This window comes from Stygiolobus caldivivus (assembly GCF_019704315.1).
In the GTDB taxonomy this organism is placed as follows: domain Archaea; phylum Thermoproteota; class Thermoprotei_A; order Sulfolobales; family Sulfolobaceae; genus Stygiolobus; species Stygiolobus caldivivus.
The window spans coordinates 2,565,515-2,623,185 of record NZ_AP024597.1 but is presented as its reverse complement, the minus strand read 5'-3'; the positions used below and the strand labels follow the sequence as shown (position 1 = coordinate 2,623,185).

Here is a 57,671-nt window from a genome sequence, read left to right as displayed (position 1 = left end):
CATAGAAAGGGTCTTAAACCCTCTCGAAGAAGAAATCTTAAGGCTACTAAATGAAAATAATGGACGAATGAGCATGAAAGAAGTTGTTGACATTACATCATATAAATTAGGGATTAGTAAAGAAAGTGTTAGAAATGAATTAGCTTTCTTAAGGTCTCTAGGGAAAATAGAAATAGATAAAGGTACTGTATTGCTTATTCGATAAATATAGCAGGCTTAAGAGGTAACGCGTCCTTCTTATACTTGGTTTTGTCCATTTCCTTCGCGCTTTTTACCTCGATCTCTTTTCCACCTAATTTATATCTCAAGTAGTTCAGACCTTGCTTTAATGCTTCCTCTTCATTAAAATCGTAAGTTATTATAAGTTTACGCATATTATCATCTAGTCCTCTAGCCTCTTCGAAAATTTTCTGATAAAGCTTAACATCTACTTTCTCTCTAGGTCTGTTCTTTTCAATAAACTCCTTCATACTCCCTCCTCTGCTGGTAATTTCTAGGGCATTCTTCAACAACGTTAACTCTTCAGGCGTTGAAACAAATATGCGTATTACTTTCGGAGTACCCTTGTAAACGTTAAGTATAGACTGTATGTCCTCTAGGACTTTCTTATGGTATTCATGTACCAGATCCTCGTATAGGTTAACAGAAGACTCAGGTACCTCAGGCCATTTTTCAAGGCTCACAAAAGTTGTATGGCCTAATTTATGCCACATCTCTTCAGCAAAGTGTGGAGCAAAGGGAGAAATAATTTTAGTCCATACTTCCAGTAACTCTTTCAAGATTCTCCCATTAGGTTCTCTACCTTCAGCTTTTACCATTTCTACGTACTCGTTTATATATGAAGAAAGGTTATATAGTAACTCGTTTAGGCTATTTCTAAGGTCAAGGTTCTCCATATACCTAGTAACTTCTATAACCATTTGATTAAGCTTATTTTTAATCCATATCTCAGGAAACCCTTCTTGATCACCCTTATACTCTGTGATTTTTTCACTTAATTCGTAAAAGTTCCTAAGTGCGTCCGTCACTGATTTGGCATAGCTATCACTGAAGTTTACGTCAGAGCCCATATCTGCAGTGGATGTTAAAGTTATCCTTACCACGTCAGCTCCATACATTCTGATGGCTTTCCTTAGCGGAATAATATTCCTCAAGGACTTACTCATCTTCTTTCCTTCTAATAAAACGAAACCGTTTACAGCTATGGCTTTAGGCCATAATTCCTCTGGGAATATAGCAGCGTGGTTAAAGATAAAGAACGATAGGTGGTTGGGAATTAGGTCTTTACCGCTATGCCTGATATCTAACGGGTACCAGTAAATAAACTCCTTCCTCATTTCCTCTATTACTTCTTGAGGAATTCCAGAAGACTTAGAAACAGCAGAAGGATCCCCTTTACCTAACATTACGTAGTCCCATAATTCTGAGGACAACTGGGAAGGTTTAAGGCCATACTTCTTTATAAGGTGGGCTATTGTATAGTAAGCCATGTAGATAGTAGAATCGCTTAGGCTCTCAATTACCCACTTTTTATCCCAAGGTAGTGGAGTACCCAACCCTCTTGTCCTCGCGCACGCTCTTTTCTGTAACCAATCTGCTACAAACTCAAAGTCTTTACGGGCTTCGGGCGGGATAAAGTTCATTTTAGAAATTAGCTTTTTAGCTAAGCTTTTCCACTCTGGATTACCGTAGTCAAGGAACCACTGGTCTTTAAGTATTTTAACTACGACTTCATTCCCACATCTGCAGTAGACTGGTCTATTCATTATTTCGAAAATCTTTCTCCCAAGTTTTTTGTCTATTAAAAATTCTGTTATTTTCTGCCTGGCTTCTGGAACCGATAACCCTACTAAAGTTTTAAATTCGTCTCTATACGCTGGTTTAGTTAATTCAATTATGTTACTCTTCATCTTCCCTTTATTATACTCCATCCTATAGACTTGCTCGGTTAACTTTTCTAAGTCTTCATCGCCCTTAGGGTTAGTTTTATCTACCATTTCCTTAGCCAACGCTTCGCCTTGACCTTCTACTGATATTACCGAAATTACCGGTAAGTCTTGCTTGACCTTTTTTAAGTAGTAGTAGTCAAAAGGAGCATGTGCTGGAACACTCATTACTACACCGGTACCGGTCATAGGATCTACGAAGCCCGCACCCAATATCGGGATCTTGTTCCCGGTTATGGGGTTTATTGCATAATGCTTAGCAAGTTCTGAACCCTTTAACGTATTTAAGGTCTTTAAATTATCGATCTGGAAGGAGAGCTTAAAAGCGGCCTTTTCGCTCATTACAAATTTTTTGCCGTCCATTTCAGTTATAACGTAATTAGCATCTGGATTAACCCAGATTGCAATCGCACCGAATACTGTTTCTGGTCTTAATGTAGCTGCGGGTAAGATGCCCAAGTCGGATTCAAAATAAATTAACGTAAATTCTCCGATTTCGGGTTCCATATCTCCCTTAGTGTCATGCATCCCTACTGGTATATGGTGGACTGGGCACCAACCTACGGGGTGCGTATCCCTTACAATAAACCCTTTCTCTTGTAATTTGCCAAATTGCCAGACTATGAAAGATGAGAATTCAGGATCAATAGTAGTGAATTCCCTCCTCCAGTCTATACTAAGGCCTATCTCCTTCATGGCCTTTTTTATTTCCTCTTTAAAGTAATTCGCCATAAATAGTGGGTCTACTAATTTCGATATTACATCATCTGGTATTTCATAGATGTTTTTGAAAATATCAATTAATTCCTTATCGCCTTTAGCTACGTCGTCCGCCATGGCTATGATAGGGGTCCCAGTGTAGTGAAACCCCATAGGGAAGAGGACATTATATCCTCTCATCCTCATAAATCTCGCATAAATGTCACAAGTAACGTAAGTTCTCCCGTGACCTAAATGGAAGGGAGAATTAGGGTATGGAAAGGCTACAGTAGTGTAAAATTTTTTACGTGAATAATCAGGACTTGCCTCGAATATTTTTTCTTCCTCCCATGCCTTCTGCCATTTTTGTGATATATCATTGAGAAAATCGGAAAACCGTTTAGATGTTGAAATAAAGGTCACCAAAAGAGCTATATATTGTAAATATTTAAAGTATACTGTGTTTACAAGAGAAGGCGATGATGGTTCAACAAATGTAATTAGTAAGAGAGTGGGAAAAGATTCTCCGTTAGTTAATTTCCTGGGGGATATAGACGAACTAAACTCTTATTTAGGTTACTTAAACTCAAAGCTACCGTGGGGCGATATGAAAAATGATATAAAGAAAGTCCAATACACCCTTTTTGAGATTGGAGAAGACCTATCTACAAACGGCACAAAAAAGAAAATAACCATGGACCATGTAAAATGGTTAGAGGAAAGGACTACTTCGTATAGAAAAGAGACCGGTGCTGTGAAACTTTTCGTAATACCAGGTGGGAGCGAAGAAGCTTCATTAATACATATAACAAGGAGTGTGTGCAGGAGAATAGAAAGAAATGCAGTTAAGTATTCTAAAGATTTACCAGAAATGAACAAAATGATAATTACTTATCTTAATAGACTGTCATCATTACTGTTTGCTATGGCACTAGCTGCTAATAAAAGGAGGGGTATTGAAGAGAATATTTACGATATTGGCAAGTTCTGGTGAGGGTCTAATAGCCCTGAGGAGATTAATAATTCACAATTTTTACATATTTCCCTGCCGTAACTTGTAGGTTCACCGCATATTTTACAAGTAGGTAATTCTTCTTTTAACTCGGATTGTTTTCTGACTTTTTCAGCAATTTTATCGAATTCGTCTAAGATTGATAATAACGCACCAGGTTTTTTATCTTCTAGGGTGTAAAGAAGTTCCCTCACCTTAGACCTTAGCGTGGGCTTTGTTGATATATATGGACACTCTACTTCTTGGAACTGGTAACCGCCATAGTAAGCGTAAAGAGTAGTCTCCCACTCATATACCCTCCTTAAAGGCTTTACTCTAAGTACAAATTTAGAGCTGAGTTTTATGGGTTTATCCGCAAATCTTATTAGCCTAATTATATCCCCGCGTATTAAATTAACTATTATAGCCTGAACTTCGTCATCTAAATTATGGCCCGTAGCAACGTAGTCGGCAGATACTGTTCTACCAGCGTTGTTTATAAGTTTCCTTCTGAACCCGCCGCAGAAGGTACAAGCCGAAACGTTAAGTCCCTTATTCCTTGAATACTTCATCATCTCGTCTAATGTATGACCCACGCCTTGCTTGAAACTGTCTTCGATGAGTTCAATCCCTAACGATGATAAATACCGCTTCAGTTGGACTATCTGTTCATATCTGTTATATCCTTGTATACCTTCGGTAATATTATATGCTATCAGCTTATTTGAGTCTATAAACGAAGATAGAGTGTCTGCTAAAACATAGCTATCCTTACCGCCAGACACCGCAAGTAAGATCTTGCTTGCTTTATCTAGACCTATTTTTAGACTCTCTTTCTTAACTCTTTCCCTTATATCTTTCATAAAACATTTCCTACACAGCCTTTTCCCGCTGTGAGCTTGATAAACTTCAGCTTCTCTAACTTTACAATTATCACAAATCATTTTTCCTTCACTCTACCTTCGACCATCTTATTACCGCTTACGACCTCATCTATACTATGAATAGCACATCCCTGATTTTCAAGTGTCTGTTTCACCTCTTCGAAGTTTATATTAGTACCTTCAATCACGATCATTAACCCCATAGTCTCTACGTCCATATCTGTAACGCTTATATTAACGCCTTCAATTCCGTCTAAAGATGAGACTTTCTCAGCTAATTCGACTAGTGATGTCCCCCTAATAGGTTTTAGGACGTCAAGGACAAGTCTCCTAATTGCCAATTCTCGATCAGTTGATCTTATGTAAAATTCTCATTAAAAACTTGACCTACTTATAAGGTAAAAATAGGGTTAAAAATTTAAAAATAAGTGAATACCCTCTTAACTATGGGGGGTTAGGGTATGATGGGGGTAATAAGTGCACCAAAAGTAGTCGGAAAACAAGTTTACGGTTCATTATATGAGTGCGATACCAATATACTGAGAGATAAAGAAGCATTAGAAAACATTGTAAAGAACGCTGTCGCAGTAGGGAATATGACGCTACTAGATATAAAATCATGGAAGATAGGAGACGGAGTAAGTGTCGTAGCTATTGTCCTAGAAAGCCATGTAACTATACATACATGGCCTGAATACGATTTTGCAACAGTTGACGTTTACTCATGCGGTCCTCACACAGATCCAAGAAGGGCCTTCCAATATATAGTTGAGCAATTAAGGGCAAAAAGATATACTATGAATGAGGCTGATAGATCATCAGAGTTCTGATAGTAGGAGGAGGTATAGCAGGGTTACTAACCGCATATCAGGTAAGAGATGTAAATCCCGTAGTGTTTGATAGGAAATATACTGTAGGCAAGAAATGCACTGGTATAATTAGCAGGACTACCTTTGAGAAACTAAACATTCCGAGAGAATTTATAGATAGAGGTTTTAAAACTATTTTTTTCCACTATAAAGATAAAATAATAGAAATAAAAACCGATGTGCTTAGATTAAATAGGGTTAAGCTTGAGAAGTATATATCTCAAAACGTAGAAATAAGACTACGAAGCGATGTGAAAATAATTAATAATTCAATTCTCTTAAATGAAGAAGAAAAGATAGAGGGGCTAGTAATTAACGCCTCTGGATGGAAAGGGAAGAGCAAGTGGGTAAAAGCAATTGAGTACTTAACAGAGCCGATAGACTCCGAAACTATAGACGTATTTTTTGATGAGAGGAATAAAGGGGGATTCTCGTGGATTGTCCCTCTACCTTACGGCACTTTAGTAGGTGCATTAGGGTATAAGATGCCTGACAAATTCATCCCTAAAATAAATAAACGTATATTAGAGGTACACGGGGGAGGAATACCGAGGCCAAGACCTACTTACGTAAGGAGAGGAATAGGAGATGTACTAGGTTTAATTAAGATTTTCACCGGTGGTGGAATATTTTCTATATCTGAAATGTTACCTACTATTAAGAAAATAGTTTATGAGGAAGATGAAAGGGAACACTTGTCTAAGTTTAGACAACTTTCTAAGGAAATCTCTAGGCAACAGAAAATTCTGGAAATTACAGAAAAGTTTTGGGGACTAGCCCTTAAAATTGGCTTCACTGTACTTAACGGCAAGACACTTAATGCGGGCGAGGAATTTGACCTGCACTCACTTTTTATCAGAAGGAGCCTCAGGTCTATTTCTCACTAGATTATAACAGCCTTCACCCTTCTCTATCACACCCATCTCGATTAGTTTTGATACAGCTTTTTCGGGTTCCTTAACTCCCAATGCCTTTAACTCCCTAACTGCTATTATCTCCCCTACTGAAATAACGTTTTTAAAATATTTTATAGCGATATTAATATCATCATCTTCTTGCACCAATATTCGCTCACCTTTTAAGATTCCTACTAATTATTTAATTTAATTATGGCGGTAAAACCTTATCTACAGCTAGTGAGGATCCATAACGTTATAGGATCAGCAATTTCCGCTTTAATGGGTTACCTCGTGTCATCACATTGGCATATAATACCGTTAAAAGTGATAATAGCGATGCTAGTTGTTGCGTTTGTTGCAACTGGCGGTTACGTTATAAACGACGTCTACGACGTAGAAATCGACCGGATAAACAAGCCTTATAGACCTATTCCGTCTGGTGCAATAAGCCTTAATAGGGCTAGAAACTTGTCCTATATTACTTCATTAGTAGGGATAGCTTTGTCGGCACTTTTAGGGCTAGCCCAATTTTTAGTAGCACTAGTTACGGTAATATTACTATTTTTATATGCCTCATCTCTCAAGAGGAGCGGTCTAGTAGGGAACTTAATAGTAGCCTTAACCTCAGCGCTTTCCGCATTTTACGGTGGGTTAGCTTACTTTTCCGGTGATTGGCTTTATTGGGTCTCAATACCTACCTTGTATATTTTTTTCTTTACTCTAGTAAGAGAATTTATAAAGGGGATAGAAGATTATGAAGGAGATAAGGAAAATTACGTTAAGACCCTTGCCGTAAGGATAGGAATTAGTAAGACATGGAAAATCTCTAAGACGATCCTATTAATCCTAGTAATTACATCTCCGTTACCTTATCTGCTAGGTTTCAATATCTTGTATTTAATTTCGATTTTATTACTCGATATCCTCCTAGTTTATATCCTGCTACTTAAAGAAGACATACAGAGTTCCGCCAAAGCTAGAAGTCTAATGAAAGTATATGCGATCGGGACTATGCTAGCGTTTATTATAGGTAGCTTCTCTCTCATATTATAACAGACTTATCAAAAGTTTTCCTAAACCCGCTTTTCACCCCCACGACTCTGATCAATAAGTTCCCTTTTCTATTTGGCGGTAGTGCTACTTTGAAATCCAGAGAGCGTAGGGACTCAATATTATTGAACATCTTATAGTTGATCGAGAGCCCATTTAGGAGGACGTTAACTATTATTTTATCTAGTTCAACCTCGCTTAGATTTTTAATTGAAATATTAACTCCCTGATCGTCTAACTGAGTATTAACCTCTAGGTCAATCGTTGGAATTTTGTAGTTAATACTATAAAAGTTGTATATATAAGCTAATGATTTAGACTTCTCTGATGAGATAAATTTTACATATATATTTCCGTGTTTGTTTAACCTTACTTCCTCAATATCATTCTCTCCGGAAACCTGATAATCGTCTATTAGTAATCTGGCGTCTTTTCCATTATTTTTAGCCACAAGGTGACACTCCCCAAAACAGTCAAATTTTAATTCATCACCCGGTTTAAGGATTAGCACCCCTGCCATCAGGTCATATCTGGTTTCAAACTTCTCCGCTTTATAAAATACTACATGCCCAATACTTTCTAACGTTATTTCATGTATTCCCCTATACGCTATAAGAAATTCATTCCTCCCCTGTTTAACTAGAGGTGAAATATCATAGATAATTGACGAGATCTTATGAACCCCGTCTTCAACTTCGATATTAGGTCTGAACTCTTTAGTTAGCGAGAAGTCATTTAGCCATAACCTCCATTTCGGGTCTACGTTTTTGTTCCTCTCTATGTTTAATATTACATAGACTTTCTCAGGTTTATTATCTAAGTCTATAACATAATTAAATTCTTTCTCTGACGCTCCAAGTTTAATTGGATTTATAAAGAAATCATAATCAATGGTACCAGTAAATGAGCCTCTGTCGAATGTCACCATGTTTCCCGTTGGCATATTATTAATAACCTCATCACCAAAAATAAAGTGAATGATAAGGAGTATACTTGCCCTAATTAACAAGTCAGACGTCATAATAGAGGTATTAGATTCACGTGAACCTGACTTAACTAGATCTAGAAAAATCGAGAATTTTGTAATGAGAAAAAAGAAAAGACTCTTAATTGTCTTAAACAAGGGGGACCTAATCCCTTTAGAAGTGCTACAGAAATGGAAAGAGTACATAGAGAAAAATGATGGAATCCCTACAGTTTATATTTCCGCTACAAACCACCTGGGCACTAAGATCCTCAGGGACAAGATTAAGGAATTATTAGCCAAGAGAGAGGGAAAAGCGTTATTAGTGGGATATCCCAAGACCGGTAAGTCGTCTATAATAAATGCGCTAAAGGGGAGACACTCAGCTACCACATCAAAGTTCCCAATGAGTTCTGGATATACTAAGGCAGTGCAACTTTTTCGAATTGATTCAAGACTATACGTGTGGGATACACCCGGTATAATACCCCCCGACGGAAATGAACTAGAGAGAGTGATAAGAGGAATAAACGTAGATAAATTAGAAGATCCAGTAAAAGCAGCTAAGTTATTATTCGATAGAATACAAGAATTTAATACAAATACAATAAAGGAGATATATGGATTAGACTTCTCTGATTTTTACGACTTCCTAAATAAACTAGCCTTAAAACGTGGGTGGATATATAAAACAAGTAAAGAACCCAATATCGACGAGGCAGCCAAGACGCTAATTAGAGATTACCATGACGGCAAAATAATTTATTACTCCTATCCACCAGATGTAATGACAGATGATAAAAGTAGTAGTATTTGACGCGGATAAGACGTTATGGGATCACTCAAATATATCTGCCCTAAAGCCCCCGCTAAAAATATTAAACGAAGATAGTATAGAGGACTCAAACGGTCATAGAGTAACCCTTTTCCCCGACGTAAGAGAAACTCTATATGAATTGAAAGATATGGGTTTTTACTTAGCATTAGCGACATGGAATATACCGGAAAAAACCGAGGCCGTTTTGTCTGCCCTAAAATTAAAAGAGTATTTTGACCTTATTATTTCTAGGGAATATCCTTTTAAATTTATTTATATTAGCCATATTATCTCTATGTTTAGGTTGCTGAAAAAAGTAGAAATAAAACCGAATGAAATTTTATTTATTGACGACCGCAGAGTGCATTTTGGAAATACATGGCTCTATGTGGGTGATGTCAATTGTTTAGAGATGTGGAGTGATGTCAATAATCATAAACAAATCATAGAAAAAATAAAAACTATTTATAATTCAAAGAAGCTAAGTGAAAAGAACTACAGTAATGCTTAAAAATTTAAAACACACTCACTTTTGTTTGTGAAAAAGATGATAGGTGACTGTACCCTCCAAGTCGACTAAGTTTTCTCCTAAATTTTCAGTTCAAAAAAGGGGAGATAAAAGAAAATATATGTTTGGAAATTCTATTAGATCTAATTTTGTTAGGGGTGTATAAACATGCCAACAGGAGCTAGAATATTAATAGATTCTCTCAAAAGAGAAGGAGTAAAGGTAATCTTCGGAATACCAGGCTTATCAAACATGCAGATATATGACGCGTTTGTCGAGGACCTCCAAAACGGCGAATTAAGACACGTACTAATGAGACATGAACAAGCGGCAGCTCATGCAGCCGATGGGTATGCAAGAGCCTCAGGAATACCTGGTGTTTGTACAGCGACCTCAGGGCCCGGAGCTACAAATTTAGTAACTGGACTAATAACAGCGTATTGGGACTCATCTCCAGTAGTAGCAATAACAGGACAAGTACCCAGGGCTTCGATAGGTAAAATGGCATTCCAAGAAGCTGACGCAATGGGAGTATTTGAACATATAACGAAATACGTAGTTGAGGTCAAGAAATTAGAAGAAATACCGTTATGGGTTAAAAACGCATTTTATATAGCAACTACTGGAAGACCAGGGCCTGTTGTAGTAGATATCCCAAGAGATATATTCTATGAGAAAATGGATGAAGTTAAATGGCCAGAGAAGCCTATGGTAAGAGGATATAAAGAACTACCAACAATAATAGATAGGCAAAAACTAAAGAGAGCTGCTGAGATTTTAATCAACGCTGAAAGACCTATAATTCTGGTAGGAACTGGTGTAGTATGGTCTAACGCCACACAAGAAGTTTTAGAGCTGGCTGAGTTACTACACATACCCATAATATCTACATTCCCAGGTAAGTCTGCAATACCTCATGACCATCCTCTCTACTTCGGGCCTATGGGGTATTATGGTAGAGCAGAAGCATCAATGGCGGCACTAGAATCAGACGCAATGCTAGTAGTAGGGGCAAGGTTCAGCGATAGGACAATAACGTCTTACGACGAAATGATAGAGACGAGAAAGAAGTTCATTATGATAAATATTGATCCTTCCGACGGAGAGAGAGCGATAAGGGTAGATGTGAATTTAGTAGGTAACGCAAAAATCCTATTGAGAGAATTGACTAAGGCTATAATCGAATTAGGCAAAAAGAACGACTATAGCCCATGGTTAAAAAGGCTCAAAGAGTATAAAGAATATTATGCACAGTTCTATTACCACGACGAGCCAAATAAGTTAAAACCGTGGAAAGTTCTAAAGACGATAAGGAACACGATACCGAGAGATGCTATAGTGACTACCGGTGTAGGACAGCACCAAATGTGGGCTGAAGTTTTCTGGGAAGTGCTAGAACCTAGGACGTTCTTATCGTCAACCGGTATGGGAACCATGGGCTTTGGGTTACCGGCAGCAATGGGCGCAAAGTTAGCCAAACCCGATAAAGTCGTAGTAGACCTAGATGGAGATGGATCATTCCTTATGACTGGGACTAACCTAGCTACAGCAGTTGACGAACATATACCCGTAATCTCAGTGGTATTCGACAATAGGACATTAGGGCTAGTAAGGCAAGTCCAAGACCTATTCTTTAACCGTAGAGTAGTAGGTGTCGATTACGGGCCATCTCCAGACTTTATAAAGCTTGCGGAGGCATTCGGAGCCTTAGCCTTTAATGCAACTAGCTATGAAGAGATAGAAAAATCTATAAAGTCGGCTATTAAGGAGGACATTCCTGCAGTTATAAGAGTCCCGATAGATAAAGAGGAATTAGCTTTACCAACCTTACCTCCTGGAGGTAGGCTTAAACAGGTGATATTACGTGACCCAAGAAAAGGTAGTTAGAGTTATAGGTTATTATAGAGATCCAGGCTACCTTGAAAGAGTGGCAGGGGCGTTTAGGAAGCTGTTAATGGATATAAACTGGATCCAAGGTAGAAAAGTCTCAGATGATGGACTGTATGAGATATATATGGGTATTCCCTATACCAGTAACTTTGAAATAGCTATACAAAACTTGAGCAAGACGGTAGATGTAGAAAAAGTTGAGGTCTTAGATGACGCGACCGTATCTACATATATCATAAAGAGAGATGGTACTGTAATTAGAGGAGAACCGTTTGAGGCAAAAGAATATGACATAGTAATTTTTAAACCATCATTCTCAAAAGTAACTACACTAAGTTGGGGGATCGTAAGTGGCAAAACTGTATACTGATAAAGACGCAAGTCTAGACCCAATAAAAGACAAGACAATAGCAGTCCTAGGATACGGGAGCCAAGGTCACGCATGGGCTCAGAACTTAAGGGACTCTGGACTAAAAGTGGTAGTAGGGCTAGAGAGAGAAGGTAAATCCTGGGAACAAGCTAAAAAAGACGGATTTAGTCCTATGCATACAGAAGATGCAGTAAAGAATTCCGATATAATAATTTTCCTGATACCTGATATGGTACAGAGGACTGTATACCTAGAAAGAGTTAAGCCTAATTTAAGGTCTGGAAATGACCTGGTCTTCGCCCATGGTTTTAACATCCATTATAGGTTAATAGAACCACCAAAAGACGTCGATGTTTACATGATAGCACCAAAAGGACCAGGACCCATAGTTAGAGAATATTTTGTTAAAGGCGGAGGAGTCCCTGCTTTAGTAGCCGTACATCAAAACTATTCTGGAAAGGCACTGGAAAAAGCGTTAGCCATAGCTAAAGCACTAGGTGCGACTAGGGCTGGAGTAATCGAAACTACATTTAAAGAGGAGACCGAGACTGATTTATTCGGAGAGCAAGTTGACCTAGTAGGGGGCATAACCCAATTAATGAGGTCAGCGTTTCAGGTACTAGTCGAAGCCGGTTATCAACCAGAAATAGCTTATTACGAGACTATCAATGAAATGAAGATGATCGTAGACCTAATTTATGAAAAGGGATTCAGCGGAATGTTTAAAGCCGTGTCAGACACGGCAAAGTATGGAGGACTAACCTCAGGAAAATATGTTATCGATGAAAGTGTAAAGAAAAGAATGAAAGAAGTCCTAGAGAAAATAAAAAGCGGGGAGTTTGCGAACCAATGGGTAGAAGAATATGGAAAAGGTGTACCAACATTAAAGCAGGGCGTACAAGAGTTAGAAAATAGTTTAGAAGAGAAAGTAGGTAGAGAAGTAAGGGAGATCTCTCTAAGAGGAAAACCTAAATCTTAAAATTTTTATTATATACCTTGTGGCGTCAAATAAAAGTAGAGGTACTTCTTTAGAACGTTATATTGTTTCAAGGCTTAGGGATAAAGGTTTTGCTGTAATTCGAGCACCTGCAAGTGGTGCTAAAAGAAAAGACCATGTCCCGGATATTATAGCAATGAAATCAGGGATTATAATACTTATTGAAATGAAGAGTAGAAAAAACGGGAGTAAAATATACATTGAAAAAGAGCAAGCTGAAGGTATTAAAGAATTTGCCCGAAGGAGTGGTGGGGAACTATTTTTAGGTGCTAAAATAGAAAAAGAATTACGCTTTGTTAAATTCGATAATTTAAGAAAAACAGACGCTGGAAATTATGTAGTAGACCTAGATATACTAGCTTCAGGAATGGTATTTGACGACCTAGTACGATACGTAGATGCAAAATTAAGCAAAACATTAGATTTCTTTATGTGAAACTATTCTGGGAACCTAATCCTTGTCCTTATACCATATTTCTTTTCATATTTTTTTAATTTAGTAACGACGCGTTTATTAAATAGACCTATCCCCTCTTTAGGGATAGTTATAACGTATTCTCCGTTTTCATAAGTTACTGACGCTGAGGGGATAATATTACTGATTAAGTTCTCTAGCCTCCTCTGAATACTGTTACCGGCTCTAGCAGATATGCTGGCTACTGGTACTATCATTGTTTGTTCACCAAAGACATAAATTTCGTACTCAACCTTATCAGAAATAAGGTCTTTAACCTCTACCACTGGTCTGGCTAAATCGGCCTCTTTCAGACCGGTAGGTACTTTAACTGTCATGTCGAGGCTGTAAACCTTAGCTACATTTCCTGAATGTATGAAAACTATTGTATCTAATATATTAGGGATAGTCCCTATGTCCACCCTATTAATAAAACGATGAATAGCATCTATAGGAGAAGTAGCATGGACAACGCCTATCATTCCTATTCCAGCTAGTCTTAAATCGATGTACAACTTGAAGTCCTCATCATTTCTCATCTCGTCATATACAGTATAGTCAGGCCTGCTTAGTAGAAGGATATCGTGCAATTCTCCTACTTCAGCATAATTCTTAGAGTACTGGGTAATTTCAGGAGGTAAATGCATATCTCTTGGAGACTCAATAGTCTTAACCACCTTATTCATCCTCATGTAAAATTCAGCTAGAGCTTGTGCAAATGTAGTCTTCCCCATACCAGGTGAGCCTGCTATAATTATCCCCTCTGCTCTATCTCTCAATCTGGATAACAGCTTATCGTTTAAGTTATAGTCTTCTAATCTTTTTCTTGCTACTGGCCTTGTTATAGTGACTTCCCAACCGTCGCTGAGTGGAGGCCTTATTATTACTATTCTGTAGTTGCCCAACTGAATGATGGTAGAACCCTTTCTCTCTATCTCTATGAAAGAGTCCTTAACGTAGTCAACTGCGGATAAAATCTCATTTACAATCTTCTTGATATCATGCCCGCTTAGGGGGGTCTGAGCTAATTCTACGAACTGCCAATTTCCAGGTTTACCTTTTTTTGCTTTTGGAGTAGTGCCTTCTTTCAAGTGAACACTCATTGTACTTTCATCAAACAATGTATCTATAGTCAACGCAGTTATTTCAGGAGTTAATAAGATAACGTCAACTCCTAAACTTTCGGCTAACCTCTGTTGAATAGAGTCAGCGGTAACTAGTGTGCATCCCCTTCTTATACAATAGTCACGTAATGCTTCATTTACAGAAAAATACCTAGGTTCATCTCCTACAATTTCAAAACTCACGAGTAGCTCTTCACTTAAATCCCTTAACCTTGAGACCTCTTCTAGGGCTATTTCAGCAGTTACAAGACCCTCCCGGGCTTCTTTTTCTAACTCATTTAACAGTGTTTTGTGTACTAAAATATTACCGTAAAGCTTGTGCTCCAAGATATATTTTGATAGACCGTGGACTAAAGCTGACTTATCAGGTAATAGGTCTTTCGGTGGCAATGTAAAAATACCCTATTTGAAATTAGTCAGTGGAAAAATAATAAATTATCTCTTGACGTGCTTAAGGAAATACTCATGCACAATCGACGTATCTGATAACTCAGGATGGAAAGTAGTAGCTAACATGTTTTTCTCCTCAGCCATAACTATAATACCCTGAAGAGTAATCAGTGGCCTAGAATCTCCCCAAGCCTTAACTATAGCAGGCGCCCTGATGAACACAGCCTTCCCTTTTTCTCCGCCTATTGCAGAGAAATCAAGAGTAGCTTCGAAGCTTTCCCTTTGTCTGCCATAATAGTTCCTGATAACTTGAATATCCATTTCTCCTATCAGTGGTTGAGACTTCTTTAAGACCTTTGCATCTGCTACATCCTTAGCTAACATAATTGCTCCTGCACAAGTCCCGAGGACGGGGAGTCCTTCGCTAATCTTAGCTTTTAAATCGCTTAATACACCCAGCTTTTGGGCTACAATACCTATTGTGGTGCTCTCCCCTCCTGGTATAATTATCCCGTCCAGCTCTTTTAGGTCACTGCTTTTTTTAACTGGTTTAATCTCTCCTTGGAAATTAAGTCTACTCATTGCCCTCTTTAGCTGTAGCGCGTGTTCCTCAAAACTACCTTGATACGCAAGCACACCGATTTTCATGTTCAACTACCTCTTACTTGTAGCAGTTCTTCTGGTTTAAGCGTTTTAATGTCAATACCCATCATACTTTTACTCTCGCTAATCATTTTCTGAGCTTCAAGGACTATTTCTGGGTCTTCCCAATTTGCAGTAGCTAGGACTACTGCCTTAGCTCTTTGATCTGGATCTGAACTTTTGAAAATTCCTGACCCTACGAATACACCATCTGCACCTAACCACATCATCAATGCGGCGTCAGCAGGTGTCGCTATTCCGCCAGCAGCAAAGTTTACTACCGGTAGTCTCTTTAGCTTCACGGTAAGTTCAACCAATTGATACGGAACTTGTAATTCTCTAGATTTCTTTAATCTATCTTCCTCACTCATTGAAAGTAATTGAGCGATTTCACTATTAATTAACTTTATATGCTTAACTGCTTCGCTAACATTTCCGGTACCAGCTTCTCCCTTAGTCCTAATCATAGAAGCTCCTTCGTTTATCCTCCTTAATGCTTCTCCTAAGCTCCTAGCACCGTTTACAAATGGTACCTTAAATTGCCACTTGTTTATATGGTGCTCTTCATCAGCTGGAGTTAATACCTCACTTTCATCAATCATATCTACGCCTAATGCTTCTAGCACTCGAGCCTCATAATAATGACCTATCCTAACCTTAGCCATCACGGGTATAGTAATCGAAGTCATAACTTCCTCAATTATTTTAGGGTCAGCCATCCTAGCTACACCGCCACTTTTCCTGACATCATAAGGTAATTTGTCTAAGACCATAACTGCGGTGGCACCTGCGTCCTCAGCGATCTGTGCCTGAGTAACGTTAGTGACATCCATCACAACTCCGCCTTTCTGGAATATAGGAAAGGCATGTTTTACCATTGAAGTACCTTGTAATATGTCCCCCTTTTCAAGTGTAGGTGATACTTGTAGCAAATTATCATCTTTTAGTATATCTTTAATTTCAGCTAGTTTGTAGAAAAAACTTTCAATTTCATAAAAGCTAAGTTCATAAAGTCTCATAAAAAGACATGCAGAGGATTAATTTAAAAAACTTTGTTATAAGCAAATTTGGGAGATCAATAAAGTTTAGCTTTCTGTTTTCTTTCATTTTCGGGTCTGATTTTGATAATACCCAGATATACTGCACAGTTGACACAGTAGCACTTTGTTACTGGGTATCTACTGATAATAGCCCCTTTTTTCTCCAGTTCGGCTGCTAACGCAGGGTCTACCGGACTATAAGGTTTAGTCACACAAATAGCTTTATCCTCAGGGACTCTTGCACCGCATTGATCACAAGATATGTACCCTACATGTCCTTTATCGCCTTTTCTTCTTCCTCTGTTCTCTCTTTTCTTAGGCAAAAATTAACACCCTTATTTTAACCATCTCTTCCCTTTTAATAAGTTTTTGCTAACCTTAGAGTATCTTTTGCTGGTTTTTTACAAACTACACATACTTTATTAGAAACATCCTTAGGAGAGTCATAAGGAGAACCCAAAACTCTACTATTAGTCAATTCCTCAAGTTTTAGTCCACAATTATTATCTCCACACCATGGTACCTCTACTACTCCCGACCTATTTTCAAGCATGGCTTTAGCTTGTTCAACGTCTTCTACAAGTTTAATCTTAGCCTGCATAAATTCACGCGCGTTATCTCTTAGATCCTCAGCTACTTGTGATAATAAGTCTAGAATTTTAGGAACTAGCTCAGTCCTCTGAATTGCTGCTCCTTGAAAGGTGTCTCGTCTTTTTACAAATACTGTATTATTATTAACCTCTCTCTGGCCTATTTCTATCCTCAAAGGTACTCCTTTTAACTCCCATATATAGTATTTTTCACCAGGGGTTCTATCGGGATCTTTATCTACTATGTTTGATATAGAGTTCTTGTTCAACTCAGCAGAAATATTATCACAATAGTCCATGATCTTTTTATTAGTTTCTTCGTCCTTTGCAGGTATAGGTATTATAACAACTTTAATTGGTGCTATTTTAGGGTTTAAGACGGGGCCGTGATCATCACCGTTTAAGGCAATTAATGCAGCTATTACTCTGTCAGATATCCCATAACTAGTTTGATGTGGATAATCTAACGACCCGTCTTTCTTTTGGATTTTGAAATCAAATACTTTGCTAAAATGCTGGCCTAAATGGTGTACTGTCCCTATCTGCAGGACTCTTGAATCAGGCATTATAGTATCAAAAGCTATAGTATAGATAGCACCGGCGAACTTATCCCAATCTGGCCTTTTTGAGATTATATAAGGTATACCGAGTTCATCAAAGAACTTCTTATAAATATCAATTGCTTCTTTAACTTGCCTCTCCGCATCATCATAACTCTCGTGGACAGTATGTGCTTCTTTAAACGTAGTTAGTTCTCTAAGCCTTATCATTGGTCTTGTAGCCTTAGTCTCGTATCTAAATACACTTACAATTTGATAATATTTTTTAGGTAATTGCTTGTAACTACTTATCCATAAGGATTCCATAAAAGTTATGGAAGTCTCACTAGTTGGCCTTAAAGCTAGCATAACATCTAAATTCTCTGAACCACCTCTTGTTACCCAATAGACCTCTCCTTCAAATCCCCTGATATGTTCTGACTCCTTTCGTAACAAATCTTCAGGGATCAATAGAGGGAAAAGGACCTCTTCATGACCTGTAGAGTCTAGTAAATTTCTGATTATTTCAGTAACTGCTCTTCTTATTTTAAAACCGTAAGGTAACCATATACCTACCCCTTTTACTGGATATCTACCATAGTCATAAAACTCACCTTCCCTTAGAACCCAATCGAACCATTCGGAAAAGTTCTTTTCCCATTTTTCTCTTGTTATTTTCATTGCAAGAGGAAAGAAAACGAAGAGCTAAAAAAGCATTTTTATCTTTTTAAACCTCTTTACACCTTTGCGAATAACATTAATATTGCAAACAATATACCGTATACGGCTATTCCTTCACCTATAGCCACGAAAATCAGAATTGTTCCGAACATATCCCTTCTTTCTGTCAGCACACCAATACCTGCAGCTGCAGCCATCCCTACAGCTACTCCTGCACCCACAGCAGCTAAGCCTATAGCAAGACCTGCACCTATATTAATTCCTGCTAGTTCAGTCCCTAAACCAGTCTGAGCAGACGATAAAGTAGCTACTAAGATCGGTATTAGTAGAGATGCGAGCAAAATTTTCCTCATAGTAGAACACTCCGTTAAACTATTTTTCCACTTCCTTTAAAATGTTTCTTTTAATGTTTTCAAAGTCTTCTGTCCTCTGTTTAACAATTTTTTCAAACTCTGCGTTAAGTTGTGCTAATATTTCTTTTTTCTTTTCATCAAGCTTAATCTTTAACATGTTAATATATTGTTCAGCCATTTTCAACCCTCCTTTTTTGAAGAACTTTCCTGATTATTTTTAATCTGATAAACTCCTCCCTTGTCCTATCATCTAATACACTTTTAATATATTTAGCTGAGGAATTATAGTATGGGAGAATAGAAGTATCAATTGCATTAATAAGTCTCTGAGTCTTTCTTAGTTCTAGTGTAAGAGACCTTATCGCAGACTCCATCTCTACTAACAGCAATATCTTCTTAAAAGCTTCAGCTATTTCTTCTCTGGATTTAGTTATCAACGGAGAGATCTCTATGTTTCCGAAAGGTTGCTTCTGGATAGATTCATCATTCAATTCTACTATCGGGATCCTAACTCCGAAAAGTAACTTAGTGCTACTCTTTACCTCTAAATTAGGGGGTATTGAATTGGCAAATTGTTCTACAGTACCAATACCCTCCGCAGATACACCTTTTAAATACGTCGAATACACATCAGATAATACTTTATTCACTTCACCGTACGTTTTTTCATACTCGTCCGCATACTGCCTTAGATAAAGTAATAAGACTTCACGTTTATTCTCTAAAAGCCTCTTTATAGTCCTAGTTAGCTTAATTTGCCTCTTGAGATTTATTAAGTTAATTTTAGTTGGTAAAATCTTCCTTGAACTCATTTCTTACCCCTATAGTTAGGGTGGTATTTCTTAATGTATTCTTGTTTAACTAAGCTTAGTTCTGACTCTGGTAGGACAGATAGTACTTCCCAACCTATATCTAGGGTTTGTTCTACGCTTCTGTTCTCGTTGAAGCCTTGATTTATGAATTTCCTTTCGAATTGCTCACCAAACAGTAGATACTTCCTGTCTACCTCCGAGAGGCTATCCTCACCGATAATTGCTGCTAACCCCCTTACCTCTTGGGCTCTAGCATAGGCAGCGAAAAGCTGATTAGACAAATCTTTATGATCATCTCTCGTTTTACCTTCACCGATCCCGTCTCTCATTAGCCTTGATAGGCTCATCAAAACGTTTATAGGCGGATATATCCCCTTATTATGTAAAGAACGGTCTAACGTTATCTGCCCTTCTGTTATATAACCTGTTAAGTCTGGTATCGGGTGGGTCATATCATCATTGGGCATGGTAAGAATAGGCATCTGAGTTATTGACCCTTTCTTGCCTACTACTTTACCCGCTCTCTCATATATGGTAGCTAAATCAGTGTACATATAGCCTGGGTAGCCGCCTCTTCCGGGTACTTCTTCTCTGGACGCACTCAGTTCCCTCAAAGCTTCACAATAGTTCGTCATATCTATGAGGATGGCTAAGACGTGCATATCTTTTTCGAATGCTAAATACTCAGCTAAAGTTAAGGCAGCTCTGGGAGTAAGTATCTTTAAAGACGGTGGCTCATTAGCGAGGCTAAAGAACATTGCAACCCTATTTATTGCACCAGTCTCTTCGAAGAACTTCCTGAAGAACAAGGCTTCATCATACCTAATTCCTATTGCACCGAATACTACTGCGAAATTGCTTTCTTCACCTCTCACTGTTGCCTGTTTAGCTATTTGGGCTGCAATCATATTTGCGGGCAAACCGCTTCCGCTGAAAATCGGGAGTTTTTGTCCCCTCAATAATGATATCAAACCGTCAATTGCTGAAATACCGGTCTGTATAAATTCCTCTGGATAATCCCTTACAGCTGGGTTAATTGGGTCACCGTTGATATCTCTTTTTTCACCAGAGATAACCGGGGGACCGTTATCTAGAGGTTCACCTAACGGGTTAAATATACGCCCTAACATTTCTTCAGAAATCTTGATCTCTAACCCTCTTCCTAGGAACTTAACTTTAGATCCAGTAGGGGATATACCTGTTGTGCCTTCAAACACTTGAACGAACGTAACTCCGAGCTGTGAATCAACTACTAATCCTCTCCTTTTCGTTCCGTCTGATAGCTCAATCTCTACGAGCTCGTTATATGACGCGTCATTAACTCCTTGAACAGCCACTAGAGGACCTTTTATCATGGATATGTTTGAATATTCTCTCACATTCAGGCTTTCCATTATCCAGACACCTCCTTTACTAATGAGTCAAATGCACCCTTTAATTTATTCTCTATCTCGTCTATCTTCGCTAGCTCATCATTTCTAATAGTGTACTTAATCCTTATTATCTCGGCCTCCAGAGATGAAACTTTCTCAAGGATCTTCTTAAGCGGGATACCCCTACTAACCAAGTCATTAGCTTGTGTGTAAAATGTGTATAAGACACGCATCATCTTATCTTGCTTTTGAGGAGATGCGAAAGCATCTATTTCATCGAATGCGTTTTGCTGTAAGAACCCTACCCTAATTAACTTAGCTGCTTCCATGACCAGCTTATCTTTCTCTGAAAGGGATTCGGGTCCTACTAACCTTACGATCTGTTTTAGTTCATCCTCCCTAAGGAGAACCTTGACTAGAGTATTCCTCATCTCAAACCAATTCGGATCTACATTCTTGTGCCACCAAGATGCTACCAGATCTACATAAGCGGAGAAACCTTGTATCCAATTTATTGCAGGGAAGTGCCTAGCTTGAGCCAACGATACATCCAAGGGCCAAAACACTCTTACAAACCTTAATGTATTGCTTGTAACTGGTTCTGTAAAATCTCCTCCAGGCGGGGATACAGCTGAAGCAGCAGTTACTGAACCTACCCTTTCAGGGTTACCTATAGTCCTTACCCTCCCTGCCCTCTCATAGTACTCTGCAAGTCTGGATGGTAAATAGCTTGGGAAGCCCTCTTCAGCGGGCATCTCTTCCATTCTTCCTCCTAAGTCCCTTAGCGCTTCAGCCCACCTTGTAGTAGAATCAGCTACTAATAACACGTCATAACCTTGGTCTCTAAAGTATTCAGCCATAGTTACGCCTACATAAATACTCGATTCCCTAGCAGCTACTGGCATATTGCTCGTATTCGCTACCAATATAGTCCTTTGGAGTAAAGGCTTACCGGTCCATGGGTCTTTTAACTTAGGGAACTGTCTTAATTCATCCGTCATTTCGTTCCCTCTTTCACCGCATCCAACGTATATCACAATTCTTGCGGCGGCCCATTTAGCTAAGCTTTGGAGTGTTACTGTTTTACCGCTACCAAATGGCCCCGGTATAGCAGCAGTCCCACCCTTAGCCATAGGGAATATAGTGTCGATTACCCTAATTCCGGTTAGTAAAGGCTCGTTAGGTTCTAATTTTTCCTTAAATGGCCTCGGGATCCTTACAGGCCATCTATGGTACATCTTTAACTCTTTAGTGTCACCACTAACATCAAGAGTCACTACCGCATCTTCAACCGTATAGTCTCCTTCAGGTACTACCTCTTTTACTGCACCATGTACATTAGGCGGAACCAATACCCTATGCTCAATTAGATCAGTCTCTTTGACAACTCCTATTATGTCTCCGCCTGAAACCTTATCGCCTTTCTTGATGGTCGGAACAAAGTGCCACTTTTTAGCCTTGTCAATGGCTGATATTTTTACACCTCTTTTTACAAAAGGCGATTTGGTCACGCTAGCTATGTAATCCAATGGCCTTTGGAGACCGTCGAATATCCTTCCGATTAAACCAGGGCCAAGTTCAACTGATAACGGAGCACCTGTCCTATATACTTTGTCGCCGGGTTTGATCCCGTCAGTGGTTTCATAGACTTGTATGAATGCCCTATCACCCTCTATTCTAGTAATTTCACCTACAAGCCTAGGTTCTCCGACTTCTACGACCTCGTACATTTGGGCTGTTCTCATACCATCGGCTACTACTAAAGGACCGTTAACTCGGACAACACGACCTTCTCCTGCCATCTTACTCACCAAAGAGAATTTGTGCTATATCATCCCTTAGATCATCGAAGATCTGATTTAAAATTGTTTCAAGTGTAAAATCTCTCATTAAACTTTGATCAGGATAGAAAATTTTAAGCCCAGCCTTTATACTATTATCCTCTTCTATCTTTGCGTTAATTTTCTTAGAAGAAATTATGCTCTTTACAGTGGGCATATCCCCTCTTGAACAATATATTACGCAACCGTTTCTCGCTTCTCGTGATATTATCAATTCAAGCCCCTTTTTGTACTCAGGGTTTGAAATTATAGAAGGTATTTGCTCTGAAACCTTTCTATATACTTCTGAAATCCAGTAATCTTTTTCCTTACTTATAATCCTCTTGTTATCAACATCAAGCTTAGCCCGTTCACCTCTAAGTCTTTCCTCATTTTTTCTTATATACTCTGTTATTTTCTGAGAATATTCTAAAAAGACTGAGCTATATTTCTCGTCTACAATTGATGTGGCTTCAACGAGTGCTTTCTTTAACTCTTCCTCATTTTTCTTTTTCACTTCTTCTAAGGATGAATTTAACAACTCTTCAAATTTCATCTGTTCTCACCCAAATCCTAGAGCTCTAAGTATTAAGCCTTTTACATCAAGAGGTTGACCTTGACTAAAAGGTGTTGGAATTACTGTAACTAGAGGTTTTTTCTGTTCAATGACCAAGGACTCTACTTTCTCTTTTACAGGGTTGTATAAGTCGTTAGCGACTAAAATCAGATCTATGTCCTCTCTTTTCTTTAATTTAATCAAAGTAGTTTCTAGGTTAAGTGGGTCATCTAATACAAGACCTTCGGTCCCGATTAACTTAAAAAGGCTGACTGTATACCTATCGCCTACAACTACTACTTTACCCATCCTGAACTATCATTTTAAAACGAGATTAAATATTTTTAAGACATACCTGATTTATCATATTGAATCACTGTGATTCTGCCCGAGACGATGGTCAGAGTTGAAATCCTGGCAAGGAAGGACAATGCTAATGATATAGTAACGAAACTATTAAAGATAGGTGCTTTTGAGGCTGAAGAACCGAGGACACCAATTTCACAGGAAAAAATAGAAGAAGCAAGGAGAAAATTAGGTGAAGTCAACGAGAACATCAACAAAATCAAGATAATAATGGAACTTGGGGGTATTGAGATAGAGCCAAGAGGGAAACTAAAAGTCTCGGACTGGTTAACGGTTTCGGATGAAGTTAACAAGGACTTCTCCAAGATAGAAGAAAAATACAAGGATTTATTAGAAGAAATAGGAAAGTTGAAAGCGGAATTAGAATCACTAAACCTCCAGGTCTTAGAACTAGAGCCATTTAAAGATATTGGAGTAAGCTTAGAGCTTCTATATTATACAGAGCATTTTGAAGTAGCATTAGCCATGATAAACAATGCACAAAAGAACGAAATTGAAAAAAATCCAAATGTTGCAATTGCATGTAACCAATTAGATGAAAATAAGAACGCATGTATTATAGCAAGCCCTAAAGGGACGGGGCTTGATATTAAGCTAAAAGAACTTGGAATAAGAAAACTTGAAACCCCTGACCTAATATCTCCCCAAGAGGCGTATGCTAACATTCAAGAAAAAATAAATTATCTACAATCTTTATTGGGAGAAAGGAGGAAAGAATTAATCAGCAAAATAGAACAAGATAGAGGATGGATAGCAGAGACATACGGTAGACTGTTAACAGTTAGAGACGCTATTACTATCTTATCTAAATCAAGAGTTTCGGAATTTTATATCCAAATAGAAGGTTACTTGCGTGAAAAGAAACTAAAAAGGTTGCTTGAAGAACTAGATAAGGTCGCGTTTGTCGTCTATGAGTATCCTAAAAGGTACGCTGAACAAGAGGAACCTCCTACATACGTTAATTTACCTAAATCCATTAGACCATTAGAATCGGTCGTAGAACTTTACGGTGTACCATCTTACTGGGAAATTTCACCCACTATCTTTTTAATCATAACGTTTCCCTTACTGTTCGGGCTAATGTTTCCAGATTTTGGAAACGCTCTAGTTATATTTCTATTTTCTATATGGTTCTATAACTACGGCAAAAAAAAGGGTAGTAATAACATTAGGCAATTATCACTGGTATTAATATACGGAAGCATTATAGCCATGATTACCGGGCTCTTAGCAAGAGAATTTTTCGGACCACTAGCTGTTGGTGGACTCAGGGAACTATTAGATAATCCTTCTTATCCTCCAGGGCCTTTATACAGTATATGGCCTGTTCCAGAATCCGTATACCAACAAATAAAGTATATATTACCTACTGGTGGTGCTGAACAAGGCATAGTAAACTCGATCATATTATCTTTACTTCTAGGTTCAGTACTGCTTTTCGTGAGTTCCGTGTTAGGTGTAGTTAACGCTATTAAAAAGAAAGACAGTGAATATCTAATACTAGATAGACTGCCTATACTACTTATATATACTGTACCCTTTATAGTATTTACATATGGTCTTACTGATCTTCCTAATTATATAGGGCAAGTAGAGTCTTTACTAGGCGGTTTTGGGTATTTCTTATTCCATACCGGTACTCCAGCTCCGGGTAGTACACAAACACTTGCAGACATATTAGTGATTTGGGTAGAGCTAGCCTTAATATACAATTGGGCAGGAAAAGTAGTCATATTACGCAGGCATGAAAAAATGAGTGCTGTAGGTGCCATAGTGTTCGGATTCATAGAAGGCGGATTCGAAGCCGGAATTTTACTATTATCAAATACGATATCGTTTATACGAGTATTAGTGTTCGCAGTAGCCCACTATTATATCCTTTATGCCTTTTCTTATATGGGATATCTAGCAGCTGGATATCCGTCTACAGTGATAGGACTTTTAACAAACCCCATTGCCATCATAATTATTATAATAGGGAATTTGCTGGCTATAGCACTAGAAGGTCTAATAGTATTCATACAAGATATGAGGCTTCACTTCTACGAAATGTTCAGTAAATTCTATGAAGGAAGAGGAAGAAAGTTTGAACCCCAAGTAGCTTATATAGAAATCTTATCTTAATAATTCAGGTCTATTTTTTTCTACTTTTTTCCTTATCTCTTCCAATTTTTTCTGGATTTCTTGGTGAAGTTTGACTTCATCTTCTATCGGAAGGTCTAGTTTCTTAAATAGAGGTTCTACTTTTCCTATTTTATGCCCTGGCTTAAGCTTTAACTCTCCTGCTTCATCCCATTTCTCTGATTCTATTTCACTCAACCCGAGCTGGGAGTAAAGCCTTGACGCATGATAGGGCATTAGAGGGTATAACATTACCGCGATAGTCCTCAGTGAATTTGAAGCTATAAATAGTACGTTGGCAGCTTGTTCTTTATCAGCCTTAATTAAATTCCATGGCGCCCTTGTGTTAAGGTATGAATTGCCATCCCTTGCAAGTTTAAGTAGTTCCTCTGTTCCAGCTTTTAATTTACCTAGCTCAATTAGGTCTCCCATCCTTTTTGGAGCAGTATTGATTTCTTGGATATAATTATTATCATCCTTAGTATACGACCCCTCATTAGGCGTAGGTATGGTACCCTCAAAGTACCTATTCACCATGGAAAGGACTCTGTTAGCATAATTCCCTATGTCGTCATTTATTTCTGTATTTACTATCCTAATTGCTTCTCTCCATGTAAAATTAGTATCTCTTTCCTCAGGTCTCAATCTAATCAGGACAAATCTCCAATATTCTATGTCCATAAGCTCTTTAGCTTCATCTATCCATATGCCGATTTTCCTGCTCTTACTAAATTTTTGGCCTTCGTAAAGTAAGTACTCGGTAGACGCTATAACAGTAGGTAACACGTAGCCTTCCCCAGATGCCATGAGCATAGCGGGCAGAATAACGGCGTGGAAAGGTATATTGTCCTTTCCTATAAAGTAATAACTTTTTACGTTATTCCCAAACCAGAACTCCTTCCATTTGTCTTTTTCTTCGCCGTTTGCGAAGTATTCTATTGTTGCAGAAATATACCCCAATAGTGCTTCAAACCATACGTAAATAGTCTTGTTTTCCGCACCTTCGAAAGGTGCCGGTATACCCCATGAGTTATCCCTTGTTATACTCCTAGGTTTTAGACCTTCCTTAACCCAACTTAAGGCAACGGATTTAACGTTTTCAGGCATATAACGTGAAGAGGAAATCCAGTTCTCGATCTTATCGTTAAACTCAGTTAAATCAAAAAACCAGTGTTTAGTTTTCTTAATAACTGGAGTACTACCGCATAAAGCACACTTGGGGTTTATGAGCATTTTAGGAGTAAGCAATCTACCGCAATTATCACATTGATCTCCTCTAGCGTCCTCAAAACCACAGTAGGGACAAGTACCCTTTATAAACCTGTCAGGTAAAAATAACTTGTCATGTTCGCAGTAAGGTATTTCGTCCTCCTCTACTTTGATATATTTATCTAAGCGTAATAGGAAATTCCTCACGAAATCTTTATGCACTTGAGACTCTGTCCTAGTGTAATTATCAAAAGTAATTTCCCACGTTTCAAGGAAAAGCTTCTTATCATATTCATGTGCTTGGTCTGTTAGAGTTTTTGGGTTGACTCCCCTTTTTTTGGCTTCTATTTCTATTGGAGTCCCATGTTCATCGCTTCCGCTAACAAAAATTACGTTCTCCTTTCCGTACTTTAGTCTCGCGTATCTAGCGAACACATCAGCTGACAAGATTGAACCTATGAGGTTTCCAAGGTGAGGGACTGAGTTTACATAAGGCCACGCTGAGGCTACAAATATTTTCATATTCTCACATCTAGTTCACGCGTGGAATATAAGCTTATAAAATTTCTTTATTACATTAGGATCGAATTGGCTCTTATTGATTACTCAAAATATCCTTTCTTAAAGAGCTTAGAAGACGAGCTAAGTAAATATGGTAGCTCAGTTACTATTAAGGACCTATTATCTACAAGCAAGGAAAAGCTTATGGAAGCAAGAACAAGGATAGAGAATGTAATCCGAGACAAACAAAATCTCCCTTACTCTAAACTTCATGGTGATACTGTTTTAGTATTCTATCTATCTATCCTGATCTTGTCTGCCCTAGGGAGTAAGATTATTACGGAAAAGTTTATCGAAAGTGAGGTAAATCTATTTAAGCAGGAGTTAAAATTTGAACAGCCCTCTGTGGTAATAGAAATAGGTAAGATATTAGGGATTAATATTAATAATGAGGAAGGATTAGAATTACGTGAGATACAAAACGGCAAAAAAATAAAGATAATCAGGCTTCCTTATTCTATCCCTTTTTTAGACTATTTAAAATATACGATAGAATTAAGGAAAAAAGACGATAGATATAGTCTGCGTAAACATATACTTTCTAAAGGAAATGTTTACATAGATAAGGAAGAGCTAATAGACTTAGTTGTTGAAAGGATAAAAGATAGAATGAGTAGTATAGTAAAGCAAACCCAACTAACTGACTTACCAGATGAGATCAAGAAAATGGCAGATAATATAAGAGGTAGAAAGACACCCCCGTGCATGTTAGAACTTATGAAGAAAAAAGATAATCTCTCTGATGAAGAGAAAAAGATAATCATAACTTACCTTATTGACATAGGGTCAGAGGTAGAGGGATTTACTGACGAGTATAAAAAGCTTAGAAATAACAAGTACATAGTGTATTCGTGTCAGAAATTAAAAGAGAAAGGGCTATGTGTAAATGAGTGTGGAGTAATTAATCCTTTACAGCTATATTACGGTAAACTTCTATAAATATAATAAAACCTCTGGATTACCGTTATTGCTGATAATAAGCAGAATATTATGAGGAATATAAAGGCGATTTTAAAGGAAAAGAAACCTAAGAAAAGCGTAACTATAATGAATATTATTCTCTCTCCCCTTTCTATTATTCCCCTACCTTCAATTTTAGTTAGACCTAACGATTCACCTTTAGCCCTTAGATAGGGTATTACTAATGACAAACCTATTAGCAGACTTACTATCAAGGGTGAAAAACCGAGGACTAAAAGACCTAAAAGGTAATTTATGTCCTCAATTCTATCTAAACTACTATCTATAAAACTGCCTTTAACTCCAGCAGTTCTAGTTAACCTTGCTACTTCCCCGTCTAATGCGTCCATAAAGGCCGAAAACGAAATTAACAGGATTCCGAGCAGAGGATTTTTATAAATAAAAATAACTAATAAGTATAAAAACGACAAGAAGAGTCCCGCAATAGTTATAGTATTGGCGGTCACTCCGGACTTTACAAAAAGCTTTGCTATTGGCTGAAGTAACTTCTTTGACTGTCTTCTTATCCTCGTTATCACGAACCAACACCGTTATTAACTACTTGCCGTACTTTTAATGGGACTATGAAGGCTAAAAAACTGATCTTGGTAACATCTGAATCTCACCCATCCCACAAGGCGTTTGTAAAAGTTACTGAGGATTTGAGCACACAGTTAAATCTTGAAAAAGAGATAAAAATAGAGGACTATACTTTCCTTACGGATTATGGAGAGAAAGACGAATTCGGTATGCCATTCCTACCTCAATTATTTGTTCAGACTGACGACGGAAAAATCGTACCGGTACTGACACAAATGCCATTTAACCAGAAGTTCCAGCCAGATCCTGAAAAAGGAAAGGAGGAAGCAATTAACAAAATTAAAAATATTACCTGAATAGTTTAAGTATAAGTGAGAGTCGTGAGTTACGTTCCACATGTACCATACGTACCAACGCCAGAGAAAGTAGTAAAAAGAATGCTAGAAATAGCTGGAGCAGGACCTGAAGATATAGTATACGACCTAGGATGTGGAGATGGGAGGATAATTGTTACCGCAGCTAAGGACTTTCACGTGAAAAAAGCCGTAGGAGTAGAGATAAATGATGAGAGAATAAAAGAAGCCATAGAAAATATAAAGAGAAATGGGGTAGAAGGAATAGCCCATGTTGTTAAGGGGAATTTCTTTGAAGTAGACATATCAGAAGCCACGGTAGTTACTATGTTTTTACTGACAAATGTTAATGAAATGCTAATGCCAAAGCTTCAGAAAGAACTTAAGCCTGGTACTAGAATAGTATCCCATGAATTCGAAATGAGGGGATGGAAACCTAAAGAGGTTGTAAAAGTAGAGGACGGAAATATGACACACCTTGTGTACTTATATGTTATTGGTGAAACTTGATGAAAGTGCTTGTGTTAAGGAGCGAGGACGGAAATATAACGAAAAAAGAACTTGTCGAAGGAGAATTCGATAAGGTGTTGCGTGATATAGCGTCAAATGCCTTAAAGGAATGGAATGAAAACTCTTCAGACTTTACTATAATGAGGGATATGTACGAAGTTAAAATACCGCTTCCTCTAAAGCCTAATGTATATGAAATTATAAAGAATTATCTTAAATCTAGGACTAAAACCGAAGCCGTAGCAGAAATACCAGTTTATATAATAAGTTTCGATAATAGATGGATGGATTCTGATTATAGAGATATGAAAGTATATGTTGTATCTCCTTACATAGATGAGAACATTGAGAAAGAGCTTACAGATTACGCTGTCCAAGCCACCTCTCAGAAACCTCTAGATTTAGAAGAAGAAGAGGAAGAAGAATAAAAATTTTTAACTATATAAAAAATTATTTTTGCTTAGAGAAAAATGAGTCAATAGTTATAGTTGAGACTATTTCATCCCAACTTATATTGAACGCCCTTAAGATCTGTTCAAACGTACTCCTTAGGGCTTCTACATACTTATCAGTATCTATCTCACTTAATTTAGATAACTGAACTGGCTTTACCCCATCCTTATTTTTTACCTTCACAAAGAGAATAACATCTCTGGGAAGGACTGTAACGCCATAAGCTCTTAATTGTAAAGCGGCTTTAACGTGTTGTGGAGTATTTTTCTTGTAAGCATCGAGAGGTTTAGACAGCATGATTCTAAAGGCTAACTCATCTAAGTTATACCCTCTATTCTTTAGTTTGTTATAAATGTCCTTTATTTTATTCTCTAATTCAACCTTTATCTTAGAGATATCGTCAGGCGAATTCATTGAAGCAATTAATGCCTTAACCTCATTAAACTCCTTCTTAATGAATTCTGGTGTATTGCGCTTCTTAGCTAACATTCCTTTAATATCGGTTTTTCCATCGGGATAAACCCCTAGATAGTTCTTCTTTAGCCCAGAGAAAGCTACAAATTTATAAACTTTATCTACCTCTAAATCTAGACCGAATTTTTCCTTTACAAATTTTATTATTTCCTCTAGTTTTTCTTTAGAAGGATTATGAATGAATAACGAGTCTGTATCTCCATATAATACTTGTAACCCCAGAGACCTTGTAGTCTGCGAAGTAGTGGTTATAACATACCTTCCTATTGCCGTTACACTCTCTGCTACCGCCGGCGCATAAAGCGGGAAAGTCTCGGCACCAAACACCCCGTAGGTGGCATTTATAAACACTTTCATAGCCCTTTGAACCACATCATAAAGTGACCTTTGTTCCTCCGAAATACCTTTTTGCTTAGCTTTTTTCTTATATATTTTGACTCTAAAATCTCTAAGTAATCCCGTAATCACAGCAGTTATACCAGGTCTATCCGTACAGACAAAATGGAGCTTTTGTCCTTGCTCGTCGACTATCCATTCTTTCTTCTTACATTCCATGTTGTCAACAGTCTCGTAACTGATATTCCAATTCCTGATTATAGATGGATACAGTGACGCAAAATCTAATACTACTACGTTAAAGTATACCCCTGCGGGAGGATCAATTACTACAGCACCTTTATACCTCTTTCCCTTTATTACAGCAGCTGTTTTAATCTCATTAGACCTTGCAAGTATATCTTCCTTTAGCGGTATTAGCCAATTTAGCTGCCTATGTTCCCAATAGTATAAATTCTTAACCCATGTAGATACTTCTGTCCTTGTTAATTCCTCTAGTCCTAGCTTAGAAATTCTTGCCAATAAAATAATTAATTTCCATACTAGGTTATTACTATAAGTTGTAAGTTTTAGAGTAATTTCGGCGTCTCTAAAATTATACTCTACCAATTTACTTAAGTCTAGGAAACTTATAAACGTATCAAGCTTAACCTTTGACATGCCCAATAGAGCATTGGCCACAGCATCAAGATTATACTCACTATATTTTCCTTCAAAAGCATAATTCCGCACAGCTTTATTAAAGAAGAACTTATACAAATCAATATGAATTCCAGGTAGGAACTTTCCCTCGTCATTAACGATGTCAAAAGGTATTTCTTCTTCCTTAAAGTTCAGCCTTAATGCCCTAAAGTAAATATACGGTATATCGAAATCATCTCCGTTAAACGTAAGAATAAGCGGGTAGTCTGAAACTATGTCAAAGAACCGCGCCAAGAGTTCACGTTCCGTTTGAAAAGTCTCTACACTAATATCTTTAGACGGTATCTCAGTACTTACATCATGCCTCATTAAAACAAGGACTTTCTTGAGCCCATCACTACCAGCAAGACCTATGCTAATAATAGGGTACTCAGCTCTCTCTGGAGAAGGTACCCTCCCTTTAGATGGTGTATAAACTTCTATGTCTATGCCCACTCTCTTTACATCCGGTACTTCACTCTCAAAGATCGGTATCCATTCCTCTACAGTTCTCTTTGTCATTTCATCTGAATCTGCAAATGCCTTCTTTATTTCCTCGACTTCCTCGCCCTTGAGATCAGGCTTTACTGGCTCCAGTTTTCCTTTCTTAACGGCATAAGGTAGACCTGGAATCAGACCTAAATCATATACATAATTATTGAAATACTTAATATGAGCTTCAAATGCTTTAGGTACCGAACTCCTCATTCTCCTTACTGCAAGCGGATCTTTAGTCACAACTTTAGTGAGCTTAATGTATTTCCCCGTATACGGGTCTATTTTTTGAACTAACTCTAGGTGATCAAAGGAGGGATCCCTAACGATCTTAGTTATTCTGCTCACTTTATCTGGCTCAATATCGGTTAAGAAATATGGCTTGTGATTCGTATTATCGTATAATACATAAATCTTACCGGTGCTCTTATCGTAAAGCTTACAAACAGCCTTTCCTTTTTTACCATCGTAGTCAACTTGCAGTAAAAAATACGTTTTTCCCTCTTCCACCTCATTTATCCACGTAGCCCTTTTCTTTACTATCTCCTTTTTCGAAGGAGTATCTACTTGCTGGTTATCTTGCTTTTGTTCTTGTCTAGTATTCTTCTCTTCTTCTTTTCTCTTGCTAGTAGTTGCAAAATCAAAAAGTGTAACTTGTTTAGCCATATACAAATTTATAATTATGTGAAATACGTTATAAGTTTGGAGGACCCGTAGCTCAGCCAGGATAGAGCGCCGGCCTTCGGTCTAATGAGGAAAGCCGGTGGTCCCGGGTTCAAGTCCCGGCGGGTCCGCTACACCTTTTCAAGGTTTCACGAAGTTTAACAAAAACGCTTCAGTCTCTTTAGCAACGTTTTCCCAACTGGAATGCATATCTAAAAATTGACGCACTTTTTCATCTTCATGCTCACTTTCATACTCATCATCATTCATCCTTATAACCTCGTTAGCAGTTTTAGATAGGCTATATGTATCGTACTCCTTTACGACTTTAACCGGCTTTAGACCTCCGTAAACAAACCTAACTGCTGGTATATCGTATGCCGCTACCGTAGTACCTAATGCTAAAGCATCTAAGACGACCAATGAAAATCCGTCTTGATGAGAAGGATAAATTAGGACTTTTGCATTAGCAACAATTTTATACAGGTCTTCAATCAAGACGTATCCTTTATATTCTATTTTTTTGTTGTCAAGAAACTTTCTATCTCTTTCATTATAAAGTCTCCCACAAACTACTATTTTAGTCTCAAGCTTATCAGCTATTTTAGGGAGTTCATATAGACCTTTTTGAGGGACTAATCTCGCAAAATACACCGCATAATTTTCCTTGTTCCTTGTTTTTCTATACTTAGCTACTTTTTCTTTATCAAAAGCATTACCGGGCTTATAGACCTTGGTTATAATATTATATTTCCTCGAAATCTTATCCAGACCAGAATAGAAAAAAGAGGAAGGAGATACACCTGCGATACCTCTTAAGACCCCGTCCTTAATAGATCTTAAGAACGCCTCCTTATCAAACTTATAAAAGAAATACATCATACTGTCATAAACCCAACCTTTAATCCCATAAAAGTGTCTATATCCTCTTCCAAACGAGTTCCTGAAAGGTTCATCATGAAGTAGCTTTACCAGAGGTTTACCAGCTTTCTTAGCTACGTGATAGGACAACCGTAATGTTACAGAATCTTCATGCATATCATATACTATGTCGAATTTAGGCAATTCGTCTAATATTTTTCTATCCAATCCAAGATTATTCCAATTTAAATAAACTAAATGAGAAGAGATAAAATAACTAAAAGTCCTGATTTGAGTTTTACTCACTTTCTCTAGGTTAGAGTAGACTAAAGGGTGTATTTGGACACCTTTTAATTCCTCTAAGACTTTTCTTCTTGAAGGGTCAATTAAAAAATATGGAGTATAAAGGGTAACTGAGTGGCCTAGTTTAACCAGATGCTCAGTTACATTTTTTATGTGAGTATAAACTCCAGACGTGTTAAAAATGTTTGCAATAACAAAAATATTCATACTAAAAAATTTTTAACTTGATTGGCCTTTTAATCCTTCTACCCTCTTTATTATTTCATCTACCATCTCTTTAGCTTCTCCAGGGTCTATGATAGCCGCCGCAGCTGCTGCAACTTGAAGGTTACAAGCTTCTCCTAGCGATTTCTTAGAGGGAACATATACATACGGAATCTTTTTTTCCTCACAAAGTAGAGGCAAGTGAGCTACTATTTCTTCTGGTTGAACATCTTCAGCTATAACAACTAGTTTTGCTTGGCCCCTTTCTATTGCTTTAGTAGTCTCATTAGTACCTTTCTTAACTTTTCCGGTTTCCCTAGCTTTTTTAACAGCTTCCAATACCTTCTCTGCCAAATCTTGCGGAACTTCGAATTTTACATAAGTTGGTTTTGACATGCGTTCATCCTCCTCCTAAGCTCGTCACGCAATAAGTTATGACTTCTAATAGGTTAAAAAACTTACTCATGTGAAAATATAGCATGAATTTTTACTCTATTACCTTCTTCCTCCTTCTTATCTACTCTAACGAAACCAAACCTAATAAACTGGACTATATCATTCTCTCTAAGCTGGGCTATTGATTTTTCTCCTAACCCATGAATTTCTCTTATCCCTGAATTAGGATCCGCAATATAAACTACTATATCCACAGCTTCGCTCTTCTTAGTCCATTGTACAATTTTAGCATTTATTTTCCTAGCATCCTCAACACTCCTACTGTGATAGATTAGTCTATCACCTTCAACTACCACGTTACAGAGCTCCATTAACCTGAGGACTTTTTCTTTGGCGTCTTCAGAATCGATCACTACCTTATCGTGGGGACTTACAGTAATTTCACGATAATTTGACGGGTCTGAAGGGTGATATGGGATCTTAGCGGTCATTTTATCTGGTAATTCGATTTCAAACTCCCTAGGGCTGGGGACAAACATCAGCCTCTTAGCTGTTAGATCCAGCTTTTTCCTATTTATAGAAGCTATATTATCAAAACTTATAGTGGCATCAGTAACTTTAAGACCTACCGTAATGATTATTTCTTTCACAGTATCAGGTAAAATACCTCTCCTCCTTAGCCCTGCTAGTGTAGGTAGCCGCGGGTCATCTATACCAGATCCTCTATCTAATGCTGTTCTAATCTTAGATTTACTCATCATAAATCCTTCTAGTTTGAGCCTACCGAATTCATGGACTTCAGGGTAGGTCCATCTCAGGTAGTTATATACCCATTTCTGTTTTTCTGCGTTAACTGCATGTTCTTTCCCCCTAAAAATATGTGTTATACCAAGCTCGTGGTCATCTATCGCACTGGCAAAATTATAGGTAGGCCATAACCAGTATTTATCACCTTCAATAGGATGAGGATTAGCTTTTACATCTATAATCCTAAGCAATACCCAGTCCCTTTGGGACGGATCTGGTAGGGTTAGATCTGTCTTTAACCTAACTACAGCCTCTCCCTCTTTAAATTCACCTTGTAACATTTTCTCGAATAAATCAAGATTATAGGAAGCATCTCTCAGCCTGTTAGGGCAAGGTTCGCCCTTATCCCTCTTCTCCTTAAACTCCTCTTCTTTACACGTGTCTACATAAGCATGTCCTTTCTGAATAAGTTCCCTAGCATATTTATAATAAATCTCTAAACGAGCTGAGGCTCTAACTTCTAAGTCCCACTTTATGCCTAGCCATTTTAAGTCTTCCCTTATCCAATCATAAGCCTCTCTAATAGGTTTCTTTACCTTAGGGTCAGTATCATCAAACCTGAGGATAAATTTCCCATTATACATCGAGGCGTACTGATAGGAAATTATTGCAGCCCTAGCGTTTCCTAAATGTAACGGACCGTCCGGGTTAGGAGCAAATCGCGTAACTAGTGACCCTTTAACTGAAATTGGCGGGAGCGTTTTCTTTACTGTTTCCTCTTTCTTTTTTTCCTCAAGCATCTCTGGGTATTTTTCCTTAAGCTCGTTTATCTGGTCGTTAATACTCATCGAATTTACCTTATCCACTATTTTCTTAGTTAGTTCGACGATCTCCTTGGCTCTAGACCTCAAATCTCCTCTTTCCGAAAAGATTTTACTAACTACGGCGTTTACATTAGCTTTACCATCATGTTTTACTGCGTTTTGTAATGCATATTTATATACCAGCTCCTCTAATTCCTCCATCTATATCACCTTTAATTAATTTATTCACAAACTCCACTACTCCTTTTCCACTTTTCTCCCTAGTTATATAGTTTCCTAATTTTTTTACTTCCTCTTCTCCATTTCCTACCACTACCTTAAAACCTACCTCTTCCAAAAACTCTATATCTGTGCTAGAATCCCCTATGCCTATTACATCACCTTTACTCACACCTAAAAGGGAGATTAAGAACCTCACTCCATCTCCCTTTCCCTTTTTAGACTTAGAAACATGTATCGCATAACCACTAGTTCTAATATACAGACCTCTACCTTTCGCCCACTTTACCATTTCATTAGTCAGATAAGGAGGAGTAAACGTCAAATCGCAACATTTGTACACGTTTTGCCAGCTTCCTTTTACGTTAAATAATCTTTCAAATTCAGCTATTAAATCTTTATTTATTTTCTCGCACACTTCATATAGTTTTTCATAATACACTACGCATCCGTTTTCAGCCACTATCCCCCCATTAAAACCTAGATAGGTATAGAGCGCTCTTAGTACCGGATAAGAATTACCGCTAACAATACCCACTTTAAACCCACTTTTCTGGATCTCCCTTAAAGCTTTTATAGCATCTAACTCTAGGAGATACGTATCCCTATCTAATGTTAAAGTTCCATCTACGTCTACCAGTATGAGTCTCAACTCAATAGATCCCTTGCCCTATTAACAAATTTATAGTCAACGTAGATCCTGCTAATATTTATATACTCAGGTACTACGTTAAGTAATGTATTTGAAAAGTCTTTGAGCATTTTATATTTCCCCTTAGAGAAGACTTTTATCTTATTTTTATCAATGATCTTTATTTTCTCTTCAAATGGAAATATGGCTTCTCTAGGAATTCCATACCTTTCAAGCTTACCAACCAACTCTTCAAGCGGTGTAGTTAACTTATCAAACGAAACCTCTTCAAATACTACTTTAGGTCCATTTCTATTGAGAAAGTTTTTCACTTGCATTTTTAGATTGTCTGAAATGTTATAGTCAGATAAAACCTCATATAGTTTTGAGAAAATCCATTCATCGTCCCAATAAGCTATAGAACCATCATTCACACTCTTCTTTATATATTTTTCATCAAATAATTCCGAGCAGCAAATATCGACTATCTGCTTATATATATTTCTTAAATACAACTCATAACCCAAAATAGTCTTATGATAATAAACAGCTTGATACATATGAAGTCGAGAGATGTAAAAATTTTCTAGGCTATAGAGACCTTTCTCTAGTACTAATATGTTATTATCTTCTCCATAACTAATGGTATCTATTAGTCTATCTAAGTCTAAATTTCCTAATTGGACACCGGTGTGTCTTGAATCCCTTATTAAATAGTCCATACGATCTACATCTACATCGCTATCTATAATGCTAGAAAAAGTATTTTCGCCATTGTATATCTCTAGGATCTTGTCAGTATTAACTGAATACTCTTCAAAAATTTCTTCTAACTCAGCGTCATTACGTATTATTTCACTCCTGAGCACTTTATTACTTATATTATATTGTAGATAAAGGGGTTCTATTGCATGACTAAAGGGAAATTGGCCTATATCATGTAGTAATGATGATATACGTAAGACACTGAGTTCCTCATCCGTCAGAATACCGTTCTGCCTTAACTTTTCACCAATTTTTTGTGATAAGTGGAAACTCCCTAGAGAATGGCTAAAGCGTGTATGCATAGCACCAGGGTAAACAAGGTAGGCAAGACTAGTTTGTTTTATCCTTCGTAACCTTTGAAAAATAGGTGAGTCCACTATCTTGGTTTCAAGGTCATTCAAGGTTATATAGCCGTGAACTTCATCAAACACTTTTTTCATTAGTATAAAACGTAATTTAAAAGTATTAAAAATGAATGCCCATCCCAGCTCAGAAGGGCTGCGGGTCCTCGCGGATCCCACGGCCCTTCTGACGTGGGCGGCTTAACTTCCGGGTTCGAGACGAGTCCGGGTGTTGCCCGCCCACTATGGCCGGGTGGGCAATCACTATTAATCTTTCATAGCTTAAAAAAGTATCTGATTTAATACGCGCTATTTGTTCTTTTGTTGTTGCTGATTAGACTTTGCGTATATCCCCCAAATAAAAAGAGGAGCCCCGTCCTTAGGGCATGTACCTTCTATCTTCGGAATGAAATCCCCTTCTCTAAATGGCCTTTCTGTAGTGTAACCGCACTTCAAACATTTTAAAACAGTAATTATAGGTTTTTGTTGTTGCTGTTGGTTTTGGCTCATTGAGCTACACCTACAGTGTTCCCTACGCCTATTAATACTACAGTATCTCCAGGCTTAGTCCTTTCTAGTATCAGTTTCTTAACCATTTCGACAACTTTATCAGCTGCTTCATAAACTTCCTGAGGCATAGACGTTATAGCCTCTTCTAAGCTCATTTTAACAATCACGGCATCAATAGGAATATTGTACTTTACAGCAGCCCTTTCTATTGCTATCTTTTCTGGACCCGGATCGCCCATGGCTACTCCGGTACCTTCAGCTATCTCGCCTGTATTCTCACCTTCTAATTTCGCAGCTGCATCTACTGTAATTATTCTCGATACCTTTCCGTGTTCCCTCTCCACTATATTTTCAACAGCTTCTCCGGGTGTACCCACAGTTGCCATGGGCCCTTCAGCTTTCACCACAATAAGTTTTCTTCCTTCAAATACAGTCTCTCCAGCAACTACTTCTCTACTGGGTGACCATTTCTCTGGGATCGACATTAGAAACCTCGATGCAACTAAAGGACCTAGGGAATCCCCTACGGGGACACCTTGAATGAAAGTATCTTGTGCTTTCTCATAAGCTTCAGCCATCTTTACTAGCATAGGGACTATACTTTGTAACTGGATTAGAATAAAGTAGCTATTTAGTTTCTTACCCATCAGCAAATAGTGCCTTATAACTTTATGTATCGTATTTAGAGCGTTTATTATTTCAGCAGATACTTCTATCTTACTCCTAGTTACTGGATCAACATTTGGTAAAGTAGTCATTATAATACCCTTAATTCTATCCTCACTTGTACGTATTAGCAACCTCATCCTACTTATTATATCCGTCGGCTCTACATTAACTGGGTCTATTGTAAACATATCAGCAAACCTCTTTGTTAGCTCGTCAGGGTTTGGTGCTCCTTGTTTCTCTAAGAGCTGTTTAGTCTTACTTTTTGCTGCATTTAGAGATTTCTCTATTTTAGCCAGTCCATTCTCTATTTCTCTAGATGCAAAGTATATATACATTCTTTGTTGGAACCCAGGCAGAGACATAAGAGCTATGAGTCCAAAGAATATGATATACGCTAGAAAATAGTAAGCACTATTTATCTGTCCAGATGGAGCTGACTGAGCTAATGCTATTATCTCAACTACGTCTAACATTATCCCATCACTTTATTTTTATAAACATGAGGGCTAATAATTTTTTATTAAGTTATTACTTCCACGCCATCCCTAGTAACTAAGACTGTGTGTTCAAACTGGGACACAAACCCCTTTTTCACCTCAAGAAGTATGGGGTATCCCCTAATAGCTCCTTTCCTCATTAAAGTTTTTATCATCTGTTTTACGTATTCAGCTTCTCCTAGATTTGCAAACCAACGTTCGCTAAAAGGATTCTTATTTACTTTTTCATAAATTTTCATAAGAAAATCTTTCTCTTCATCAGAAAGACCCTTAATATCCGTAGTCCTTACTGCATAAATTGTAATCTCTTTTCCTTCAATTACTTTACCCCCTCCATCAGTAGCGAATGGTTCAATGGCGTATGTATTATCTTCAATTATTCTTCCCATTCCCCTTTCATAAACATTTGGAATAAAAATTCCAGCGTGTAATTCATAACGCCTAATTAAGTGCCCACCTAAATTCGCTACAGGTTTATATCCATAACTTTTTATAGTCCGTTCTATAACCTTCCCTATTTCACCTATATCTACTCCTGACCTTATAGTTTCTATTGCCTTATCTAGTGCTACCTTTGAAGCCTCAGCAAGCTTTTCATACTTAGGATCCAAAGCCACAGTAAGGGCAGTATCCGTAATATACCCATCTATATGGGCACCCAGGTCTAGTTTCACTACTGCGTTTTCTGGGATTACTTTTAGATCCCCTATGACCGGACTATAATGGGCAGCTTCATTATTTATAGAGAGATTACAAGGAAATGCTGGAAATGCGCCGTTCTCGATTATTATTTTTTCTACTGTCTCACATACGTCTATTACCTTTACTCCCGGTTTAATTAGTTTAGCTCCTTCTTCTCTTGCCTTAGCAGCTATTTTCCCAGCTTTTCTAATTATTTCTATAACCTCCTCATTCATGAGGTTATATAAAGAAAGGAAGTTTTAATTTTTAGCTTAGAAATATTCTATTATGCCACAACTACGATGGTTAGGGCACGCAGCGGTTGAATTGAATATTAGTGGTAAACATATTATTGTAGACCCAATGATAAAAGATAACCCCCTATCCCCTGTGAGATTGAATTACTTCGATAATAACTTAGATTTAATAGTAGTTACACATGACCACTACGACCACTTGGGAGATACCGTTGAACTCATGAAAATGAACCCTAAGGCAAAAATTTTTGCTACATACGACCTTGAGGCATATTTGGCGAACGAGTTTAAGATTGATTGGGAAAAATTCATCCCGGCTAACGTAGGAGGGTATATATCTTTCGATGGGATAAAATTAGCTCTAACTAAAGCCGTCCATTCAAGTGAACATAGCGATCCAACTGGAGTCGTTATAAATGGAGATGGAGTAACATTGTATCATGCAGGAGATACTGGGCTCTTTGAGGATATGAAGTTAATCGGAGAACTGTTTAAACCGGATTATGTGTTACTACCCATAGGAGGTAGGTTTACCATGGATCCTCAACAAGCTGGTATTGCAGTTGAAATGCTGAGACCTAAAAGATACGCTATACCTATCCACTACAATACTTGGGACCTAATTAAAGTAAATCCTGACGAATTTGTCCAAGAAGTAAGCAAAAGAGGGTACAAAGCATTAGTACTTCAGCCTGGACAGAGCGTGGAACTATAAATGTTAAGCGAAAATGAGATTAAGATAGTAGAATATTTAAAATCTAGACCTAATAAGTCGGCTACAGCAGAAGAAATAAGCGATTCACTAGGGATACCTCTATCGTCAATATATAGTCTTTCACAGTTACTGAAAGAGAAAGGGTACGTAAGGCTAGAAGAAAAAAAATTAACGAAGTACGAACTGACCGACGAGGGAAAATTAAGGCTACAGAGAGGAATGCCAGAAGATGTTCTGATTAAAACCCTAAACGGCCAAAGCAGAAAAATTAGTGAGCTAAAAGAGCTAATGGGGAACGAACTAGAAATAGCGTTAGGTTGGGCAAGGAGAAAAAACCTTATAAAAATAGAAAAAGATTCAGTAATACCACTGGTTAAAGATTACCAATCACCTGAAGTAGACTTACTTAGAGACCCCTCAAAGATCAACGACAATAACTATAAACAGTTACTTGCAAGGAAACTGATAAGCGTAAAACAAGAAACTGCATTAATTCTTAGTTTAGCACGGGAGGACATAACGGTCGTAAAGCCTATTACATATATCACTACTGATATCATAAAGAACCATGAGTGGGAAAAAGCACCGATTAAAGAGTATAACGTTGAGGCTGAACCACCCTTTTACCCACTTGCTAAAAAACACTTTTTTAAAGAATTTTTAGAAAAATTGAGGGATGTAATGATAAACTTAGGATTTACAGAAGTTAAAGGAAATTATGTGGAATTAGAGTTTTATAATTTCGATTTGCTTTTCCAAGCACAAGATCACCCAGCTAGGGAAATTCATGACAGTTTTATGATTGAGGGTAAAGGTGAGGTAAAGGACTTAGAGCTGATGAATAGGGTAAAGGAAATGCATAAGAAGGGCTGGAAATATGAATGGGAACCTAACATTGCATTGAGGCTAGTCTTAAGGAGCCAGACTACAGCAGTAACTTCCAGAGTTTTAAGTAGTAGACCTAGACCACCAATCAGGACTTTCACTATCGGTAAAGTGTTCAGACCTGATTCAATAGATGCTACACATTTAATTGAGTTCCACCAACTAGACGGTCTTGTAGTAGAAAACGGGTTTGCCTTCAGGGATCTATTAGGAGTCTTAAAGGAGATCTTTTATCAGATAGGTATAAAGGAAATAAAATTTAAGCCAGCTTACTTCCCGTTCACAGAACCTAGCGTGGAAGTATATGGAAAGATCGAAGGCTTGGGCTGGGTAGAGATGTCAGGTGCAGGTTTACTGAGGCCCGAGATACTTGAAGCCGTAGGTATAGATAGTGATGCTGGGGCTTGGGGTATAGGAATAGATCGCCTCGCTATGCTCTTATTCGGCCTCAAGGATATTAGATTATTATATGCAAATAACGTAGATTTTCTGAGAAATTTCAGGGGCTGATAGGCTGTGGTTAACATTATAGTCTACAAGTGGGACTTGCTAAATAAGCTGAAAATTAGTGAGAATGAACTGGAAGATTTACTATTTAACCTAAAATCTGAAGTTAAACCTGTTGACCAAGACCATTTAGAAATCGAAATAAATAACGATAGGCCCGACCTCCTATCTACACCAGGTATAATAAGGGCAATTAAAGGACTAAAGAAGATCGAACTGGGAGAAGCAAAGTATGAAGTAAAACAAGGAGAGTATAGCCTTAAGGTAGAAAAAGTTGAGACAAGGCCTTATGCAGTAGCAGGGATAGTAAGGGGAATAAATCTTGATGAAGATTCCTTAAAAGAACTTATTCAATTCCAAGAAAAACTTCACATAACTATAGGGAGAAAGAGGAAAAAGGTAGCTATAGGGATCCATGACCTAGATAAGATTACCTCTAAAAACATAGTATACAGAGAAGTACAGTTGGATTACAAATTTACACCGCTAAATGAAAAAAGAGAGTTAACTGTGAAGGAAGTTTTAGAGAGTACAGAACAAGGAAAACAATACGGAACTATTTCTGTTAAGGACGGGAGGACACCGGCAATTATGGAAGATAATGGTAGTATCCTTAGCATACCGCCCGTAATAAACTCTGAAAAAACGCGGCTAGAGATATCTACAAGAAACTTATTCATTGATGTTACGGGTACTTCTTTAGATGCTGTAAGTGCAACGTTAGACATCCTTACAACAAACTTAGCTGAGATGGGCGGAAAAATAGAACTGGTTAAGGTCCTTTCTGAAAGCTATGAGACTTGGTACCCGCAGCTGAAGCACTCTAAAATGAAAATCAGTTCAGATTATGTTAGCAAAAAAATTGGGTTAAACCTAACCACTGAAAGTGTAATAGAATACTTAAGGATGGCTAGATTCGATGTAAGTAAAGTACAAGGTAACGAGGTAGAAGTTATTATCCCTCCCTATAGAGTAGATATAATTTCGCAAATCGATCTAGTAGAAGATGTAGCGATGATGATAGGATATCAAAACCTTGAACCTTCAAGTTTTAAACTTACACGTTTAGGCGCAGCTACTAAATTAACTACTGTAACCAGAAAAATAAGGGATTTAAGTATCGGAGCAGGGTTCACGGAGATCTTTACTTTTGTCCTCACTAACGATAGGGATATTGAAGGTGATTACGTTAAAATAGTAAACCCAGTGACTGTTGACTATACAGTAATCAGGAATTCTCTTATACCTACTACACTGTATTTCTTAAAGCAGAACCAACATTCAAAAATGCCTATACTGGTGTTTGAAATCGGAGATGCGGTGATAAGGGGTAATACTGATACTGGTTATTTAAACTCTACAAGGGCCGTCTACTCTATTATGGACAGTAAAGTAAGCTTTGAAGACCTCCAATCTAGAATACATCAAATCTTATACAATCTTAATATATCTTTTGAGTACAGAAGAGCTGAACACCCTTTACTCATCAAAGGTAGAACAGCTGAAATCATAAAAGATAAGGAACAAGTAGTAGGAATTATAGGTGAAGTTCACCCTCAAGTGCTTGAAAAACTTGGAATAGAGTACCCAATAGTGATAAGTGAAATATACGTCGATAGGCTCATAGGTGAAAACCTTTGATCATAACGTTAGATAATGGGGTAAGAATCTACTATGAAGTTAGAGATGAAAATAATGCTAACGACACTGTAATTCTAATACATCACCTAGCTGGGAGTAAAAATAGTTGGAAATACATTTACCCAACCTTATCAAGGAAATATAAAGTCTTAGTATATGACTTAAGAGGTCACGGTAGATCATCAATACCGCCCGCACCGTATTTAATAGAGGAACATTCTGAAGACCTTAGAAAATTATTAGAAATAGAAGGGATTAAAGAACCGATTATCGTAGGACACTCATTAGGGACTTTAATTGCAATTGATTATGCCTTAAAAAATAGTGTAAAAAAACTTGTATTAATAGGAGCGTTATATAAAGCACCGGCAAGAGAACCCTATGAGAAAATGTTATCAATAGCCTTATCATTGGGCATGGAGGCTCTTGCAGATTATAGGAGAAAAATAAACGATTTTGCTCCCACTTTATATGGTAACCCCAGAGCGTGGAATGACTTATTAAGCGTCTACCGAGAGAATACCCCGATAGGATATAAGTATGCAGTAGAAGGTTTACTTAATGCAAGAGATTACTCAGAAGAGTTGACCAAATTAGATATAGAAACTTTATTACTTTATGGGAGTGAAGACAAGCTATCTCAGAACTTAAACTTGTTTAAGAGCAAAATTAAGGACGCAAAAAGTAAAGTCTTTGCGAGTTATGGTCATTTCCTTAATTTTGAAATGCCGGAGGAGTTAACAAAAGAATTACTTAACTTCCTCTACAAGTCCCCCTAGTCTTACACCTATGTCTATTAGTTCCTTTTTACATTCCTTAATTTTTCTTTCTATTTCGTCTTCACTGATTGAACTTCCGGCTATTTGAATTTCCAAGACTGGGTTTTCTAATTCTTTTCCTTTAGGGTGAGTCTTTATATATAAATCATATTTCTTTACCAACTGCTTAACGTAAGGTGCAATAGTAGATTCCATAACTCCTCTAATGATAAAGCTCTCTTCATGATATTTTTTATTAGGCCTATTAGTTAGATGTTTAGATAGAAAATTTTCTAGTACATTTTCCATTTCACGAGGTACACCCGGGGTAGCTAAAATCTCTATGTCTTCATATTTTACGTAAATGCCTGGTGCTATACCCACGTCATTCTCAACTGCTATGCTACCTCTAGGCATTTTAGCCATTTTTACTCTTTCTTCCGTAAGTTGGATTCCTAATCTAGAGTATTTCTCTACAATCATTTGATATGCTTTCTGGTTCAACTCTAAAGGTCTATTTATAGCTAGGGAAATCCCTTCACTAGTCTTGTCATCATAAGTGGGACCTAATCCACCTGTGGATACGATCAGGTTGGGGTTTCTGCTTATGGTTTCCTTAAAGATCTCCTTAATTTCTTCCAATTCATCCATTACTACTGTTATTCTTCGTATAGTGAAACCTATAGAGATCAGCCTTCTAGCTATATGTGAAGCATTAGTGTTTATTGTCTTACCAGATAGTATTTCATTTCCTATCGTTATTATTTCAGCATACCACTCTTCCACAAAAATAGATAAAAGGATAAAGGTTAATATTTTGTGCGTGAAGTGTTAAATGTTTGAACGGTTTTTGTCCAAGGATACAGAGTTATTGAGAAGTTCAGAAATACGAGATCTACTTAAACTAACTGAAGGTAAAAAGGTAATAAGCTTGGCAGGAGGTTTACCCGACCCCTCGACTTTCCCATCTGAGGAGATAGAAAAAATAACAACTGACATACTTAAAAATAGTCCTGAAAGGGCACTACAGTACTCTACCACTTCAGGAATAGTAGAATTTAGGAAAGAACTTGTAAATCTATCGTCAAGAAGGGGCATAACTGGGATAAATGAGAACAACATTTTCGTCACAGTTGGGAGCCAAGAAGCCCTGTTCATGATCTTTAATCTCCTTGTAGACCCGGGAGATACAGTTATTGTCGAAATGCCCACTTATCTGGCCGCCTTAAACATACTTAGAGCCAGGAAGCCTAACTTTATTGGCGTAAAGGTTACAGAAAAAGGACCTGATATTGACGAGTTAGAAACAAAAATTAAGGAGAGTATATCAAAAGGCAAAAAACCTAAGTTGATGTATGTTATACCCACTGCACAAAATCCGGCTGGAACAACTATGGGCCTAGAAGACAGAAAGAGGCTCATCGAATTGGCAGAACAATATGACTTTCTACTGATAGAGGATGATGCCTATGGCTTCTTAGTATTTGAAGGGGATAGCCCACCGCCGTTAAAAGCTTTGGATAGAAGCGGCAGGGTGATCTACACCGGAACCTTTAGTAAAATTTTAGCCCCAGGTTTTAGATTAGGTTGGGTTATAGCTTCTGAAGAGTTCACTCATGAAATGGAGCTATATAAGCAGAATGTAGATTTACACACGCCAACGTTTACTCAGATGATCGCAATGGAAGCAATCAAGAGAGGAGTCATAGAGAGGCAAATTCCTAAAATTAAGCAAACATATCGTGAAAAAAGAGATGTCATGTTAGATGCTATAGAGAAATACTTCCCGAAATCAGCTAGATGGAGTAGGCCAGTAGGTGGTATGTTTGTGTTTACTTGGCTACCAGAAAAGATAGACACAGTAAAGATGTTAGAAGAGGCAATGAAGAGGGGAGTAGCTTACGTGCCGGGATCCAGTTTCTATTATGACTACAGTGGAAGAAACACGATGAGACTAAACTTTAGCTATCCTAATCCAGAAGAGTTAGAGCAAGGAATAAAGATTCTAGGTGAAACCATTTCGTCTTATTTATGATCTTTTTACGACCTTCTAGCAGAAAAGAATTTCTCAGCGTTAAATAGAACTCCTGGTTTAGGTGTAGGTATCGAAGATTCAAGGGAGTCAGATGAGACTACTAGCTCTTGAAATATTTTATCTGTGATTTCATCGTCAATAAATTCAAATACTCCGTCCATTTTCATAGGCTCAATTAGCCTTACGTTTAGTCTGGTAGGAATAATTGCAGGCCAAGAGTTTAGAAATTTTGGTAAAGCTAAGATATCCCCTTCTTTAGAACTAAATTGTAATGCTACCCTAATCCAACTCCTCATACTCCCAGCGAATATGATATCCCAACTTCCTCCATCCTTTATTTCTTCAACCCCATATAACCTTACTTTATAGCCTTCGTCGTTGTATAAGTACACCCTACTAGCATACCCTACTAGAGCTAAGGAAGAGATGTATGATACTAGTCCACCACCAACGATTAGAACATTAAAGCCCTTGACTATCTTTCTAAGCTGTAATCCAATACTTACGAACGGATATAGAACGTACTTTATATTAAAGTTATCTGGCAGAACCACTATACTATCTTCTGGTATTACAGCATACTCACTTAGGATTCCGTCTATTTCTGTCCCTATTCCACCATACTTTTTAGAATATGGAAGGACTACAGCATTTTTACCCTCAATGTTCTTATCCACTTCGATCCCAACGTTCCTTATCTTAACTATACCGGTGCTCCCAAGAATTCTCTTTGGTTCGACCCATAAGAATCCAGTGTAAATTGCGTTTTCTAATCCGGTGAAGAGAACTGTTGAGGGTGTTACCATCACAAAGTCCTTATTTATGGGCTGTTCTATCACATCTTTTACTGTAATACCTAAATCGAATACTATTGCCTTCATTCGTAAGATATAATATATTTCACTTATTAAATTTTCGATGACAACTTAACTAAATGAGGATCATACATAACCTAAGTAAAGAGGCTAGGACACGTATTATCGAATTGTTGCTAGAGAATAGAAGTAAAAAGGAACTCGCTGAAGAACTTGGCTTATCCCCCTCAGCTATAACTAAATTCTTATCTAGTGCCACACATCCTAGCGACGAGACTATTGAGAAGGCATTCAAGATAGCTAATGAACGAGAGAAAAGAGAAATAATAGATATAATCCTTGACGATTTACTAGAAAGCCTAGAAGAATTCATAGAAGAAACTAACATAATGAGCAGAAAAATTCTCAGAATCAAAAAAATTATTACTCATATCACGCCTTCCTAGGTTCGTATAACGGGCACGTTATACACAAATCAGAGAACTTTGCTACCACAATCTTTTTACTTCCATTCTCTTGGACTACCACAGCATCTTGAGGTATCCCTAATTTTTCAGGTTCAGCCACGCTCCATGCATTACATGTATCATTAAATACATGTCTGCACGTCTTGGCCTTCCACATCCCTTGTGATCTAGCTATGTTTAACCAGCTAGTGATCGTGAACAGTTTATCTAATTCCGATTTAATGCTGTTAAATTCTTGAGTTGTAGAGTCATTGATTCCTTTTAATTTATCTTTTAATTCCTTGATCTCTTCCTCTAGATCTGATGCTGAAATTAACACTACATTATTTTTTAAAGTGTCTTCATTTGTTATGCTCATGTTTAGATCCTCTGTTTTGATACCTTTTTAAGGGAAATTGCCAAATACAAATCCATGGTAAAGGATTTATACAAGGAGAGGGTCAAGGTTCTAACCGATATATGGGGGAAAATATTAGAGAACACTAATGTGACTAGAGACCAGGTTTTAGAGGTACTGGAAAAGTCTTATGAGGAAAAACATATAAAACCCATAAGGGGGTTTAAGGCTGATGGACTTTACGAAAAGGAATTAATAAGTTTATACGTAGTAGGAAAGGATGGACTCGGGTTAATGAGCGATTATGAAGAGCTATTTATTAAAATTTTTACACCAGAGATAAAATTTGATAACGCATCGCAGTTAATAGCAGAGAATAGACCCCTAGAGGCTTATGAAGCATTAGATAAGGACAAGTCAAGCCTTGCTAAAACACTAAGGCTGATTTTCACGGAAGGAATTTTTTCCTTTAAACCTGAAGACACTCTCTACAACGCATTAAGGGTGCTAAACTCCGTTAATGTGGATGAGGTTCAACATACGGCTGTCAGTTTCGCTAGGTTTTACACGGCCTTTAAATTAGCTGAGGGTATTGCTACCAAAAATATACGAGATAAATTAAGCTTAGAAGCACAAAAGAGAGCTATCGCTATAAATATAGGGATTAAATACCCTTTACCGAAGCCAGAATATATAGCTATGATAGCAGAAAAAGTATTTAGTATTAATCCGAAGATAGTAAAGAAAATAATTGGCTCATGAAATGATTTTTAAATTTATAACTAGATTATAATTATTGATGCAAAATTTGTCATCTACACAGAGGGAAATACTTCTAGCATTAGTTGACTTATATAACAAGAGCAAGAGAATGATAAAGAGTAAGGAAGTGGCTGATATTATAGGGAAAGATGAGGGGACTGTAAGGAATATAATTTTGAGTTTGAAGGTCTTAGGTCTTATTGAATCGAAACCTGGGCCTAATGGGGGATATGTTCCAACGCTTAAAGCATATGAGACTATTAAAAATCCTATTATAACGCCTATTCTAGATCAATTAAGTTTATACAAGGATGGTTTTGAGACCGATATAAAAATAAGTAACATAGAAATTCTAGATATAACTAACCCTTCTGGGAATAAGGTTCTACTTAGGGTCAGTGGAGACTTAAGAAAATTGAAGGTAGGAGATACTGTAAAAGTAGGACCTATACCCTACAGTAGATTAGTGATAGAAGGAGTTATCATCCATATAGACGACTCGAGGAAAGAGCTAATATTAGATGTGACAAGGATGATAAGCATACCTAAAGTTCAAGTTAAAAATATAATTTCTAGAAAATTAATCGCATTGAAACCTAATATGTTACTCAAAGAGGCTGCACAAATATTATACAAAGAAGGAATTAGAGGTGCGCCAGTTCTAGATAATGATGAGAAAACTCTAGGTATACTTACTACGGCCGATATCATTAAGGCCTTCTTTGAAGGAAATTTCGAAGCTAAGGTAACTGACTATATGAAGACTAACGTAATCAGCATAGGCGATGAAGATGATATCATGACAGCAATAAGGAAAATGTTAATTTATAACGTGGGAAGACTACTAGTAATATCACGAAATCAAAGAGTTGTAGGAATAGTTACCAGAACTGATATTCTAAAGACTATAGCCGGATTGGAAGAGTTAATAAATGCGTGAAAAAATAGCTATTATAACTAAAGATAATAAATTAATACAATTAAGAAATATAGCAAAGCAAGATAATGAGTTTAAAGTAGATGAAGAAGAGTTCTATAAATACATCGATAACATAAAGGCTATAGTTCATAGCCATGAGGGATCTTGCGAACCAAGTGTTAAGGACATAGTATATATGAGCCTATGGCCTGTCCCTTGGATAATAGGAAATAGATCCTGCCTTAAATCATATTTATTCACTGCTCTCGGTATATTGGAGCTCGACATCAATTCCCTTATTCCTCAGGAACTCTACTACTTTCTCATGGAGTTTCTTCAATAATTCTCTTTTATCTTCGGCTAGCACTACATCAGAGTACTCTTTTATAAGTATATTATGTGCAAAAGGACTAGGTACATTGAAGGGACCTACTACCTTTACACCTATTTCACCGCTCTTAACCTTAGAAACTATATCTATAGCCTTCCTAATATCCATATAATCTTCTAGGATTTCTCTTATAGTTTCTTTTAAAACGGGAAATCCTTCTAACTCCCTCACAACACTTAATAATACCTCTGAATTTAATTGCCTACGGTCGATATTCGTTTCTCTGCCTTTATAGCGTTTTAGTATCATGAATGACCTCTCGGCACAGTGCCTAAATCTACGTTTCAGCATTTCGGTTCGTATTATAACCTTACTTAGAATATCATACATTTCCTCTGGGTTTAGCTTATGCAAAACAGAACTTATATCATAGTTTACCACGTTAGGCAAGGTTATTATAAACCCGTTGTCTGTTACAGCAATCCTTAAATCAGTTTTTAAATCATTACTAATAATATACGCGATAGCTCTGGATAATGCATCTAAAGTTCTCCTGCCATAGAGTGCGTGAAAAATGAAATTTCTTCTACCTTCCTCATCGTCATATACTTCTATTACTATCAAATTATTGCTAGGAACTACTCCCATAAACATATACTGTTCGTATATGTACGTGTAAATAGATTTTGCAGCAGATCTGGATATTTCGTACTCTTTTGATATTTCTTCTACTATTTGTTTTGGGCTTCGGTTTTCAGATATATATCTCGCAATTTTTCCCCTAAATTCCCCTATCTCAATTGCTGAATCAAAAGCTAGCGGTAACATCTCAGAAAACCAGCTGGGTACTGTAGGTCTTTGCCCTTCAGCATCCCTGACTATAACTATGTTACCTTCACTCCTAATAAACTCATAAGTTTTACCGGCTAAAACAAATATATCGCCTGGCGTTAATATTTCTACGAACTCTTCCTCTAAATTACCCACGTACTTTCCGCTTTCAGTCTTAACTGGTATATTAGCCTCATCTGGGATAGTGCCACTATTTAGGAAATATATCATTCTAGCACCGCTTTTAGGGTAAATAGAATTGTCCTTAATCCTTATCTTTGCATAAACTCTATTCTCATCTAGCTCATAACCTCCTGACAAGTAATTTATAACGTTCATAAATTCCTCCTTTGAAAGGCTTGAATAGTTATATGAATTAGTTATAATTTCATATAATCTATCAACTTGTATTGGAGAAATTAGAGACGAGGCTAATATAAGTTGAGCTAGGACGTCTAGCGGTGAAGAAGGTATATGGATGCTATCTATCTTTCTTTGTCTAGCTAATTGTGCTAAAATTGTACATTCAACCAAGTCGTCTCTGTCCACTACCACAATCCTTCCCCTACTTATATTTCTGATATGATGCCCAGCTCTCCCTATTCTTTGAAGTAATCTACTAACGCTTTTAGGGCTACTAAGTAGTACAACGAGGTCAATATAACCTATGTCTATTCCTAGTTCTAAACTGGTTGACGAAACTACCACTTTTAGCTGTCCTCTCTTTAGCTTTTCTTCTACGTCAAGTCTAACATCTCTGCTTAAACTGCTGTGGTGTGCAGCAACTAGATCAGAATCAAAAACTTTCTCAACTTCAAAGAGCTTTCTCAGCTTATACGATACCCTCTCTGCTGCGCTCCTGGTATTAGTAAAAATAAGAGTAGTCTTATACTTCTTTATTTCAGACATTAGAAAATCATAAATCCCTTTACTTATTTCTTCTTCTGATGCATGAACTAGATCTCTCACTGGAGATATTACCCTGATATCAGCTGGTTTAACAAACCTAGCGTCAATTATCTCGTATTTTCTATTTTTTCCCACTAAAAATTTAGCTATCTCCTCTAAAGGAGACACAGTAGCACTTAAGCCAATCCTTGTTACTTCATTTCTTGCTATTAAGTTTTGGTAAATTTCTAATAAGCCAGACAAATATGCTCCTCTTTTACTATTTGCTAGTTCATGTATCTCATCAATTATTACCCACTTAACATTAGCTAATTTTTCCCTAAACTTTGGGGAAACTAGTGATATTCCAAAAGACTCAGGCGTAGTAATGAGTATATGAGGAGGGTCTCTAAGCATTTTTTGCTTTTGATAAGATGTAGTGTCACTTGTCCTAATTCCAACTTTTATCTTAGGTAAATCAGGAAATAAGGCGCTTAGTTCTGATAAAGGCTCTAATAGATTCCTTTGCATATCGTTATTTAAAGCCCTAAGTGGTGAAATATAGATCGCATAAATCTCGTTTTGGAGTTTGCCCTCATATCCCATTTGGATTAAGGTGTCTAAAATACCTAGGAAGGCAGCTAGAGTTTTCCCACTACCTGTAGGGCTCGATACTAAAACATTTACACCTTGTTTTATAAGGGGAATAGCACCCCTTTGCGGGGGTGTAAATGTCTTGTATTTTTCCTTAAACCATTTAGCGACTTGCGGAGTAAGTAGCTTGAAAATCTCTTCATCAGAAATAGAGTTTAAAGCTTGAGCTTCCATGATAGAGTAAATTAAGTCACTTAGGCTTAAAAGAGATCGTCATAATTCTTTGTCATAGGTAAGCCACGTGTATATATACCCAGATGAGTAATATAATAGCCAAATTCCGGTTATAAAATAATTATGAATTAAATAGATTATTGAAGCTAATAAATATAGTATACCTAACATCGCTATAACTGCTATTATCCTCCTTACCTTAACTTGAAAAGATGTTTGATTGGCACCCTTAGGCGTTACTATATAAATTTTATTTCTAGATATAATACCTTTTAAAAAGCTGATAGTAATGAAGGGAGAAATCGCCACAGTAAAGGCTGTTAGCCTGCCTATTGCCATAATACTGTTTTTAAACCCCAGCCCTAGCCTTAAAGCTAATATAAACAAGGTAGTTGCATAACCTATAACTGTGGCTATCCACACCAAGAATAGAGGTGTCCTAAGAATGTCACCTTTTACGAACGGAGATAGCAATGAAATTAAAGTAGCTAATATGAATGTTAAAATTATGGGGGTATACTGGAGCAAGTGAAAGATCATATCAAATTTTTGAGTAAAACTGTATGGAGAATTGATTATATGCCTAATTCTATTCCTTAATACTTCCCCCGTACCTAAAGCCCATCTAGTTTGTTGTACATAAAAACCGTATAAGTTATCTGGTACTTCAATATAAATTGGAACACCCGAAGCACAAACTTTTTTACCTAAGTAAGCCATCCTAGCACCTATTTCTAAATCGTCTTGAATAAGCTTGTAATCCCACCCATCTAACTCGTCCAGAACCTCTTTCTTAAATAAGGTCCCGCTCCCGACCGGAAAAGGTCTTAGCCCTAGACTCTCTTTTCCCTTAAATAAAGCTTTACTTGCCAAAACGGTGGTAGCTATTAGCCCTTTGGCTAAGCTTGAATAATTATTATTCGTATACCCTGTCCACTCGAATACTACAGCATCACAGTTACCAGTCACCATCTTTGCGTAAGCTTTAATTAATGCGTCTTTAGGCAACCTTGAGTCCACATCGATAGTTAAAATTAATTGTCCTTTTGCCCTCTCGTACCCGTAGAGTAAAGCCCCACTCTTATATCCTAGCTTCTTCTCTCTCCTGAAGATTTTGACATCTAGATCTGATGGTATGCTGAGTTTGTTTACAAGTTCATTAAAATAATCTTCACTATCGTCAGAAACAATTATAACCTCAAGTTTTCTCTTGTCCCATACAAGCTCGTTCACATTATTAATAAGTCCTTGAAGGACTTCGATACTTTCCCCTTTTGTAGGGACTATTATTGAAAGGAAGGGCAAATTAGTATCTTTAAGATTTTGGTTTAAAACCAAGATTTTGTTAGACCTCTTGTATAACACCAGTTGGTAAATGATAAATATTGAAGGATATACAAAGAGTAGCACTTGCAACAATAGTGTTAGCATTTTAGAGATAGTTCATCTCTTGGTATAAAAAATTTATAAATATGTCTGGTCGATTTTGGCGGAAATCTCAGCCCCTTGGATGAAACTAAGGTAATATCTTGTTTTTGAATAGGGGGTAATACCAAGCCCTTTTTATCAGCAATTTTCACTACATTATATCCCATACTCATAATTTTTTGCCTAATATTTTCTACCCTCCAATACAAGGTAAATATATCGTCGTCACAATACAACTCAACAGACCCTATCTTTATACAATATTTTCCTCCTTTGGAATTAAGGTGCCTAAATAATTCCATAATTATCTCGGTTTTAACTTCCCTTAGATCGAGAGACCAACTATCCACCACTACATCGTTACTATTATAGTCCACTAATATGACTGGAATTTTACTAAGACCTATGATTAAGGAGGCATAATGCCTGTGATGTCCGTCTAAAATGGTTAGAGAATTTGAGTCCACGATTATAGGAGACATCTTGCAGTATTGATTTACCTTTGATATATTCGCTCTAACTATTCTGTCTATTATATCCTCATGAGGTTTGAGAACCAGTGGGCTCAACCATTTTAACGTAAAATTCACAACAACTTTTCAACACACATATATTACATAAAGGTTTTCTTGCTTTGCATACTCTTCTACCATGAGTTATGAGCAAATGGTGCAATTCCAAAAGTTCGTGCTTATCTAAGTGATTTATAAAATATTCAGATATATCCTGATACCTTGGACTTTCGCCTACTATGCCTAGCCGTGTAATAACTCTCCTTATGTGAGTGTCCACTGGAAAGGCTTTACAGCCTAAACAAGTGACGAGGACTACGTCAGCTGTCTTATTACCTATACCCTCTATGCTAAGTAAAAATTCTTTAAGCTGATTACAATCACTGAAGTCAATTCTACTACCTCTAAAGATATCTGCCACGTTTTTTATATATCGAGCTTTAGAATTAGATAGACCACAAATCCTAATTGAATCTATTATATCCTCCATCTTAGCTTTAGATAGTAAATCTGGGTCTATACCTATATTATTCTCTAAATTTTTGTATGCTATCATAGCCGATTTATCTGTCGAATTCTGGGAAAGAATTGTTGCAACTAATGTTTTAAATAGATCTTTTGTCCTATTACATACGTAATAGGCTATAAACTCCTCATCATTTAATTTAGGATATTCGTTTTTTAACAAGCTGTAAATTTCCCTTGCAGTGCACACAATTATTATCTTTTAAGATATACCCTAATAAATTGTGTAAAAAAGATTAGTTTAAAAATGGTTTAGATGTTTTAAGAATAATAATAGTAGTTACCATTCACTCGTAAAACTATGCTAGTGTTTTTATCTACAAATAGATCGTTAATGTTAGAACTATTTGTTTTTATTATATTATATAGAGATACTATTCCTAAAGGCCGTAAATTATAATTGGTTATAAAAGTAGAATTTCCGATGATCACTTCCTCAATTGTGACATTGTATTTCCCGTAATTATATACATATATGTCCGATATATTATCCGAAGCCCTAATTATTGTGATTTGTGTGTTCATGGCATTTTGGAGGGCATTATAGGAAGAACCTAATTCACTCCTTGAATTATTATAGATAGTGTTAAAGTAAAGAAATAGGGGAACAGCGAGAGAAAGTGTGATTAAAGTTACAATTAAAGAGGAAAAAATAGAAGTTACTGCCTTCATTTTTATCACGCAGTCTCTGATGCTAACACGTTCAAGGTTATATTAAATGGCTTACCTACGCCAGTAGTACCGCCGATTATAACAGTATAATATTGTCCGGCATTAAACTTACCTTGAAGAGGATAAACGTGTTGGAACGTCTGGCCCGGTAGAATACTGGTCGGGGCAAACTGAGCGACAGTAGCGCTATTAATACTTAATGATGTTATATTAACGTTAACATTACCATCATTTACAAGGGTCAGCTGTAAATACGCTTGAGACGTAGATGGGTTAACTATTATTTGAGCTTGCGCATTCACGTTGACGTTTTGGGTTAAGTTACCAAACATACCTTGGCTATATGCGTACAGTAGTGCACCTAGAGCTATAGTTATCGCTAAGACTATTACAGTACCCAGTATAGATGATATACCTTTTTTGTGTTGTAGGGGCTTTCTCATACGCCTCAATTATAAGCATACTTTAAACACCATGAGGGAAAACCGAAAGTATTGTAGATATTATCAAGGGGATAATGACAGATGGTAGATATAGCGATGTGAACCTAGATAACTTAGAGAAGATTAAGGCAGTAGCTAGACTATAGGTAAATATTACTATACTCTCTAGGTTATTTTCAGAATTCGTAAATATATGACCTAGCATGGAGAAGGTCAGCCATAACATAATAGGTGTCAGAATAAGCATGGCATCGAACAGTCTCAACTGTCTTATGATCGAAGACCTTAGGTTTACTATCTCGTTTACCAAGTCAGATAGCTCCTCTAATCCTACACTGGATAGCCCCGTCTTGCTAAGCACTCTTAAAACATTCATTATATTGTTGAAGAATACTGAAGGCGTCTTTACCTCTGGAATTTCGTTGTCTAGTGACGTTTTACTAATGATCTCATTAAGGATTTCAGAACCGGGTCCATGTTCCCTGGG

At 37.3% G+C, this 57,671-nt stretch carries 62 protein-coding genes, 1 tRNA gene and 1 rRNA gene (2 of these 64 running past the window's edge); 25 read left to right on the top strand and 39 right to left on the bottom strand.

Annotated features, from left to right (window positions below; translation table 11 throughout):
- Positions 1-205: the 3' portion of a hypothetical protein gene (locus KN1_RS13085; RefSeq protein WP_221288069.1), read on the top strand. Its footprint begins 383 nt before the window's first position; the window shows 205 of its 588 coding nt (coding positions 384-588); its start codon lies beyond the left edge, outside the window; its stop codon occupies positions 203-205.
- On the opposite strand, the gene leuS is transcribed toward KN1_RS13085, so the two are convergent.
- Positions 195-3,068: a leucine--tRNA ligase gene (gene leuS / locus KN1_RS13080; RefSeq protein WP_225905705.1), complete on the bottom strand. Its 2,874-nt coding sequence runs from the start codon at positions 3,066-3,068 to the stop codon at positions 195-197. The two genes, KN1_RS13085 and leuS, sit on opposite strands and share 11 nt — an antisense overlap.
- Positions 3,069-3,105: 37 nt before the next feature.
- Here leuS and KN1_RS13075 point away from each other — a divergent pair, with 37 nt between their 5' ends.
- Positions 3,106-3,639 carry a cob(I)yrinic acid a,c-diamide adenosyltransferase gene (locus tag KN1_RS13075; RefSeq protein ID WP_221288068.1) on the top strand — a complete coding sequence of 178 codons (534 nt, stop codon included), beginning with the start codon at positions 3,106-3,108 and terminating at the stop codon, positions 3,637-3,639.
- Here KN1_RS13075 and KN1_RS13070 read toward each other — a convergent pair.
- Together KN1_RS13070 and KN1_RS13065 are read right to left on the bottom strand one after the other, a co-directional pair.
- Positions 3,615-4,580 carry a TIGR00269 family protein gene (locus KN1_RS13070; RefSeq protein WP_221288067.1) on the bottom strand — a complete coding sequence of 322 codons (966 nt, stop codon included), beginning with the start codon at positions 4,578-4,580 and terminating at the stop codon, positions 3,615-3,617. The genes KN1_RS13075 and KN1_RS13070 overlap by 25 nt on opposite strands.
- Positions 4,577-4,861 carry a DUF211 domain-containing protein gene (locus tag KN1_RS13065; RefSeq protein ID WP_221288066.1) on the bottom strand — a complete coding sequence of 95 codons (285 nt, stop codon included), beginning with the start codon at positions 4,859-4,861 and terminating at the stop codon, positions 4,577-4,579. The genes KN1_RS13070 and KN1_RS13065 overlap by 4 nt, the downstream gene beginning before the upstream one ends.
- Positions 4,862-4,981: 120 nt before the next feature.
- Between KN1_RS13065 and speD the strand changes: the two genes are divergently transcribed.
- The gene (gene speD, locus KN1_RS13060) at positions 4,982-5,350 is read left to right on the top strand and encodes an adenosylmethionine decarboxylase (protein WP_221288065.1); all 369 of its coding nucleotides are present in this window, start codon (positions 4,982-4,984) and stop codon (positions 5,348-5,350) included.
- A gap of 62 nt (positions 5,351-5,412) precedes the next feature.
- On the top strand, positions 5,413-6,276 hold the full coding sequence (locus tag KN1_RS13055) for an NAD(P)/FAD-dependent oxidoreductase (RefSeq protein ID WP_225905704.1): 864 nt from the start codon (positions 5,413-5,415) through the stop codon (positions 6,274-6,276).
- On the opposite strand, the gene KN1_RS13050 is transcribed toward KN1_RS13055, so the two are convergent.
- On the bottom strand, positions 6,235-6,450 hold the full coding sequence (locus KN1_RS13050; RefSeq protein WP_221288064.1) for a PolB1-binding protein PBP2 family protein: 216 nt from the start codon (positions 6,448-6,450) through the stop codon (positions 6,235-6,237). The genes KN1_RS13055 and KN1_RS13050 overlap by 42 nt on opposite strands.
- Before the next feature lie 48 nt (positions 6,451-6,498).
- Here KN1_RS13050 and KN1_RS13045 point away from each other — a divergent pair, with 48 nt between their 5' ends.
- On the top strand, positions 6,499-7,341 hold the full coding sequence (locus tag KN1_RS13045) for a UbiA family prenyltransferase (protein ID WP_221288063.1): 843 nt from the start codon (positions 6,499-6,501) through the stop codon (positions 7,339-7,341).
- Here the strand turns inward: KN1_RS13045 and KN1_RS13040 are convergent.
- Positions 7,331-8,281, bottom strand: a complete 951-nt coding sequence (locus tag KN1_RS13040) for a hypothetical protein (RefSeq protein WP_221288062.1) — start codon at positions 8,279-8,281, stop codon at positions 7,331-7,333. The genes KN1_RS13045 and KN1_RS13040 overlap by 11 nt on opposite strands.
- Before the next feature lie 34 nt (positions 8,282-8,315).
- Between KN1_RS13040 and KN1_RS13035 the strand changes: the two genes are divergently transcribed.
- From KN1_RS13035 to hjc, 6 genes are all read left to right on the top strand, one after another.
- Positions 8,316-9,119 carry a GTPase gene (locus tag KN1_RS13035; RefSeq protein ID WP_221288061.1) on the top strand — a complete coding sequence of 268 codons (804 nt, stop codon included), beginning with the start codon at positions 8,316-8,318 and terminating at the stop codon, positions 9,117-9,119.
- Positions 9,097-9,630, top strand: coding sequence for a magnesium-dependent phosphatase-1 (locus KN1_RS13030; protein WP_221288060.1), 534 nt, complete (start codon positions 9,097-9,099; stop codon positions 9,628-9,630). Before KN1_RS13035 ends, KN1_RS13030 begins: the two co-directional genes overlap by 23 nt.
- 165 nt (positions 9,631-9,795) lie before the next feature.
- Entirely contained in the window at positions 9,796-11,514 is a 1,719-nt protein-coding gene (locus KN1_RS13025; RefSeq protein ID WP_221288059.1) for an acetolactate synthase large subunit, read from the top strand.
- Positions 11,492-11,887 (top strand): ACT domain-containing protein, encoded by a 396-nt coding sequence (locus tag KN1_RS13020; RefSeq protein ID WP_221288058.1) that lies wholly within the window; start codon positions 11,492-11,494, stop codon positions 11,885-11,887. The genes KN1_RS13025 and KN1_RS13020 overlap by 23 nt, the downstream gene beginning before the upstream one ends.
- Positions 11,868-12,866, top strand: coding sequence for a ketol-acid reductoisomerase (gene ilvC, locus KN1_RS13015; RefSeq protein WP_221288057.1), 999 nt, complete (start codon positions 11,868-11,870; stop codon positions 12,864-12,866). Before KN1_RS13020 ends, ilvC begins: the two co-directional genes overlap by 20 nt.
- A gap of 19 nt (positions 12,867-12,885) precedes the next feature.
- Positions 12,886-13,320, top strand: coding sequence for a Holliday junction resolvase Hjc (gene hjc, locus KN1_RS13010; RefSeq protein WP_221288056.1), 435 nt, complete (start codon positions 12,886-12,888; stop codon positions 13,318-13,320).
- A gap of 2 nt (positions 13,321-13,322) precedes the next feature.
- Here the strand turns inward: hjc and KN1_RS13005 are convergent, their stop codons facing one another.
- From KN1_RS13005 to KN1_RS12950, 12 genes are read right to left on the bottom strand one after another with little or no spacing between them, the layout of a single operon-like run.
- A complete protein-coding gene (locus tag KN1_RS13005; RefSeq protein WP_221288055.1) occupies positions 13,323-14,852 on the bottom strand; it encodes a holliday junction branch migration ATPase PINA in 1,530 nt (509 codons plus the stop codon).
- 45 nt (positions 14,853-14,897) lie between these two features.
- The gene (gene pdxT / locus KN1_RS13000) at positions 14,898-15,500 is read right to left on the bottom strand and encodes a pyridoxal 5'-phosphate synthase glutaminase subunit PdxT (RefSeq protein WP_221288054.1); all 603 of its coding nucleotides are present in this window, start codon (positions 15,498-15,500) and stop codon (positions 14,898-14,900) included.
- 2 nt (positions 15,501-15,502) lie between these two features.
- Positions 15,503-16,513, bottom strand: coding sequence for a pyridoxal 5'-phosphate synthase lyase subunit PdxS (gene pdxS / locus KN1_RS12995; RefSeq protein ID WP_221288053.1), 1,011 nt, complete (start codon positions 16,511-16,513; stop codon positions 15,503-15,505).
- Positions 16,514-16,569: 56 nt separating this feature from the next.
- The gene (locus tag KN1_RS12990) at positions 16,570-16,857 is read right to left on the bottom strand and encodes a 30S ribosomal protein S26e (protein WP_221288052.1); all 288 of its coding nucleotides are present in this window, start codon (positions 16,855-16,857) and stop codon (positions 16,570-16,572) included.
- A gap of 35 nt (positions 16,858-16,892) precedes the next feature.
- Entirely contained in the window at positions 16,893-18,344 is a 1,452-nt protein-coding gene (gene proS, locus KN1_RS12985; RefSeq protein ID WP_221288051.1) for a proline--tRNA ligase, read from the bottom strand.
- 56 nt (positions 18,345-18,400) lie between these two features.
- Positions 18,401-18,697 (bottom strand): ATP synthase subunit c family protein, encoded by a 297-nt coding sequence (locus tag KN1_RS12980; RefSeq protein WP_221288050.1) that lies wholly within the window; start codon positions 18,695-18,697, stop codon positions 18,401-18,403.
- A gap of 19 nt (positions 18,698-18,716) precedes the next feature.
- On the bottom strand, positions 18,717-18,875 hold the full coding sequence (locus KN1_RS12975; RefSeq protein WP_221288049.1) for an ATPase: 159 nt from the start codon (positions 18,873-18,875) through the stop codon (positions 18,717-18,719).
- Positions 18,868-19,509, bottom strand: coding sequence for a V-type ATP synthase subunit D (locus tag KN1_RS12970; protein ID WP_221288048.1), 642 nt, complete (start codon positions 19,507-19,509; stop codon positions 18,868-18,870). Before KN1_RS12970 ends, KN1_RS12975 begins: the two co-directional genes overlap by 8 nt.
- Positions 19,506-20,903, bottom strand: coding sequence for a V-type ATP synthase subunit B (locus tag KN1_RS12965; RefSeq protein WP_221288047.1), 1,398 nt, complete (start codon positions 20,901-20,903; stop codon positions 19,506-19,508). The genes KN1_RS12970 and KN1_RS12965 overlap by 4 nt, the downstream gene beginning before the upstream one ends.
- The gene (locus tag KN1_RS12960; protein ID WP_221288046.1) at positions 20,903-22,684 is read right to left on the bottom strand and encodes an ATP synthase subunit A; all 1,782 of its coding nucleotides are present in this window, start codon (positions 22,682-22,684) and stop codon (positions 20,903-20,905) included. The genes KN1_RS12965 and KN1_RS12960 overlap by 1 nt, the downstream gene beginning before the upstream one ends.
- Position 22,685: 1 nt before the next feature.
- On the bottom strand, positions 22,686-23,258 hold the full coding sequence (locus KN1_RS12955) for a V-type ATP synthase subunit E (RefSeq protein ID WP_221288045.1): 573 nt from the start codon (positions 23,256-23,258) through the stop codon (positions 22,686-22,688).
- A 6-nt stretch (positions 23,259-23,264) separates the two neighbouring features.
- Positions 23,265-23,567: a V-type ATP synthase subunit F gene (locus KN1_RS12950; RefSeq protein WP_221288044.1), complete on the bottom strand. Its 303-nt coding sequence runs from the start codon at positions 23,565-23,567 to the stop codon at positions 23,265-23,267.
- 87 nt (positions 23,568-23,654) lie between these two features.
- Here KN1_RS12950 and KN1_RS12945 point away from each other — a divergent pair, with 87 nt between their 5' ends.
- Complete coding sequence (locus tag KN1_RS12945) at positions 23,655-25,748, top strand: V-type ATP synthase subunit I (RefSeq protein WP_225905703.1); 2,094 nt, start codon at positions 23,655-23,657, stop codon at positions 25,746-25,748.
- On the opposite strand, the gene metG is transcribed toward KN1_RS12945, so the two are convergent.
- Entirely contained in the window at positions 25,740-27,476 is a 1,737-nt protein-coding gene (gene metG / locus KN1_RS12940) for a methionine--tRNA ligase (protein WP_221288042.1), read from the bottom strand. The genes KN1_RS12945 and metG overlap by 9 nt on opposite strands.
- Positions 27,477-27,542: 66 nt before the next feature.
- On the opposite strand from metG, the gene KN1_RS12935 reads away from it, so the two are divergent.
- Positions 27,543-28,454 (top strand): DNA primase regulatory subunit PriL, encoded by a 912-nt coding sequence (locus KN1_RS12935; RefSeq protein WP_221288041.1) that lies wholly within the window; start codon positions 27,543-27,545, stop codon positions 28,452-28,454.
- On the opposite strand, the gene pgsA is transcribed toward KN1_RS12935, so the two are convergent.
- Complete coding sequence (gene pgsA / locus KN1_RS12930) at positions 28,436-29,014, bottom strand: archaetidylinositol phosphate synthase (protein WP_221288040.1); 579 nt, start codon at positions 29,012-29,014, stop codon at positions 28,436-28,438. The genes KN1_RS12935 and pgsA overlap by 19 nt on opposite strands.
- A 45-nt stretch (positions 29,015-29,059) precedes the next feature.
- On the opposite strand from pgsA, the gene KN1_RS12925 reads away from it, so the two are divergent.
- From KN1_RS12925 to KN1_RS12915, 3 genes are read left to right on the top strand one after another with little or no spacing between them, the layout of a single operon-like run.
- Positions 29,060-29,371: a hypothetical protein gene (locus KN1_RS12925; RefSeq protein WP_221288039.1), complete on the top strand. Its 312-nt coding sequence runs from the start codon at positions 29,060-29,062 to the stop codon at positions 29,369-29,371.
- Between the two features lie 24 nt (positions 29,372-29,395).
- Positions 29,396-29,878 (top strand): protein-lysine N-methyltransferase, encoded by a 483-nt coding sequence (locus KN1_RS12920; protein ID WP_221288038.1) that lies wholly within the window; start codon positions 29,396-29,398, stop codon positions 29,876-29,878.
- A complete protein-coding gene (locus KN1_RS12915; RefSeq protein ID WP_221288037.1) occupies positions 29,878-30,306 on the top strand; it encodes a DUF2286 domain-containing protein in 429 nt (142 codons plus the stop codon). The genes KN1_RS12920 and KN1_RS12915 overlap by 1 nt, the downstream gene beginning before the upstream one ends.
- 22 nt (positions 30,307-30,328) lie before the next feature.
- Here the strand turns inward: KN1_RS12915 and KN1_RS12910 are convergent, their stop codons facing one another.
- Positions 30,329-32,983 (bottom strand): DNA-directed DNA polymerase I, encoded by a 2,655-nt coding sequence (locus KN1_RS12910; RefSeq protein WP_221288036.1) that lies wholly within the window; start codon positions 32,981-32,983, stop codon positions 30,329-30,331.
- A gap of 41 nt (positions 32,984-33,024) precedes the next feature.
- Between KN1_RS12910 and KN1_RS12905 the strand changes: the two genes are divergently transcribed.
- A tRNA-Arg gene (locus tag KN1_RS12905) sits at positions 33,025-33,111 on the top strand.
- 10 nt (positions 33,112-33,121) lie between these two features.
- Here KN1_RS12905 and KN1_RS12900 read toward each other — a convergent pair.
- The 9 genes from KN1_RS12900 to map form a co-directional block, all read right to left on the bottom strand.
- Entirely contained in the window at positions 33,122-34,351 is a 1,230-nt protein-coding gene (locus KN1_RS12900; protein WP_221288035.1) for a glycosyltransferase family 4 protein, read from the bottom strand.
- A gap of 12 nt (positions 34,352-34,363) precedes the next feature.
- On the bottom strand, positions 34,364-34,744 hold the full coding sequence (rpl7ae, locus tag KN1_RS12895) for a 50S ribosomal protein L7Ae (protein WP_221288034.1): 381 nt from the start codon (positions 34,742-34,744) through the stop codon (positions 34,364-34,366).
- Positions 34,745-34,806: 62 nt separating this feature from the next.
- On the bottom strand, positions 34,807-36,516 hold the full coding sequence (locus tag KN1_RS12890) for a glutamate--tRNA ligase (protein WP_221288033.1): 1,710 nt from the start codon (positions 36,514-36,516) through the stop codon (positions 34,807-34,809).
- Positions 36,488-37,186, bottom strand: a complete 699-nt coding sequence (locus KN1_RS12885) for a phosphoglycolate phosphatase (RefSeq protein ID WP_225905702.1) — start codon at positions 37,184-37,186, stop codon at positions 36,488-36,490. The genes KN1_RS12890 and KN1_RS12885 overlap by 29 nt, the downstream gene beginning before the upstream one ends.
- Positions 37,183-38,370, bottom strand: a complete 1,188-nt coding sequence (locus KN1_RS12880; protein WP_221288032.1) for an HD domain-containing protein — start codon at positions 38,368-38,370, stop codon at positions 37,183-37,185. The genes KN1_RS12885 and KN1_RS12880 overlap by 4 nt, the downstream gene beginning before the upstream one ends.
- 39 nt (positions 38,371-38,409) lie before the next feature.
- A 5S ribosomal RNA gene (rrf, locus tag KN1_RS12875) occupies positions 38,410-38,528 on the bottom strand.
- Positions 38,529-38,580: 52 nt separating this feature from the next.
- The gene (locus KN1_RS12870) at positions 38,581-38,781 is read right to left on the bottom strand and encodes a hypothetical protein (protein ID WP_221288031.1); all 201 of its coding nucleotides are present in this window, start codon (positions 38,779-38,781) and stop codon (positions 38,581-38,583) included.
- On the bottom strand, positions 38,778-39,923 hold the full coding sequence (locus KN1_RS12865; protein WP_221288030.1) for a DUF1512 domain-containing protein: 1,146 nt from the start codon (positions 39,921-39,923) through the stop codon (positions 38,778-38,780). The genes KN1_RS12870 and KN1_RS12865 overlap by 4 nt, the downstream gene beginning before the upstream one ends.
- A 47-nt stretch (positions 39,924-39,970) precedes the next feature.
- Positions 39,971-40,864 (bottom strand): type II methionyl aminopeptidase, encoded by an 894-nt coding sequence (map, locus tag KN1_RS12860; RefSeq protein ID WP_221288029.1) that lies wholly within the window; start codon positions 40,862-40,864, stop codon positions 39,971-39,973.
- Positions 40,865-40,916: 52 nt separating this feature from the next.
- Here map and KN1_RS12855 point away from each other — a divergent pair, with 52 nt between their 5' ends.
- Genes KN1_RS12855 through KN1_RS12840 form a run of 4 tightly spaced genes read left to right on the top strand, consistent with a single transcriptional unit; the run spans position 40,917 to position 45,412 of the window.
- Positions 40,917-41,600 carry a metal-dependent hydrolase gene (locus KN1_RS12855; protein ID WP_221288028.1) on the top strand — a complete coding sequence of 228 codons (684 nt, stop codon included), beginning with the start codon at positions 40,917-40,919 and terminating at the stop codon, positions 41,598-41,600.
- Positions 41,601-42,995, top strand: a complete 1,395-nt coding sequence (gene pheS, locus KN1_RS12850; RefSeq protein ID WP_221288027.1) for a phenylalanine--tRNA ligase subunit alpha — start codon at positions 41,601-41,603, stop codon at positions 42,993-42,995.
- Positions 42,996-43,001: 6 nt separating this feature from the next.
- Entirely contained in the window at positions 43,002-44,633 is a 1,632-nt protein-coding gene (gene pheT / locus KN1_RS12845; protein WP_221288026.1) for a phenylalanine--tRNA ligase subunit beta, read from the top strand.
- A complete protein-coding gene (locus KN1_RS12840) occupies positions 44,630-45,412 on the top strand; it encodes an alpha/beta fold hydrolase (protein WP_225905701.1) in 783 nt (260 codons plus the stop codon). Before pheT ends, KN1_RS12840 begins: the two co-directional genes overlap by 4 nt.
- Here KN1_RS12840 and KN1_RS12835 read toward each other — a convergent pair.
- Complete coding sequence (locus tag KN1_RS12835; RefSeq protein ID WP_221288025.1) at positions 45,383-46,177, bottom strand: nicotinamide mononucleotide deamidase-related protein; 795 nt, start codon at positions 46,175-46,177, stop codon at positions 45,383-45,385. The genes KN1_RS12840 and KN1_RS12835 overlap by 30 nt on opposite strands.
- Positions 46,178-46,226: 49 nt before the next feature.
- On the opposite strand from KN1_RS12835, the gene KN1_RS12830 reads away from it, so the two are divergent.
- Positions 46,227-47,426, top strand: coding sequence for an aminotransferase-like domain-containing protein (locus tag KN1_RS12830; RefSeq protein ID WP_221288024.1), 1,200 nt, complete (start codon positions 46,227-46,229; stop codon positions 47,424-47,426).
- A gap of 5 nt (positions 47,427-47,431) precedes the next feature.
- Here KN1_RS12830 and KN1_RS12825 read toward each other — a convergent pair whose 3' ends face one another.
- Positions 47,432-48,307, bottom strand: a complete 876-nt coding sequence (locus KN1_RS12825; RefSeq protein WP_221288023.1) for an MDR/zinc-dependent alcohol dehydrogenase-like family protein — start codon at positions 48,305-48,307, stop codon at positions 47,432-47,434.
- A 53-nt stretch (positions 48,308-48,360) separates the two neighbouring features.
- Between KN1_RS12825 and KN1_RS12820 the strand changes: the two genes are divergently transcribed.
- Positions 48,361-48,687, top strand: a complete 327-nt coding sequence (locus tag KN1_RS12820; protein ID WP_221288022.1) for a helix-turn-helix domain-containing protein — start codon at positions 48,361-48,363, stop codon at positions 48,685-48,687.
- Here the strand turns inward: KN1_RS12820 and KN1_RS12815 are convergent.
- On the bottom strand, positions 48,674-49,066 hold the full coding sequence (locus tag KN1_RS12815) for a hypothetical protein (RefSeq protein ID WP_221288021.1): 393 nt from the start codon (positions 49,064-49,066) through the stop codon (positions 48,674-48,676). The two genes, KN1_RS12820 and KN1_RS12815, sit on opposite strands and share 14 nt — an antisense overlap.
- 54 nt (positions 49,067-49,120) lie before the next feature.
- Here KN1_RS12815 and KN1_RS12810 point away from each other — a divergent pair, with 54 nt between their 5' ends.
- Positions 49,121-49,807, top strand: coding sequence for a DUF2192 domain-containing protein (locus tag KN1_RS12810; protein ID WP_221288020.1), 687 nt, complete (start codon positions 49,121-49,123; stop codon positions 49,805-49,807).
- Positions 49,808-49,844: 37 nt separating this feature from the next.
- On the top strand, positions 49,845-50,747 hold the full coding sequence (locus KN1_RS12805; protein ID WP_221288019.1) for a CBS domain-containing protein: 903 nt from the start codon (positions 49,845-49,847) through the stop codon (positions 50,745-50,747).
- A 232-nt stretch (positions 50,748-50,979) separates the two neighbouring features.
- Here the strand turns inward: KN1_RS12805 and KN1_RS12800 are convergent, their stop codons facing one another.
- The 7 genes from KN1_RS12800 to upsF form a co-directional block, all read right to left on the bottom strand.
- Positions 50,980-53,604 (bottom strand): ATP-dependent helicase, encoded by a 2,625-nt coding sequence (locus tag KN1_RS12800; RefSeq protein ID WP_221288018.1) that lies wholly within the window; start codon positions 53,602-53,604, stop codon positions 50,980-50,982.
- Between the two features lie 39 nt (positions 53,605-53,643).
- On the bottom strand, positions 53,644-55,035 hold the full coding sequence (locus KN1_RS12795; protein ID WP_221288017.1) for a glycosyltransferase family 2 protein: 1,392 nt from the start codon (positions 55,033-55,035) through the stop codon (positions 53,644-53,646).
- Entirely contained in the window at positions 55,029-55,514 is a 486-nt protein-coding gene (locus KN1_RS12790) for a ParB N-terminal domain-containing protein (protein ID WP_221288016.1), read from the bottom strand. The genes KN1_RS12795 and KN1_RS12790 overlap by 7 nt, the downstream gene beginning before the upstream one ends.
- A 58-nt stretch (positions 55,515-55,572) precedes the next feature.
- Positions 55,573-56,259 (bottom strand): endonuclease III domain-containing protein, encoded by a 687-nt coding sequence (locus tag KN1_RS12785; protein WP_221288015.1) that lies wholly within the window; start codon positions 56,257-56,259, stop codon positions 55,573-55,575.
- 71 nt (positions 56,260-56,330) lie between these two features.
- On the bottom strand, positions 56,331-56,741 hold the full coding sequence (gene upsB, locus KN1_RS12780) for a pilin subunit UpsB (RefSeq protein WP_221288014.1): 411 nt from the start codon (positions 56,739-56,741) through the stop codon (positions 56,331-56,333).
- Positions 56,742-56,746: 5 nt separating this feature from the next.
- Positions 56,747-57,184: a pilin subunit UpsA gene (upsA, locus tag KN1_RS12775; RefSeq protein WP_221288013.1), complete on the bottom strand. Its 438-nt coding sequence runs from the start codon at positions 57,182-57,184 to the stop codon at positions 56,747-56,749.
- Between the two features lie 22 nt (positions 57,185-57,206).
- Positions 57,207-57,671, bottom strand: the end of a protein-coding gene (upsF, locus tag KN1_RS12770) for a membrane pilin protein UpsF (protein WP_221288012.1). 1,011 nt of this gene lie beyond the right edge of the window; only the last 465 of its 1,476 coding nucleotides appear in the window; the start codon falls outside the window, past its right edge; its stop codon occupies positions 57,207-57,209.

Bases quoted from the DNA above. Each gene is read 5' to 3' on its own strand.
- KN1_RS12810 (WP_221288020.1), top strand. From the start codon at position 49,121: ATGGTAAAGGATTTATACAAGGAGAGGGTCAAGGTTCTAACCGATATA.
- pdxS (WP_221288053.1), bottom strand. From the start codon at position 16,513: ATGAGACTTTATGAACTTAGCTTTTATGAAATTGAAAGTTTTTTCTAC.
- KN1_RS12950 (WP_221288044.1), bottom strand. From the start codon at position 23,567: ATGGGTAAAGTAGTAGTTGTAGGCGATAGGTATACAGTCAGCCTTTTT.
- metG (WP_221288042.1), bottom strand. From the start codon at position 27,476: ATGAAAATATTTGTAGCCTCAGCGTGGCCTTATGTAAACTCAGTCCCT.
- KN1_RS12880 (WP_221288032.1), bottom strand. From the start codon at position 38,370: ATGAAAAAAGTGTTTGATGAAGTTCACGGCTATATAACCTTGAATGAC.
- KN1_RS12960 (WP_221288046.1), bottom strand. From the start codon at position 22,684: ATGGCAGGAGAAGGTCGTGTTGTCCGAGTTAACGGTCCTTTAGTAGTA.
- KN1_RS12805 (WP_221288019.1), top strand. From the start codon at position 49,845: ATGCAAAATTTGTCATCTACACAGAGGGAAATACTTCTAGCATTAGTT.
- KN1_RS12825 (WP_221288023.1), bottom strand. From the start codon at position 48,307: ATGAAGGCAATAGTATTCGATTTAGGTATTACAGTAAAAGATGTGATA.
- KN1_RS12800 (WP_221288018.1), bottom strand. From the start codon at position 53,604: ATGGAAGCTCAAGCTTTAAACTCTATTTCTGATGAAGAGATTTTCAAG.
- KN1_RS13045 (WP_221288063.1), top strand. From the start codon at position 6,499: ATGGCGGTAAAACCTTATCTACAGCTAGTGAGGATCCATAACGTTATA.
- KN1_RS12890 (WP_221288033.1), bottom strand. From the start codon at position 36,516: ATGGAGGAATTAGAGGAGCTGGTATATAAATATGCATTACAAAACGCA.
- KN1_RS12900 (WP_221288035.1), bottom strand. From the start codon at position 34,351: ATGAATATTTTTGTTATTGCAAACATTTTTAACACGTCTGGAGTTTAT.
- KN1_RS12980 (WP_221288050.1), bottom strand. From the start codon at position 18,697: ATGAGGAAAATTTTGCTCGCATCTCTACTAATACCGATCTTAGTAGCT.
- pheS (WP_221288027.1), top strand. From the start codon at position 41,601: ATGTTAAGCGAAAATGAGATTAAGATAGTAGAATATTTAAAATCTAGA.
- KN1_RS12830 (WP_221288024.1), top strand. From the start codon at position 46,227: ATGTTTGAACGGTTTTTGTCCAAGGATACAGAGTTATTGAGAAGTTCA.
- rpl7ae (WP_221288034.1), bottom strand. From the start codon at position 34,744: ATGTCAAAACCAACTTATGTAAAATTCGAAGTTCCGCAAGATTTGGCA.
- KN1_RS12910 (WP_221288036.1), bottom strand. From the start codon at position 32,983: ATGGCTAAACAAGTTACACTTTTTGATTTTGCAACTACTAGCAAGAGA.
- KN1_RS12975 (WP_221288049.1), bottom strand. From the start codon at position 18,875: ATGGCTGAACAATATATTAACATGTTAAAGATTAAGCTTGATGAAAAG.
- KN1_RS12865 (WP_221288030.1), bottom strand. From the start codon at position 39,923: ATGTTAGACGTAGTTGAGATAATAGCATTAGCTCAGTCAGCTCCATCT.
- KN1_RS12915 (WP_221288037.1), top strand. From the start codon at position 29,878: ATGAAAGTGCTTGTGTTAAGGAGCGAGGACGGAAATATAACGAAAAAA.
- KN1_RS12955 (WP_221288045.1), bottom strand. From the start codon at position 23,258: ATGAAATTTGAAGAGTTGTTAAATTCATCCTTAGAAGAAGTGAAAAAG.
- KN1_RS13035 (WP_221288061.1), top strand. From the start codon at position 8,316: ATGATAAGGAGTATACTTGCCCTAATTAACAAGTCAGACGTCATAATA.
- KN1_RS13030 (WP_221288060.1), top strand. From the start codon at position 9,097: ATGATAAAAGTAGTAGTATTTGACGCGGATAAGACGTTATGGGATCAC.
- map (WP_221288029.1), bottom strand. From the start codon at position 40,864: ATGAATGAGGAGGTTATAGAAATAATTAGAAAAGCTGGGAAAATAGCT.
- proS (WP_221288051.1), bottom strand. From the start codon at position 18,344: ATGAAAATAACAAGAGAAAAATGGGAAAAGAACTTTTCCGAATGGTTC.
- KN1_RS12870 (WP_221288031.1), bottom strand. From the start codon at position 38,781: ATGAGCCAAAACCAACAGCAACAACAAAAACCTATAATTACTGTTTTA.
- KN1_RS12855 (WP_221288028.1), top strand. From the start codon at position 40,917: ATGCCACAACTACGATGGTTAGGGCACGCAGCGGTTGAATTGAATATT.
- upsB (WP_221288014.1), bottom strand. From the start codon at position 56,741: ATGAAGGCAGTAACTTCTATTTTTTCCTCTTTAATTGTAACTTTAATC.
- KN1_RS12970 (WP_221288048.1), bottom strand. From the start codon at position 19,509: ATGAGTTCAAGGAAGATTTTACCAACTAAAATTAACTTAATAAATCTC.
- upsA (WP_221288013.1), bottom strand. From the start codon at position 57,184: ATGAGAAAGCCCCTACAACACAAAAAAGGTATATCATCTATACTGGGT.
- KN1_RS12815 (WP_221288021.1), bottom strand. From the start codon at position 49,066: ATGAGCATAACAAATGAAGACACTTTAAAAAATAATGTAGTGTTAATT.
- KN1_RS12925 (WP_221288039.1), top strand. From the start codon at position 29,060: ATGAAGGCTAAAAAACTGATCTTGGTAACATCTGAATCTCACCCATCC.
- KN1_RS13070 (WP_221288067.1), bottom strand. From the start codon at position 4,580: ATGATTTGTGATAATTGTAAAGTTAGAGAAGCTGAAGTTTATCAAGCT.
- KN1_RS12790 (WP_221288016.1), bottom strand. From the start codon at position 55,514: ATGTCTCCTATAATCGTGGACTCAAATTCTCTAACCATTTTAGACGGA.
- pdxT (WP_221288054.1), bottom strand. From the start codon at position 15,500: ATGAAAATCGGTGTGCTTGCGTATCAAGGTAGTTTTGAGGAACACGCG.
- speD (WP_221288065.1), top strand. From the start codon at position 4,982: ATGATGGGGGTAATAAGTGCACCAAAAGTAGTCGGAAAACAAGTTTAC.
- KN1_RS12945 (WP_225905703.1), top strand. From the start codon at position 23,655: ATGGTCAGAGTTGAAATCCTGGCAAGGAAGGACAATGCTAATGATATA.
- KN1_RS12795 (WP_221288017.1), bottom strand. From the start codon at position 55,035: ATGCTAACACTATTGTTGCAAGTGCTACTCTTTGTATATCCTTCAATA.
- KN1_RS13025 (WP_221288059.1), top strand. From the start codon at position 9,796: ATGCCAACAGGAGCTAGAATATTAATAGATTCTCTCAAAAGAGAAGGA.
- KN1_RS12965 (WP_221288047.1), bottom strand. From the start codon at position 20,903: ATGGAAAGCCTGAATGTGAGAGAATATTCAAACATATCCATGATAAAA.
- KN1_RS12820 (WP_221288022.1), top strand. From the start codon at position 48,361: ATGAGGATCATACATAACCTAAGTAAAGAGGCTAGGACACGTATTATC.
- KN1_RS13040 (WP_221288062.1), bottom strand. From the start codon at position 8,281: ATGCCAACGGGAAACATGGTGACATTCGACAGAGGCTCATTTACTGGT.